This window comes from Sphingomonas sp. NPDC019816, from assembly GCF_050274375.1.
GTDB lineage: Bacteria > Pseudomonadota > Alphaproteobacteria > Sphingomonadales > Sphingomonadaceae > Sphingomonas.
Genome location: NZ_JBNNOB010000012.1, coordinates 1 through 44,194, shown reverse-complemented (window position 1 = coordinate 44,194; position 44,194 = coordinate 1). Strand labels below are relative to the sequence as shown.

Genomic DNA, 44,194 nt, shown 5'->3' with positions numbered 1-44,194 from the left:
GCGGTGTCGAGCACAACCCGATCGGCGCGCAAGCCGGACGCCGGCACTCCGCGTTCCTGCGACAGACCCAGGAACGCGGCCGGATGCGTCGCGGCCATGGCCGCCGCCCGGTCGACGGTGATGCGCAGCTGCTCGACCGCATTGGCGACCGCCGACCCCATGTCGAGATCGGAGCCCGCCAGCGTGCCGTCGGCATAGGTGCACTTGCCACCCGACACGTCGATATGACGGCCGTGCAGGACGAAGTCCTTCTCCACCGCGCCGACTGACGACATGGCGTCGGTGACGAGCATCAGCTTGTCGAACGGCCGCGCCTTCAACGCCAGCCGCAGCATCGGCGCGGAGACGTGGAAGCCGTCGATGATCAGGCCACTATAGGGACGCGGATCGTCGAGCGTGGCGCCCGCGAGCCCCGGCACCCGCTGCTGCATCGCAGGCATCGCATTATAGAGATGGGTGACACCGCACAGTCCCGCATCGAACGCGGCGACCGCCTGTTCGTAGCTCGCCTCGCTATGGCCTGCGCTGACCAGCACGCCAGCGTCGACCAGACGGCGGATCGTGTCGATGGGCACGCGCTCGGGCGCGATGGTCAGCATGACCTTGCCTTTGCGCGGACGAGTCAGGACGGTGACCATCTCCTCATCCAGATCGCGGAAGCGCGCCGGGTCGTGGATACCTTTCCGCGCCGGGTTCAGCACCGGCCCCTCGACATGGATACCGACGATACCGGGCACCTTGGCCTCGATCGCTTCGTCGATCGCGTCGAGCGCGCGCGCGATCTTCTCGGGCGTCTCGCTGACCAGGGTCGGCAGCATCGCGGTGGTGCCGTACACGGCATGGGCCGCCGCCATGGTCGCGATGCCGTCCACGTCGAGACGGTCGTTGAACAACACGCCGCCGCCGCCATTGACCTGCGTGTCGATATAGCCGGGCACTACCCAGCCGCCGTTCAGGTCGATGGTGTCCGACGAACCCTCGACCGCGCCGATCGACGCGATACGATCGCCATCGACAATGATCTCCGCGCCCGGCAGGACCCCGCCTTGGGTCGCGACATGGCCGTTGACGAAACGGAAACGGGTCATAGCGTGCGGGTCACTTTCTGAAGATGCGGCGGCGAGTCGGGGTCCATGCCACGGGCGAGCGCCAGTGCCTCGACCATGCGGTAGAAGCTGGCGAGCATCGCGATCGGCTGCAGCGCGGGGTGGCCGGCGACCATGGGCAGCATGCCACCTTGCCCCGCGACGAACGGCTTGGCGCCGCGTTCGGCGAACTGGTCGGCAACCGCCTTCACATCCTCGCCAGCCGTGTCGGACGTTGCGAAACCCAATACCGAATAGCCGGGCTCGACGATACGCATCGGACCGTGACGCACTTCGGCGGCGCTGAACGGCTCGGCCTGGATCGAGCAGGTTTCCTTGAGCTTCAGCGCGGCTTCCTGCGCCACCCCGTAACCGTAACCGCGACCCAACACGAACATCTGGCTAACGTCGCGAAGACCTTCGACCGCCGAGGACCAGTCGAGGCCGAGCGCCTGCTCGACCTGACCAGGCAGATCGTTGAGGGCGGCTTCCAGCGCCTCGTCGCCCGCCCAGGCGGCGGCGAGCTGCGCCAGTCCGGCGAGTGCGGTCAGACAGGACTTGGTGGCGGCAACGGCCTTTTCGGGACCGGCCGATAGCGGCAGAAAGGTGTCGGCGCCGGTCGCCAGCGGCGACTCCTCGTCGTTCACGAGCGCGACGATATGCGCGCCGCCCGCGCGATACGCCTCGACCGTCGCCAGCAGGTCCGGGCTGCGCCCCGACTGCGAGATGGCGATGACCAGCGCGCCTTGCACCTTCATCGGCGTCTCGAAGATCGACGCGACCGAGGGCGCGGCCGACGAGACCGGCACGCCGGTCTTGGTCTCCAGGATATATTTGCCATAGGTCGCGGCGTGATCCGACGACCCACGGGCGATGGTGATGATCACCGGCGGCGGGGCGGCACGCAGCCGCTCGGCCAGCGCCCTGACGGTCGGCGCATTGCGCGCGAGCAGCCGGGCGATCGCCTCCGGCGCCTCCCCCGCTTCCGCTCCCATCAGGGTGCCGGTTCCCGCTTTACCGGCGGTCATCACTTCAGACATCGGTTAACTCCGCGACGAAATCATAGGCATCGCCGCGATAGAAGGACTGGGTATATTCCACCGCCCGTCCATCGCGTAGAAATCCGCGCCGCTCGATCAACAGGCCGGCATGGCCTGGATCGACGTCCAGCATCTTGGCATGATCGGCCCCGAACGGCACCGCGCGCAGCCGCTGAAGCGCACGCACCGGGCGATTGCCCGTGCGCTCCAGCGCAGCGTAGAGCGAGCGATCCACCGCCTCGACCGAGGGCAGCGCGAAGCCGGCGATGGTCGAGATCTCGATCGCCATCGGCACGTCATCGGCATAGCGCACGCGTTGAAAGCGATAGACCGGCGCCCCCGGCGACAGACCCAGCGACAGCGCCTCCTCGGGCGTGACGGTGCCGGATGCGCGGCTGACCCATTCGCTGCTCGGCGTGCGACCGCGCGCAATCATGTCTTCGGAAAAGGAGGACAACTTGGAGAAGCTCTTTTCCACCCGCCCCGCGACGAAGGTGCCGGCACCGCGCCGACGCGTCAGCAGCCCCTCCTCGACCAGGCCACCGATCGCCTTGCGCACGGTGATGCGCGACACGTCATATTCGATCGCCAGGTCGCGTTCGGCGGGAATGGCGTCATCCTCGGCCAGCACATTGCCGGTGATCGCATCGCGCAGCAATTGCTGAAGCTGGAGGTACAGCGGCGCGGGGTTCCCCTTTCGGAAGGCGCCGACCTGCGCGGAAAATGTCATGGCCGCGCCATCCCCCTTTGCAGGCACGTCGCTCATGCCGCGCCCCGCTTCGCACACGGACTTATCGCAGCCCAACCACCGGAGCAATAGGTATTATATTTGGCATACATTGGGATTTATCTCCTCTCTATCGTTTGGCGTAGCGCCGCCACCCTTTCCAACTGCGTCCGCCGCCTGGGACCGCTTGCAAAGCCCATCGCCGTGATCCGGGGATCGCCCCAATCCTCACGTACGCTGGCCGACGCATGGATCGCATCGACCCCGGTCCGGGCGATCAAGGGACGGACATTGTCCGCCGAGACGCCCGATCCGGCGATGATCGCGATCCGGCCATCGGCGGCGGCGACCATCGCGGCGATGACGTCCGCTCCCGCGTCGGCCGTCGCCGCCCCGCCCGAGGTCAGGATATGGTCATAGCCCAGCCGCACCGCCTGTTCGACCGCCGCGACGGGATCGGCGACCAGGTCGATCGCGCGGTGCAGAACGATGGCGACATCCCGCGCGGCATCCCGCCACCGGGCCAGCGCATCCAGGTCAAGACTGTCGTCATCCGCCATCGCACCCACGACAACGCCCGCGACCCCCAACCGGATCATATGACCGATCTCTTCGGTTGCGAGCGTCCGTTCCGCCCTGTCGTAGCGAAAGTCGCCATCACGGGGCCGGACCATCGCGTGCACGGGTACGCCCGATGCCACCGCGCCGGCCACCAGCGCCGCCGACGGGGTCAACCCACCGAGCGCCAGCGCGCCGCACAATTCGATGCGGTCGGCACCACCAGCGACCGCCGCCGCGACTCCATCGGCATCGTCGACACAGATTTCCAGAAGCGGCCGCCCGATCGGCCCCGGCGGTATCGTCATGCTCTTCCCCCTGGCTGCGTCCCATTTCGATCCGGCGGCCGCCACCCATGCCCCCGGATTGCGCCATTTAAACAGCAAGTATCGCCTTGGACCAGCCCAATGGTCTCGTCGCAAGCCGACAATGTTTTTCCCCTTTGCGGACCAATGTCATTTTGGTTACAAGTTGGTCGTCTGAGCATATGATATAAAAAGCTCGTCCGGGGAGAGGACATCGAACTCCCCGCTTATGGATCAAGAGCAGTTCGCGTGGTGGCGCGAAGAATAAAGGGGGGATTTTCCAGCATGTTAAGCTTTCGCAGCATGATCCTGACGGCGACCGCGCTCGCCGGGCTTCAGGGTACCGCCTTCGCGCAGACCAATGACCCGCAAACGACTCAGGCGCCGTCGCAGACCGCCGCCGGCAGCGACAATGCCGAGAATAACGGCGACATCGTCGTCACCGGTTTCCGCCAGAGCCTACGCAACGCCATCAACGTCAAGCGCGAGGCCAATGTCGTCGTCGACGTGATCACCGCCGAGGACGTGGGCAAGTTCCCCGACCGCAACGTCGCGGAGTCGCTGTCGCACATCCCGGGCGTCAGCATCGACCGCCGCTTCGGCGAAGGCGAGAAGGTCGCGATCCTGGGCACCGACCCGGCACTGAACCGCATGCTGCTCGACGGCCACGCGCTCGCCTCGGCCGACTGGGGCGGCAACGACAACGATCCGTCCAGCCGCACCTTCAACTATTCGCTGCTCGCCCCCGAACTCGTCGACCGTCTAGAAGTCTACAAGTCGCCCGAGCCGCGCATCGAAGAAGGCAGCCTGGGCGGCACGGTCATCGTGCGCACCCGTCGCCCGCTCGACCTGAAGCCCAACGCCATCTTCGCCTCGGGCGGCTATACGTACAATGACCGCTCCGAGAAGGGGAACATCCGCGGGTCGGGCCTGTACAGCTGGCACAACGAGGCCGACAATTTCGGCTTCCTGGTCGCGGCGACCTATGACAAGCAGAACCTGACCCGTGCGGGCGTCGAATTCTTTGGCTATGAACGCGGCGATGAGCGCTTCTTCCAGACGCAGAAGAATGCCAAGGGTGAGCCGCTACGCGGCTCCAACGGCCGCCCGCTTCTAATCAATGATGCCTCGGGTCAGCCTCTGCTGAAGAACACCAACGCGACCGTCACGGGCGGAACGCGTCAGGACCTTGCCAACGCCTATCTGCCCTTCGGCATCAATTATGCCTATTTCCAGCAGCAGCGTGAGCGCACTAGCGTATCGGGCACGATCCAGTATCGCCCCGCCCCGAACCTGACGCTGACCCTGAATGGGTTGCACATCGACGGCAATTACAACAATTACAGCCAGTCGATGTACACCATTCCGGGCGCCTGGACCGGTGACGTGCTGCAATCCGCCAATGTCAGCAACGGCGTGGTCAATTCGGCCGCCTTCGGCGCAGCGAACGGCCAGTCGGCGCAGCTCGACACGCTGGTCCGCAAGACCAAGCTGAAGACCGACAACCTGAACTTCTTCGCCGATTGGGAAGGCGATGACGGCGCGAAGATCAGCTTCGCGGGCGGCTGGTCGAAGGCGACCGGCGGGCGCAATCCGGAATATCTGTTCAACGTCCAGACCAAGCTGCCGTTCAGCTATGCCTTTACCCCGACCTCGGCGACGGTGAACTTCACCGGCGACCTGACCAACCCGGCCAATTACTTCACCAACCCGAACAACAACCCGGCGCAGATCGAGGGCCGCCCGGTCATCGTCAACGGCACGCAGCTCAACGCCGCGCAGATCGGCGGGCTGGACTATAGCGTCACCACCGACCGCGACATCTTCGGCGGCTATGACGCAACGATCCCGGTCGAGTTCGGCCCGTTCAAGCAGATCCTGCTGGGCAGCCGCGTGACCGACCACGTCAATCGCATCGACGGTCGCGGTATCAACACCTACAAGACCAGCTCGCAGACTGCCAACCAGCTGGGCGTGCCCACGCTGGTGACGCCGGACGGCGTGTTCGACGGCAGCGGCGGCATGGGCAATGCCACCAAATATCTGAACCTGCCCGAACAGTCGGTGATCGATATCCTGGCGAACTCGATCAACAGCCCGCTGGTCAACAAGATCGGTGCGTCGACCAAGGTGCGCGAGACGGTCATCGCCTCGTACATCCAGGCCAATTTCGATGAAGGCGGTCTGCGCGGCAACATCGGTGGCCGTCTGGTCTATACTCGCGACAAGTCCAACTACGCCCTGTCGCTGACCACGCGGACTAACCCGAACCCGACGCCGACGCCGACCCAGTCGACGACCGACTATCTAAAGTTCCTGCCGAGCGTGAACATCGCCTATTCGATCACGCCCGAGTTCATCGTGCGCGGCTCGGTCGCGCAGGTGATTTCGCGTCCGCGCTATCAGGACCTCGCAGCGGCCGTATCGCAGAACGACGTCACCAACGACGCCGGCGGCGGCAACCCGAACCTTCAGCCGTACGAGTCGACCAACTATGAACTGACGGCGGAATGGTATCCGCGCGCCGGCTCGCTGGTGGCGGTCGAACTCTTCCGCCGCGACATCTCGAACTACATCATCAACACCATCTCGCAGTCGGAGTTCTTCAACTCGCTGCGCAACCGCCTGGAAACCTATAACGTCAACCGCCCGATCAACGGCGGCAAGGCGAAGGTCAACGGCGCGCTGATCTCGGGCCAGACCGAAATCTGGGGCGGCTTCGGCATTCAGGCGAACTATTCGTACCAGGACAGCTCGACCTCGTCGGTCGACTCGAGCGGTGCGGAGCTGAACCTGCCGTATCTGTCGCGCCACACCGTCAACGTGATCCCCTATTTTGAAAGCGGGATCTTCCAGGCGCGTCTCAGCTACAACTACCGCTCGAGCTATTTCCGCACGATCGGTCGCCTGAACTCGCGTGAAATGGTGGCGCCGTACAGCCAGCTCGACTTTTCGGCGGGCGTGAACCTGACCAAGGAGATCACGCTGACCGTCAACGCGCAGAACCTGCTCGACGAGACCTATTATCAGTATAACGCGACCCGCGATCGTCCGACCGCCTTTTACAAGAACGGCCGGACCTATGCGGCGTCGGTGGCGGTGCGCTTCTAAGGCTCGCCTAACCCTTCTGCATCCCCTCCCGCAGGCGGGAGGGGACCGAGGGGAGGGAAATGGGGTCTCACCGAGACCATCCCATGCGGCCTGCCCTCCCCCATCCCCTCCCGCTTGCGGGGGGGCGTGAGACACACTTAGCGTAGTCTATCGAAAAGCCCGTTGGTCCTTCCGGATCGGCGGGTTTTCCCTGTCCGGTGACTTCAAGGAGTCACCGAAATGCTGCGCCGCTGTCACCGATCTGCGACGTGGGCGTCACAGATGACAGGCATGATAATCCCAACGCCAAGCGTGGGGAACTCCGATGCCGATGACCAGCATTCCGATGGATGGCTCGCTGCACGAAGACGCCGCCATTCTCGACTTCATTCCTCGCGCGCCGGTGACGCCCGAACCAGAGGGGAATGCACGGCGTCGCTATCGCACCATCTGGATTTCGGACGTCCATCTCGGCACGCGCGGCTGCAATGCCGAGATGCTGATCGACTTTCTGGATCATGTCGACAGCGAGACCATGTATCTGGTCGGCGACATGATCGACGGCTGGCGGCTGAAGAAGAAATTCTATTGGCCCGCCGCGCATAATGACGTGGTCTGGCGGCTGCTGAAGCGCGCCAAGCGCGGCACCCGCGTCGTCTATATTCCCGGCAATCACGACGAGATCTTCCGCCAGTTCACCGGCATGGATTTCGGCGGCATCGCCATTTGTCGCAAGGCGATCCACGAGACGGCGGACGGCCGCCGCCTGCTGGTCCTGCACGGCGATGAGTTCGACGCGATCACGCTGGCGCATCGCTGGCTCGCCCATGTCGGCGACTTCGCTTATACCGCGCTGATGGAGGTGAACCGCTGGGTCAATATCGTCCGGCGGTGGATGAAGCGCCCCTATTGGTCGCTGTCCAAGCACGCCAAGGCCAAGGTGAAGAACGCGGTCGCCTTCATCTCGCATTTCGAGGAAGTCGTCGCCCATGCGGCGGGCGCACGCGGCGTCGACGGGGTGGTGTGCGGTCATATCCACACCGCCGAGATCCGCGACATCAACGGCGTCACCTATTATAATGACGGCGACTGGGTGGAGGGCTGCACCGCGCTGGTCGAGCATTTCGACGGCACGATGGAGATCCTGCACTGGGGCGACGAGATGGAAGCGCGGCGGCAGCGGCCCGTCGTCGCCGCCATCGCCGCCTGACCAAGGGGCCGAGCGGATGCGGATCGCGATCGTCACCGATGCCTGGGCGCCGCAGGTCAACGGCGTCGTCCGCACCCTGCAATCGGTGACCGCCGAATTGCGCGCGATGGGGCATGACCTGTGCATCATCGCGCCCGATCGCTATGCCTCGATCCCCTGCCCGACCTATCCCGAAATCCGGTTGGCGCTACCAGGCCCGGGCAAGGTCGGGCGGACGCTTGCCGCCTTCCGGCCCGACGCGGTGCATATCGCGACCGAAGGACCGCTGGGCCTGCTCGCGCGACGCTGGTGCCTGGCGCAGGGGCTGCCCTTCACCACCGCTTATCACACCCAATTCCCCGACTATGTCGCGGCACGAATGCGCGCGGTCAGCCCCGAATTCGTCTGGCGCTATGTCCGCTGGTTCCACGCCCCCTCGGCGGCGATCCTGGCCTCCACCCCTAGCGTCGCCGCGACGCTCGCCGCGCATGACCTGCCGCAAAGCCGCCACTGGGGACGCGGTGTCGACACCGCGCTGTTCCGCGCCGACGGCCCGCGCGACGCCTTCGTCGCCGGACTACCCGGCCCGGTGCAGCTCTATGCCGGTCGCGTCGCGGTGGAAAAGAACATCGCCGCCTTCCTCGCCACCGACACGCCGGGCAGCAAGGTCGTTGTCGGCGACGGCCCCGCGCGTGCGAACCTGGCCGCGCAATATCCCGACGTGCATTTCCTGGGCGCGAAGTTCGGCCAGGATCTGGCCGCCATCTACCGTGCGGCGGATGTCTTCGTCTTCCCCAGCCGCACCGATACCTTCGGGCTGGTCATGATCGAGGCGCTGGCCTGCGGCACGCCGGTCGCCGCGCTGCCGGTCCAGGGGCCGCTCGATGTGCTGGGCCCCGAGGTCGGGGTGATGGACGTGTCGCTCGGCAAGGCCATCGCCGGAGCGCTGACGCTGGATCGTGGAACCTGTGCCACCTACGGTCAGGGCTTTTCCTGGCGGGCCAGCGCCGAGCAGTTCCTGGCGGCGCTAGCTCCGATCGGCCAGACGTTGAAAGCGGCGGCGTAGAATGCTCCTCGGCGCGGGGAGCCTCCACACAAGACATTTCTGGCGGAAGCCCCCCCCACCCGCTTCGCGGCGGTCCCCCTCCCCGTGCCGGGGACGATCGCATGTCACCGCGATCCACCATAAATCCCGTTTAACGGGTTGAACGCGGCTTGCCTCGCATGTCATGCTGAGGCTCGCGCGATTCGTGACCTTTGCCGTCATGCCTCGCTGATCTGCCGGTCGTGCCGCTTTCGTCGCCATGACCCTTTCCAACCGCTGCACCCGGAAGGTCCCCGATTGGACATCGTCACGCTCAGCCTGTTTCTGCTGTTCGCCGTGGTATTGAGCGGGATCGTCTCGCGCATGCTGCCCGCCGCCCTGCCCCGCCCGCTCGTGCAGATCGCGCTGGGCGCGGCGATCGGCGGGATCGCGCAGATCCGGGTCGAGCTCGACCCCGAGATCTTCTTCCTGTTGTTCGTGCCGCCCCTGCTGTTCCTCGACGGCTGGCGTATCCCGAAGGACGAGCTGTTCCGCGACGCGGGCGCGGTTCTGGGGCTGGCGCTGGGACTGGTGTTCCTGACCGTGCTCGGCATGGGCCTGTTCATCCACTGGATGATCCCGGCCATCCCCTATGCGGTGGCCTTCGCGCTGGCGGCCGTGGTGTCGCCGACCGATCCGATCGCGGTGTCGGCGATCGCGCAAAAGGCGCCCATTCCCAAACGCATGATGCACATCCTGGAGGGGGAATCGCTGCTCAACGACGCCTCGGGCCTGGTGTGCCTGCGCTTTGCGGTGGCGGCGGCGCTGACCGGCACGTTTTCGCTGACGTCGGCGTCGCTGACCTTCCTGTGGATGGCGGTATCGGGCGTGGGCCTGGGCGTTGCCATCACCTGGGGCACGGTCACCGCGAAGAACGTCTTCGCGCGCCGTTTCGGCGACGATAGCGGGTCGAACATCCTGGTCAGCCTGCTGATCCCCTTCGCCGCCTATCTGGTCGCCGAGCATGCCGAAAGCTCGGGCATCCTGGCGGCGGCGGCGGCGGGCATCGCCATGTCGTTCACCAACGTCTCGTCCGGGGCCAAGGCCGCGACCCGTATCCGGCGGCAAGCGGTGTGGGACATGCTGCAATTCACGCTGAACGGCATCATTTTCGTATTGCTGGGCGAGCAATTGCCGCAGGTGTTCGCCGATGCGCGCGACACGGTGATGCTGACCGGGCACGACAGCGTCTGGTGGCTGGGCCTGTATGTCATCGCGATCGTCGCGGGTCTGGCAGCATTGCGCTTCGCCTGGACCTGGGTCGCGCTGCGCCTCACCCTGTTCCGTCAGCGCAACGATCCGCAGTGGACCAGCCCGCCCCGCCGGGTCATCACCGCCATGTCGGTCGCAGGAGCGCGGGGCGCGATCACGTTGGCGGGTGCGCTGACCCTGCCGCTGACCCTGACCGACGGCTCGCCCTTTCCGGCGCGCGAGCTGGTCATCTTCCTGGCGTGCGGCGTCATCCTGTTCTCGCTGGTGATCGCCAGCCTGACCTTGCCGCTGCTGCTGCGCGGGCTGGAACTGCCGCGCGGCGATGCGACCAGCGAGCTGGACCGTACCCGCGTCGCCGCCGCCAAGGCCGCGATCGCCGAACTGGAGCGACTTCAGCATGAAATGGCCGAGGGTCGCGACGACGCCGACCAATATGTCGAGATCGCCTCGCGTCTGATGGATGGGTATCGCAGCCGTATCGACACGCTGGAGGGGGACCGCGACCCCGACGAGGCGCGGCGGATGGAGGCGCTGGAGCGCAGGATGCGGCTGGCCGCGATCCGGGCCGAGCGGCGGGTGGTGTTCGATCTGCTCAACACGCGTGCCATCGGTTCCGAAACCGCCGGGCGGCTGGGCCGCGAGCTCGATCTGCTCGACACCCGCCTGTCCGCGCAGACCTGATCGCCGCGGGCCGGGCGATGCGCCGGCCCGCCAATCCATTGCATCGGCGCCCGTCGATATCCGACGTGTAAAAGGGGTGGACGCCCCCGATCCACCTCGCCATGATACCAAAACATATCATGAGAATACCGGCGAGCGACAAGCCGGTGGATTTGGGGGTCTGGGTGGCGAGAAAGAGCCTGACAGGACGGGGCACCGGTCCCTTCGCCGCCGCGCGCCATGGCCTCGGCGATATGCGTTCACGTCTGTCCACCGCCCCGGGCGTGCGTCGCCATGCGACCGCCGGGGCGCCGTTTTCGGGGAAAATCGTCTTGAAACATCGTCTCGGCCTGATCCTGGCCGCGCTCGTCCTGCCCTTCCCCGCGCTGGCTGCGCCCAAGACGGTGGCGACGCTAGACCGCTGGCAGGTGCGGATCGATCCTAAGGACGCGTCCGCCGCACGCGCCCATCCGCAGGCGGCAAGCTGGCTGGCGGCAACGGTGCCGGGCAGCGTGCAGCAGGACCTGATCGCCGCCAACATCGTCCCCGATCCCTATAAGGGCGCCAATGAGGCCCCGATCCAATGGGCGGGCCTGACCGGTTGGCAGTATCGCACCAATCTCGACGTGACGCCGGAGATGCTGCGCCGCGATCACCTGGACCTGGTGTTCGACGGGCTGGACACCTTCGCGACCGTGACGGTCAACGGCCAGCGCCTGTTGTCGGCGGACAACGCCCATCGCCGCTGGCGCGCCGACGCCAAGCCGTTGCTGAAGGCGGGCGCGAACGAGATCGTCGTCACCTTCGCCTCGCCGATCAAGACGCTTCAGCCGATGGTGCTAGCCGAGAAGCATCCGCTGCCCGGCGAATATGACTCGCCTTACGGCGACGAGCCCAAGGGCGTTCAGACCTCGCCCTATATCCGCAAGCCCAAATACCAATATGGCTGGGACTGGGCGCCGCGCATCGTCGATATCGGCATCTGGCGTCCCGCCCGGCTGGAGGCGTGGGACGCCGCGCGTATCGATAATCTGCGTATCGAGCAGGAAGCGCTGACCGATGCCGAGGCGCGCATCCTCGCCCGTGCTTCGGTGGTGGCCGATCGTGCGCAGACCGGGCGGATGGACGTGACCGTCACCGGCCCCGACGGCAAGCGCGTCCGGGTGCGCCGCGATGTGGCGCTGCAAGCGGGCGAGAATGATGTCGTCGTCCCCGTGTCGATCGCCAAGCCCCAGCGCTGGCAGCCGATCGGCTTCGGTGCGCACCCGCTCTATACGGTCAACGCCGCGCTGGCCGGGGCGGATGTAGTCCAAAAGCGTACCGGCCTGCGCACCGTCGAACTGGTGCGTGAAGGTGGCAGCTTCGGATTGAAGATCAACGGCAACGTGATCTTCGCCAAGGGGACCAACGTCATCCCGTTCGACGCCTTTCCCGCCCGCGTCCACGCCGCGACCGAACGCGCGTTGCTCGAAAAGGCGGCGGCCGCGAACATGAACATGGTCCGCATCTGGGGCGGCGGCTATTATCCCGAGCACAGCTTCTACGACGCCGCCGACGAGCTGGGCCTGATGGTCTGGCAGGACTTCATGTTCGGCGGCGCGGCCACGCCCCCCGACGCGAAATTCCGCGAGAATGTCCGGGTCGAGGCCGAGGAACAGGTCGCGCGCCTGCAATCGCACCCCTCGCTCGTCATCTGGGCGGGTAATAACGAAGTGTTGTCGGGCTGGGAAAACTGGTCGGATCGCAAGGCGTTCAAGAAGGCGGTTGGCCCCGACGAGCAGGAGCGGATCGGCACCGGCATGGCCGTGCTGTTCGACCGCGTGCTGCGCGAGGCGGTGACCAGGAATTCGCCGGGCATCCCTTATTGGCCCGGCTCGCCCTCAACCGATTATGAGGGGCCGACCGACACCGACAAGGACGGCGACCGCCATTTCTGGGATGTCTGGTCGGGCTCCAAGCCGGTCGAGAATTACACCCTGAGCTGCCCGCGCTTCATGTCGGAATATGGCTTCCAGGCCTTCCCCGACCTGTCGACCATCGCGACCTTCGCCGATCCGGCGGACTTCCGCATCGACAGCCCGGTGATGAAGGCACACCAGAAGTTCCTCAGCGGTGAAGGCAATGAGCGCGTCACCTTCTATCTGAAGCAGAATCTGCGCGATCCGCGCGACTTTGCCGATCTGGTCTATCTGTCCCAGGCGATGCAGGCCCGCGCCATCGGCCTCGCCGCCCGCCACCACCGCGCCTGCCGCCCGGTGACGCTGGGGTCGCTCTATTGGCAGCTCAACGACAGCTGGCCCGCGATCAGCTGGTCGAGCATCGACTGGACCGGGCATGACAAGATGCTCCAGCACGAGGTCCGCCGCTTCTTTGCACCCCAGACGATCGTCGCCGAAACGAAGCCCGGTGCCACGCGGATCGCGCTGGTCTCCGACGCCACGACGCCGAAGCCACTCGGCTGGCGCGTCACCGGCTACGGCATGGACGGCAGCAAGCTGGGTTCGCAATCGGGCAGCGTGACCATGGCCGCCGCCTCGGCCAGCGATGTCGCGACGATTCCCGACGCGACGCTGTTCGCAGGCGCCGCGCCCGAAAGCAGCTACGCCGTCGCCGAGCTGTTCGACGGCGATAAAGTCATCGCCCGCCAGATCATCGAGCGGAAGGTGCCGCGCGACATGCTCTACCCCGCGCCGGGCATCACCGCGCGCTGGTCGGGCAAGCAGCTGACGCTGACCGCGCGCAACCTCGCACGGCAGGTGCAGGTCAATTTCGGCATCAACGCCGCCGAACCCTCCGATGACGGCTTCGACCTGTTGCCTGGCGAGAGCATCACGCTCACCATCCAGAGCGACGCGGACGCCGCCACTTTGGCGCGCGAGCTCAAAATCTACACCCTCGGTCCGAAGGACGCCCAGTGATCCCCTTCCTCCTCCTCGCCGCCGCCGGTCAGGCCGCCACCCCAGCCCTTCCCCCCGAGGCGAAAGCGCTGACCGTCGCGCAAAAGGCGGCACAGCTGGTCAACGAGGCGCCCGCCGAACCCGCGCTGAACCTGCCCGCCTATGACTGGTGGAGCGAGGGGCTGCACGGCATCGCGCGCAACGGGCCGTCGACCGTGTTCCCGCAGGCGATGGGCATGGCCGCGACCTGGGACACGACCTTGATCCAGAAGGTCGGCGACGTGGTCGCCACCGAGGCGCGGGCGAAGTTCAATGCGCAGCCGCTCAACGCCGATCGCGGTCTGTATCAGGGCCTGACCATCTGGTCGCCCAACATCAACATCTTCCGCGACCCCCGCTGGGGCCGGGGCCAGGAAACCTATGGCGAGGACCCGTTCCTCACCAGCCGCATCGGCATCGCCTTCGTGCGCGGCTTGCAGGGTCCCGACCTGAAGCATCCCAAGGTCATCGCGACCGTCAAGCATATGGCGGTGCATTCCGGTCCCGAGGGCGGGCGCGACAGCTTCGACGTGATGGTGTCGCCGCGCGATCTGGAGGCGACCTATCTCCCCGCCTTCCGCGCGACGGTGACCGAGGGCAAAGCGCTGTCGCTGATGTGCGCGTACAATGCGATCCACGGCACGCCGGTCTGCGCCAGCCCGATGCTGCTGACCCAGCGGCTGCGCACCGACTGGGGCTTTAACGGGCTGGTCGTGTCGGACTGCGACGCGGTCGGCAATATCTGGATGTTCCACCATGCCCAGCCCGATGCACCCGCCGCTGCGGCGGCGGCTCTGCGTGCCGGCACCGACCTCAATTGCGGTAACGCCTATCGCTCGCTGCCCCAGGCGGTGGAGCGCGGCCTGATTACCGAGGGCGAGATCGACACCGCGCTGGCCCGTGCGCTGGCGGTGCGGCGGATGCTGACCGTGGATTCCCCGTGGAACCGGATCAAGGCGAGCGAGGTCGGCACCCCCGCCCACCGCGCACTGGCGCTGGAGACGGCGCGCAAGGGTATCATCCTGCTCGACAACCCGAACGATCTGCTGCCGCTTAAGGGCAAGAAACTCGCGGTGTTCGGCGCGGATGCCGACGATCTGGGCGTGCTCGAGGGCAATTATCACGGTACCGCGATCAACCCCGTCACGCCACTCCAGGGCATCCGCGCCAAGTTCGGCGGCGATATCCGCTATGCGCAAGGGTCGGTGCTGGCCGAAGGGGCGTTTGTCGGCGTCCCCGAAACCGCCCTGTCGGCGGACGGCAAGCCGGGTCTGACGGTCGCCACCATGGGAGCCAATGGTCAGTGGGTTGCCACGGGCCATAATTCGCGCATCGACTTCAACTATACTAAGGCCGCTCCCTTCCAGCGGCGCTGGACCGGCACGCTGACCCCGCCGGGGCCGGGCCAGTATAAGCTCCGTCTCGACGGCCCCGCCTGCTGGCACGCCTGCCCCGCGCATGACGCGGTGAAGCTCTATATCGACGACCAGCTGGTCGTGGACGACGTGATCGGCGGCAAGAAGCTGGTAACCATGATCGACGGTTCGGCGCCGCGCCGTATCCGCGTCGAGATCGATCACAAGGGCGGCGATGAGGGCCTGCGCCTGCAATGGCTGCCGCCCGCCGAGGCACTGACTGCCGAGGCGTTGAAGGTCGCCGGGACCGCCGATGTGCTGATCGCCGTCGTCGGCCTGTCGCCCGATCTGGAGGGCGAGGCGCTGGGCGTCTCGGTCCCCGGCTTCGCGGGTGGCGACCGCACCGAGGTCGTCCTGCCCGAGCCGCAGCGCAAGCTGCTCGCCGCGCTTCAGGCGACCGGCAAGCCGGTGGTCGCGATCGTCATGTCGGGCTCGGCGGTGTCGCTGGGCGACTTCAAGCCCGCTGCGACGCTGGCGGCCTTTTATCCGGGCACCGAGGGCGGCACCGCGCTGGCCGAGATCCTGGCCGGTGACGTGAACCCGTCGGGCCGCCTGCCCGTCACCATCTACAGCTCGACCGCCGACCTGCCCGCCTTCGCCGATTACGGTATGAAGGAGAGGACCTATCGCTACTTCACCGGCAAGCCCGCCTGGGGCTTCGGTCATGGCCTGAGCTATACCAGGTTCGACTATGCCCAGCCGACCGTCACCACCAGCGTCGCGGTCGGCCGACCGGTCGATGTCGCGGTGCAGCTGCGCAATATCGGCCAGCGTGCGGGTGAAGAGGTGACGCAGGCTTATCTCGTCCCGCCCCCGACCGACGAGAAGCTGGTGCTGACCGATCCCGTGCTGCAACGCCAGCTGGTCGGCTTCACTCGCGTCGCGCTCAAGCCCGGTCAGGTGGGCACGGCACGCTTCACCATCGATCCGCGCATGATGAGTCAGGTGTGGCGCGACGGCACCCGCCGCATCCTGCCGGGTACGTACAAGCTTTATATCGGCGGCGGCCAGCCGGGCGATGGGGCGGGTCAGTGGACGCAGTTCACTGTGACCGGCCAGGCGCAGGAGCTGCCCAAGTGACCCCGAACCGTCGTGAACTGATCGCCGGGGGCGCGGCGCTGGCCGCCGCCCCCGCCTTTGCCGCTGCACCGGCGTCGTTGGTCAGCAGGCGCCCGCCGGTCGCCGAGCGTCGTTTCGTGTCGAAAGCGGTCGAGGCGGAGATCACCCGTATCTCGAAGCTGATTGCCGATCCGACGCTGCGCTGGATGTTCGGCAATTGCTATCCGAACACCCTCGACACCACCGTCCTGTCGCTGAGCGAGGTGGACGGGAAGCCCGACGCCTTCGTCATCACGGGCGACATCCCCTGCCTGTGGCTGCGGGATTCGGCGGCGCAGCTGCGGCCTTATCTGCACCTGGTGAAGCGCGACCCGGCGCTGGGGCGGCTATTCCGCGGGCTGATCGGGCGGCAGGCGCGGTCGATCCTGATCGACCCCTATGCCAACGCCTTCATGCAGGACCCGACCGCCAAGACCAACCTCAGCTGGGCGCTGCATGACGATACCGAGATGAAGCCCGGCGTCGCCGAGCGGAAATGGGAAATCGACTCGCTCTGCTACGCGATCCGGCTGGCCTATGGTTATTGGCGCGAGACGGGCGACACCACGCCTTTCGATGCGGAATGGAAAGCCTCGGCGCGGGCCATCGTAAAGACCTTCCGCGAGCAGCAGCGCAAGGATGGCCCCGGACCCTACCGCTTCCGGCGCTCGGCGCCCGAGCCAACCGAAACGCTGTATCGCGGCACCGGCCTGCCGACGCGCCCCAACGGCATGATCCATTCTGGCTTCCGCCCCTCGGACGATGCCTGTCTCTACGGCCAGTTCGTGCCCGCCAATCTGTTCGCGATGACGACGTTGCGCGAACTCGCGGCACTGTCGAATGCGGTCGGTGAGCCCGCGCTGGCACAGGACGCGACCGCACTCGCCGCCGAGGTCGAGGGCGCGCTCAAACAGCATGGCACCATGACGCTGCCCAACGGCGAGCGCGTCTGGGCGTTCGAGGTGGACGGCTATGGCAATGCCGTCTTCATGGACGACGCTAATGTGCCCTCGCTGTCGGGCATGGCCTATCTTGGCTGCGTCGACCCCGCCGATCCGCTGTGGCAGCGGACGCTTGCTGCGTGCTGGAGCAAGGACAATCCCTGGTATTTCGAGGGCAAGGCGCTGACCGGTATCGGCGGCCCGCACACCGGGCCGGACCAGGTCTGGCCGATGTCGATCATCACTCGCGCGCTGACCTCGACCGATCCCACGCTGCTCCGCGCCAGCCTGTCGATGTTGCGCGGATCGCAGGGCGGTACTGGCTTCATTCACGAAGGGGTCGATATCGACGATCCCACCAAGTTTACGCGCGACTGGTTCGCATGGGCCAACGGCCTGTTCGGCGAGCTGATCGTGCATGTCGCGGCCACCCGGCCGCAGGTTCTGCGGGAGACGTTCGCATGATTTTGACCCGCCGCTCGCTCCTCGCCGGGACCGCGCTTGCCAGCCTGCCGATCGGGGGCGTCAGCGCCGCCGTGCCGATGACGGTCGCGCGTCCCAATCTGTTCGTTGGCACCGGCGGGGACGGCCATACCTATCCCGGTGCGGTCATGCCCTTCGGCATGGTGCAGCTGAGCCCCGACACCGATGTCGAGCGCTGGGACACCTGTTCGGGCTATCACCACGGCGACAGCTCGATCATGGGGTTCAGCCACACGCATCTGTCAGGCACCGGCATCGGCGACATGCTGGACGTGCTGGTCGTGCCGACGCGCGGCGCGCTGAAGCTGGTCGCGGGGCCGCTCGCCAATCCCGATGAAGGCTATCGCCAGCGTTATTCGGACGAGCAGGCCGAGCCGGGTTATTACCGGGTGAAGCTGGAGTCCGGCGTGCTCGCCGAACTCACCGTGACCGAGCGGACGGGCTGGCACCGCTATACCTATCCCAAGGGGCCGGGCCATGTCCTGATCGACCTGTCACACCTCGTCCTCGACAAGAGCGACGCCAAGCCGCTCATCACCGACGCCGAGCTGACCATCGAGCCCGATGGGACGATCACCGGAACCCGCCGCGTGTTCCGCTGGGCCAAGGGGCGGCGTATCTTCTTTGCGATGCAGCTGTCGAAAAAGCCTGCCCGCATCCAGCTTTACGGCGATGGCGACGCCCCCGCGAACGGCTCCGCCGTCAAGGGCAACCGCCTGAAGGCCGCCCTGTTCTTCGACGAACTGGGCGATGCGCCGCTGCTGATCCGTTGCGGCATCTCGGCGGTCGACGTGGCGGGCGCCAAGGCGAACCTGGCCGCCGAGGCGAAGCATTGGGACTTCGACCGCGTGCGCCGTGCCGCCATGACCCGCTGGGCCGAGACTTTAGGTGGCGTCCGGGTCGAGGGCGGGACGCCGGACCAGCAGGCGATCATGGCCTCCGCCAATTACCACACGCTGATCGCGCCGACGCTCTTCTCGGATGTGGACGGGCGCTATGCGGGGCTGGACGGCCAGGTGCACACGGCACCCGCCGGGCAGTTCGCCTACAGCACCTTCTCGACCTGGGACACGTACCGGGCGCTGCACCCCTGGTTGATCCTGACCCAGCCCGCCCAGGCCAAGAAGCTGATCGACGACATCATCCGCCAGACGCAGCAAAGCGCTTACGGCCCGCCGGTCTGGACGCTGCAGGGCAAGGAGACGGGCGTGATGATCGGCTGGCACGGCACGCCGATCATGGCCGAGGCGATGGTGAAGGGCATTCCCGCCGATTACGCCGCCGCCTGGCCCGGCATCGCCAAGCGCAGCTTCGACTTTGCCGCGCCCGATCTGGACAATTCCAAAGGCCGCGACCTGTACGATGCCAAGGGCTATGTCCCGGCCGACATATGGTTCGAAAGCGTCAGCCGGACGCAGGAATATGCCTATGACGACTGGGCCGCTTCGCATATCGCGCGCCGCGTCGGCCAGACGGCGCAGGCCGACCGCCTGCTCAAGCGCTCGGGCAATTGGCGCAACGTCATCGACGGCTCGATCGGCTTCGCGCGGCCACGCTTCAACGACGGCAGCTGGTGGAGGGATTACGACCCCGTCCAGCTGGGTCATATGCCCAAGCCATGGTGGCGCGACTATACCGAGGCCAATGGCTGGCAGGCGACCTTCCTCAACCAGCACGACATCTATGGCCTGATCCGCCACATGGGCGGCGACGCCAAGTTCGAGGCGAAGCTGGATGAGCTGTTCTCCGCACCCTCCACCCTGCCCAAGAACGCGCCGCCGGACATTTCCGGGCTGGTCGGCCAGTATGCGCATGGCAACGAGCCGGACCAGCATGCCGCCTATCTCTATGCCTATGTCGGTGCGCCTTCAAAGACCCAAGCCATGGTCCGCCGCCTGCTGACCGAGATGTACAAGAACGCGCCTGACGGCATCATCGGCAATGATGACTGCGGCCAGATGAGCGCCTGGTTCCTGTTCTCCGCGCTCGGCTTCTATCCGGTCGATCCGGTCAGCGGGGCTTACGTCTTCGGCGGCCCGCTGTTCGACCGGGCGCAGGTGACGGTCGGGGGCAACAAGACGCTGGTCGTCGAGGCGAAGGGCAATGGCCCCGACACGCCTTATGTCCAGTCGGTGATGTGGAATGGTCGCCCCTGGACCAAGAGCTGGATCGACCATGCCACCCTGTCCAAGGGCGGCACCCTGTCCTTCGCCATGGGTGCAAAGCCGAACCCCGCCTTCGGTCGCGATCCCAAGGACCGTCCGCCTTCCTTCGACCATCTGCCCGCCTGATCCCTCCCGGAGCCGAATTGACGATGACCGATTTCTCCCGCCGCGCCGTCCTTGCCTCCGGCCTCGTCGCATCCGCCGCGCCCGCGATCGCCAAGATCGGGCCGGGTGCGCCCGCACCGTATGGTGCGATACCCTCGGCGAGGCAGTGGCGCTGGCACCAGCGCGAGCAATACGCCTTCATCCACTTCGCGATGAACACCTTCACCGACAAGGAATGGGGCTATGGCGACGAGGATCCCAAGACCTTCAATCCGACCGATTTCAGCGCGGATCAGATCGTCGCGGCGGCCAAGGCGGGCAATCTGAAGGGCATCATCCTGACAGCGAAGCATCATGACGGCTTCTGCCTGTGGCCGACCACGCTGACCGAGCATTGCATCCGCAACTCGCCCTACAAGGACGGCAAGGGCGATATCGTCCGCGAGATGTCGGACGCCTGCAAGCGCGGCGGCATCGCCTTCGGCATCTATCTCTCCCCTTGGGATCGCAACCGGGCCGATTATGGCCGCCCATCCTATGTGGAATATTTCCGTCGCCAAGTGGTCGAGCTTTGCACCGGCTATGGCGAGCTGTTCGAATTCTGGTTCGACGGCGCCAATGGCGGCGACGGCTATTATGGCGGCGCGCGCGAGACGCGGCAGATCGACGCGCCCAAATATTACAACTGGCCCTCGATTATCGCGCTGGTGCACCAGCATCAGCCCATGGCCTGCACCTTCGATCCGCTGGGCGCCGACATTCGCTGGGTCGGCAATGAGGACGGTATCGCGGGCGATCCCTGCTGGCCGACCATGCCGAACCATCCGTATGTCCAGTCGGAGGGCAATTCGGGCGTGCGCGGGGCTCCGCTATGGTGGCCAGCCGAGACCAACACGTCGATCCGGCCCGGCTGCTTCTATCATGCGGACGAGGACTCCAAGGTCCGCAGCCCCGAGAACCTGGTCGGCTATTTCGACACCTCGGTCGCGCGCGGCACCAATATGAACCTGAACCTGCCGCCCGACCGGCGCGGGCGCATCCCCGATCAGGACGTGAAGATCCTGAAGAGCTTCGGCGACGCGATCCGCGCCAGCTTCGCGACCGACCTGGCAAAGGGTGCGGTCGCCAGCGCCAGCCATGTGCGCGGCAAGGGCTATGAGGCGGCCAAGGTCCTCGACGGCCAGCGCGACACCTATTGGTCCGCGCCCGATGGCATCACCAAGCCCAGCCTGACGCTGGACCTGCCGCCGAACCGCAGCTTCGACCTGATCCGCATCCGCGAATATCTACCCTTGGGCGTGCGCGTCACCCGCTTCGCGGTCGATGCCGAGGTGAACGGGAAATGGCAGCAACTCGCCGAGCATGAGTGCATCAGCGCGCAGCGGATCATCCGCCTGCCCCAGCCGGTCACCGCGCGCCGCGTTCGCCTGCGCATCGTCGAGGCGCCGGTCTGTCCGGCGATCAGCGAGGTGTCGCTGTTTCAGAGCGTCGCACCGGTCCCCGTCCCCGCCATCGTGTCGAGCGACCCGACCGTGCTGGCGACAACCGACTGGACGATCGTCTCGGCGACCGCGCCGGGGGCCGAAAAGCTGCTCGACAATGATGCCAAGACCATCTGGGTCCAACCCGCGCCGGTCGCGGGCAAGCCCGCCAGCGTCACGGTCGACATGGGCCAGGTCCGCGACGTCGCGGGCTTCAGCCTGACGCCCTCGCGTCAGGTCATGATCGATGCCGCCCCGCCACGCGGCTATGTCGCGGAGACCAGCGTGGACGGCAAGAACTGGACGGCGGCGGGTTCGGGCGAGTTTTCCAACATCGCCTATGCGCTCTCCACGCAGCGCTTGCCTTTCTCCAGCCCCAGGCCGGTCCGCTATCTGCGGCTGTCCTTCGCACAGGTGGCCAAGCCCGCCGCCAAGCTGGCCATCGCCGGCATCGGAGCCTTCACCCCGCGCTAGGAAACAGTCGGCCGGACCATGGAAGATCGCACCATGGTCCGGCACCACATGACCTTTGCTGCGTTGCACAATCGACGCGGCCGGGTCTGTCATATCTGGGTCATGGCCGCCTCGCCCATGACCGGAAGGATATGACGCCATGCAGCCATCCCGATCGCCCGACCGCCGCCCCCGCATCGCACTGGCCCTGCAAGGCGGCGGGGCGCACGGCGCCTATGGCTGGGGCGTGGTGGAGCGGCTGCTGGAGGAGGATGTCGAGCTTGTCGGGGTCAGCGGCGCCAGCGCGGGCGCGATCAACGGCGCCGCGATCGTGGCGGGCTATGCCCGGTCGGGATGCCCGGGCGCACGCGACGGGTTGGAGCGATTGTGGCGCGCGGTCGCCGATCTGTCGCCGCTCGCCCCGCTCGATCTCGGTGCGCTGGGCGGCCCGTTCTTCGAGCCGTTCCTGCGCCGGTCGCTCGATATCGCCAAGCTGTCCAGCCGGTATTTCGCACCGTTCCTGCCGGGTGTGCGCGACATGCGTGCCCTGCGCCAGGCGGTCAGCCAGAGCGTCGACCTCGACCTGCTCGCGCGGCAGACGGTGGTGCCCCTCCATGTCGCGGCCACTCAGATCACCACGGGCTCCGCGCGGATCTTCACGGGCGAGGCGGTGACGCTCGACGCGCTGATGGCCTCGGCATGCCTGCCCGAACTGTTCGCGGCGGTCGAGATCGATGACGAACCCTATTGGGACGGCGGCTTCACGGCCAATCCCGCGCTCGAACCGCTCCTGTCCGACGCGATCGGCGCGACCGACATGATCATCGTCCAGATCACCCCGTTCACCGTCGACGATGTCGGCGGTTCGATCGGCGACGTCACGCGCCGGGTCAGCGACATCAGCTTCAACGCGTGTCTGCGCCGTGATCTGCGTGCCCTGTCCGAAATTCAGGACATCGCACGCGCCGAGGCGTCGCGTGATCCCCGGATGCAGGCGATCGCGCGGGTCAACCTCCACCTCCTGTCGCCGCCGGAGGAACTGGCGGGGCGATCGGGCGCCAGCAAGGTCGATACGCGCTGGTCGGTGCTGGAGGGTCTGCGCAAACTGGGCCGGGCCCAGGCGGAACGATGGCTGGCGGATCACCGCGCCACCCTGGGCCGCGGCTCCTCGTTCGAGGGGTTGCCCGAGGATGTGCAGGGCTGATCGGCTCACCGGCCCCGGGCCCGCGTCCGTGCCCGATCGCGTGGACGGGTCGGAACGCAAGATCGAACCGGGGGGTTGAGGCTGACCTTCCCCCAACCACGACAGGAGCCAGAGCGTGGCCAGATTCAGTGACAAGGTCGTCATCATCACCGGTGCGGCATCGGGCATCGGCGAGGGCGCCGCGCGCCGCTTCGCACGGGAAGGCGCGAACCTGGTGCTGGGCGACATCGACGCGGACGGCCTGACGAAGCTGGCCGAACAGCTGGCCCCCGCAACCGTCGCGACGCGGGAAACCGACGTGTCCGACATGGCGGCGTGCGAAGCGCTGGTCGCGCTGGCGGTGGCGCGGTTCGGGCGGGTCGACGTGCTGGTCAGCAATGCCGGCGTCGATCATCTCGGCAAGCTGGACGAAGGCGACCTCTCGGCCTTCACCAGGGTGATCGAGACGGATCTTTACGGCGTCGTCCACATGGCGCGCGCCGCGATCGCCGCGCTGCGCCAGTCGCGCGGCTGCATCATCAACATGTCGTCGGTGTCGGGGCTGGGCGGCGACTGGAACCACAGCTTTTATTGCGCGGCCAAGGGTGCCGTCACCAACTTCACTCGCGCGCTGGCGATGGACGAGGCGGCGCACGGCGTCCGGGTCAATGCAGTCAATCCGTCGCTGACCTACACCCCGTTGACCGCCGGCATGAAGGAACAGCCCGAGTTGATCGCCAAGTTCGAGGAACGCATCCCCATGGGTCGCGGCGCCGAACCCGACGATATCGCCGGTGCGGTTGCCTTCCTGGCCAGCGAGGATGCCCGCTTCATCACCGGTATCAACCTACCGGTCGATGGCGGCCTGAGCGCGTCCAACGGGCAACCACCGCTCCACTGATAAATAGATATGGATCAAGATTGCGGCAGGATCCCTCGATCCTGCCGCAATCGCATTTCCGATCCGCCAAAGCGTTGGGAGCCAATCAATAATTGCAACGTTGTTGCTCCATAACGAAAGGGGCGAGATTGTTCATCCTACATCTGGCACTTGGCGGCTGCCTGAAATCGCCACCTGTCCATTATGGCATCACCGCCGATACGGGCGGCCATATTGCCTATATTCTTGACGCCGCCGCCGCCCAGGCGGACAATATTGACACGGATCAAGTCTCGATCGTAACGCGCCTGTTCGAGGACGAGGGGCTCGCGCCCGATCATGCTGTCACGTCCGAACGCGTGTCGCCGCGCCTGACCATCGACCGGATCGCCACCGCCGACCGCCGCTACCTGGAAAAGGATGCGCTGGCGCAGGACATGCCCGCCTTTACCGAGGCGTTCTGCGCGCATCTCGCGCGTCTGCCGCGTCTGCCCGATGTGATCCACGCGCATTTTTCCGACGCCGCCGCCGTCGCCGCCGAGGCGCGCCGCCGCTTCGCCATTCCCTTCGTCTATACGCCGCATGCGCTGGGTATCGACAAGCGGACGCAGCAGGGGTCCTGCCCCGCACTCGACGCACGGATCGCCGCCGAGGAGCGCGCCATCGCGCAGGCCGACGCTATCATCGTCTCGACACGTGACGAGGCCGACCGACAGGTCCGGGCCTATGCCAGTTCCATGCCGGCACGCACGCATTGCATCCCGCCGGGGGTACCCAGCCGCGTCGCCGCCCCGGCCGAACCGGCCCCGACACTGGCCGACCGGCTGGACCAATGGCTGGATGTGCCGGCCAGGCCCATCATCCTCGCCATCGCGCGGCCCGTCGCCAAGAAGAACCTGATCGGTCTGGCCCGTGCCTATGCCGCCTCGCCCACGCTTCAGGCCGTCGCCAATCTCGTCATTCTGGCCGGTCAGCATGAGGGCCCCGCCTCGCCCGAGGAGCGCGGCGTGCTGGACGCGCTTCGGGCGGTGGCCGCGCAGCCGGCGATGCGCGGACGCTTCGCCCTGCCGCCCACCCATGACGGGCGCGACGTGGCGGCGCTGTATGACCGCGCGGCAAAGGGCGGCGTGTTCGTCAATCCGGCCTTTCACGAGCCCTTCGGCCTGACCCTGATCGAGGCCGCGGCGGCCGGTGTGCCGGTCGTCGCGACGCAGGCGGGCGGTCCGCGCGAGATCGTCGGCGCGCTGTGCCACGGCCTGCTCATCGACCCGCGCGACGATGACGCGATCGCCGATGCCTGCCTCGCCCTGCTGACCGATGCCGGCCGCCATGCCCGGATGAGCGATGCGGGGCGGCGCGGCGTACTGCGCTACGACTGGGGTCGCTATGCCGAGGAGTCCCTCGCCTTATATGCCCGGCTGCCGCGCGCGCCGGCGCTGCTGGCGAGCGACATCGACCATACGCTGACCGGCTGCCCGGCCGGGGCGCATGCCTTCGCTCAGTGGCGGCGCGATAGCGACCTGCCCTTCGTCGTCGCCACCGGTCGGTCCTTCGCCATGGCGCGGATGATCCTGTCGCAATGGGGACTGCCCGAACCCGACGCCTTCATCACCGATGTCGGGACGCGCATCATGCTGAAGGGTCAGCGCGGCTGGCATGAGTGTCCGGTCTATGCCGCCCGCCTGAACGATGGTTGGGACCGCAAGGCGGTGGCTGCCGCGCTCAAGCCGTTGCGCTTGCGGCCGCAGCCACGCGACACGGCCGGTCCGCACAAGCTGAGCTTTTTCGGCACCGCCGACGACGCCGAGCGCGTTCGCGCCGCCCTGGCCGAGCGGGATCTGGCGGCCAAGGTCGTCTATTCGCATGGCCGATTGATCGACGTGCTCGCCCCGCTGGGGGGCAAGGCGGCGGCGGTCGCAGCCTATGCCCGGCGGCTGGACCTGTCGCTGGGCGCGTGCGTCGCGGCCGGTGACAGCGGCAACGACGTCGACATGCTGGAGGCGTGCGGGCACGCTATCGTCGTCGGCAATGCCAGCGACGAACTGGCCGGCCTTATCGCACGCGACGGGCTGATGCGGGTGAAGGGCCATCACGCGCACGGCGTGCTGGAGGGGCTGGAGCGGTTGAGCCTGACCCAGCCGATGATGGCGCGGGCCAGCGCGGCATGACGCGCCCCTTCGGCTATTTCGTCCATCATCAGGGGCGCGGCCATGCGGAGCGCTGCGCCGCGATCCTGAACGCGCTGCCACCCGAGCGGCCGGTGACCATCTTCTGCGCGCGCGACGACATTTTCCCGGCCCTGCCGCCCAGCGCCACGATCGTCACCATCCCGTCGCTGTTCGAGCCGACCGGCGCCGAGGCGGGGGACATGGATGCGATCCCCACGCCCGACACGCTGCACTGCGCCCCTCTGGGCTGGCCCGGCATTCGCCACGCCATGGCGGTGATCGCCCAGTGGTTCGACACGGCCGATCCCGAACTGATGATCTGCGACGTGTCGGCCGAGATCGCGCAGCTGTCGCGCATCTGCTCGGTCCCGCACGTCAAGGTCCTGCAACATGGCGACCGGCACGATCCCGGCCACCGCGCCGCCTATGACGGTGCGGCCGGTTTGCTGGCGGCGTTCGACGAACGGCTCGCCCAGCCCGAATGGGACGCGTCGATGCGCGCCAGGACCTGCTTCGCGGGTGGCCTTGGCGTCGATACGCGGGTGCCCGAGCGGGAGCTGGCGCGGCAGCGGATCGGGGTCGGCGCCGACGAGGAACTGATTTTGGTCCTGGCGGGCGGCGGCGGTGGCGGTTTCGCGCAGGCACCGCTGGGTGTCGGGGCGCGCAGCCGGCCGGGGGCCCGGTGGATCACCATCGGCCCGGTCCTGCGCGACTGGCATGCGACCGAACCCGCGAATATCGAGCATCGCGGCTGGGTCGACAATCCGGCCGACCACGTCGCCGCCGCCGACCTCGTCATCGCCTCGACCGGCAACACCACCTGTCAGCAGATCCTGGCTGCCGCCCGCCCCTGGCTCGCCATTCCCGAATGGCGGTATTTCGACGAGCAGCATCGCAAGGCGGAGGCGTTGGCGGCGGCCGGCGTCGCCTGTGTCCGCCCGCACCTGCCTTCCTCGGCGCAGGCCTGGACGGCGGCCTTGGCCGAAACGCGGGCCGGGCACCGCCCGGCGGCGCAGCGCGCGATGATCGCCGACGCCCCGGCGCAGCTGGCCGCCGACTGGCTGGAGGGGCTTGCCGCCCGGCTCTGGCGCGCGGCGATCGACATGCCCGCCCCCACCCCGTTTCACGATTCCACCGGAGCCCATTCATGATCTCGGTCGTCACGCTTGCCGGGGGCCGCCCCGAACACCTCCGCAACGTCGTTATCGGCTTGTCCCGCCAGAGCGTGCTGCCCGACGAACTGATCGTCGCGGTGATCCAGGACAGCGCCTACGACCTGCCAGAGGCGCCCTTCCCCATCCGACAGATGATGATCGACGGCCCCCGCCTGCCACTGGCCGCCGCACGCAACGCGGCGGCGCGCGCGGCGATCGGCGACACGCTGGTCTTTCTCGACATGGACTGCATCCCCACGCCGGGGCTGATCGCCGATTACGACCGCTATCTGGGCGAGATGGACGGGCTGTTGATGGGCGAGGTGATGTATCTGCCCGGCGGCGCGACCCGGGGCGACTGGTCGACCGATCGGTTCGCCGGGATCGCGGTGCGCCATTCGGACCGGCGCGGTCCGCCGCCCGAGGGGATCGAGGTATGCGAGGATTATCGCTGCTTCTGGTCGCTGAACTTCGCGATGCGCCGTGCGACCTTCCTCGCGACCGGCGGTTTCGACGAGCGCTATGCCGGCTATGGCGGCGAGGATACGGATTTCGGCAAGGTCGTGGACAAGGCCGGCATCCCGATCGCCTGGATCAAGGGCGGCCTGGCCTATCACCAATATCATCCGCACCACATGCCGCCGGTCCATCACCTGGAAAGCGTGGTCCGCAATGCCGAGGCGTTCGAGGCGAAATGGGGCTATCGCACCATGGGCCACTGGCTGCACGCCTTCCGCCTGATGGGTCTGATCGACGACACGCCCGGCCGCCCGATCCGCATCCTGCGCGCGCCCAACGAGGACGATCTGACCCTGACCGGCCAGCAGAGCCACCAGCCCTATGCCAACACCGCCAGCGTCATCCGCCTGCTGGAGGAGCGCGCCGCATCCGGCCGCGCGGCGGCATGAGGATCGCACTGCTCGCCCATGTCCGCCAGCCGATCCGGCAGCCCTTTCTGGGGGGCATGGAGGCGCATGGCTGGTATCTGGCCGAAGGGCTGATCGCGCGCGGGCATGAGGTGGTCCTGTTCGCCAGCGGCGACAGCGATCCGCGCTTCACCTTGGACCCGGTACTCCCCGTGCATTACGAGGCGGCCTTCCCCTGGGCCGAGCATCGCGGCAAGCCCGAGCTGATCGCACATGTCGACGCCGGCTATGCCGCCGCCTGCGACCGGATCGCAGGCGGCGGGTTCGACGTCGTGCACAATAACAGCCTGCACCGATTTCCGCTGGAGCAGCGCCGCACGGCCGTGACGCCGACCGTGACCTCGCTGCACGTGCCCCCCTATGATGCGCTCCATCATTTCGTGGCGGTCAGCCCGTCGCCAAGCCATCACCTGACCGTCACCTCGCAAAGCCAGCTGCGGGCGTGGTGGCCCGAAGGGGCCCCGCCCGAGGCGTCGATATTGCACAACGCGATCGACCCCGCCGCCTGGCCCTTCGTGCCGAAGGGCAATGGCGAGGGTGTGTGGTGCGGCCGGATCACGCCCAACAAGGGTCCCCATCTGGCGATCGATGCGGCGCGTCGGGCGGGTATCGCGCTGACCCTGTTCGGGGCGATCGAGGACAGGGACTATTGGACGGCGGAGGTCGAGCCGCGCCTGGGCGGCGGCATCCGCTATGGCGGGCATCTCGACGGCACGGCGCTCGCCGCCGAGCTGGGGCGCGCATCGGTCTTCCTGTTCACCCCCTGCTGGGACGAGCCGTTCGGGCTGGTCGCGATCGAGGCGATGGCATGCGGCCTTCCCATCGCCGCCTTCGATCAGGGCGCGGCGCGCGAAGTGGTGGGCGACGCGGGTCAAGTCGCGCCGGCGAACGATGTCGCGGGCCTGGCCGACGCGATCGACCATTGCCTGACGATCGACCGCGCTGTACCGCGCCGCCGCGTCGAGGAGCATTTCGCCCGCGACCTGTGGCTCGACCGGTGCGAGGCGCTCTACGCCGCCGTCACCCGCGCGCCGCACAGCGCCATCGCCGCGTGAGCGATGACGTCATCGCCGCCCAGCGTGCGGCCCTGGGCGATCTGTACCGCCGCCATGCGCCCCCGCCGGGCACGCGCTATGCGTTGGTCGACTTTCCCGATCATCCCAATGTCGGGGACAGCGCGATCTGGCTGGGCGAGATCGCAATGCTGCGCGATGTCGGGGCGGGCGCCCCGGCCTATGTCTGCCGCTGGGACGATTTCGACGAAGCGGCGTTTCGCGCCGCCTGCCCCACCGGCTCGATCCTCATCCATGGCGGCGGCAATCTGGGCGATATCTAGCCGCATCATCAGCGGTTTCGCGAGATGCTGCTGACCCGTTTTCGCGATCGCCGCATCGTGCAGCTGCCCCAATCCATCCACTTTCGCGACGCCGCCAATCGCGATCATTTCGCCGCGATCGTCAAAGGCCATCCCGATTTCCACCTGTTCGTCCGCGACGAGGCCAGTCTGGCGCAAGCGCGTAGGCATTTCGGCTGCCCGGTCGAACTCGCCCCCGACTCCGCCTTCGGCCTGGGCACGTTGCCCCGCGCGGTCGCGCCCGACTGTGGTATCCTGATGCTGCTGCGTTCGGACTCGGAACGGGCGGCGCGTGACGATACCGGTTTGCGCGCGCTGCCGGGTGCCGTGGCGCTCGACTGGCTGACCGAGGATGTAGTGACCGCCACCGATCCCACCGCGCGCGCGCAGGCGCGCGTCGTGCGCGGCCTGAACCTGTTGTCGCGTGGGGAAAGGATCGTCACCGATCGGCTGCACGGCCATATCCTGGCGCTGCTGCTCGGTATCCCGCACGTCATCCTCGACAACGACTATGGCAAGGTCGCGGCCTATCACGCCGCCTGGACCGCCGCCTCCCCGTTCGTACGACAGGCCGGCACGGTGGAGGACGCCATTGCCGAGTTGGCGGCATGATCGACATCAGCCTGTCGATCTGCACCCGCGACCGACGCGACAGCCTGCTCAGGACGCTGGATTCGGTTGCCGAGGCAGCGGCGGCGAGCGAACGCCGGATCGAGCTGATCCTCGTCGATAACGGATCGAGCGATGGCAGCGCCGCGATGATCCGGCATTGGGCGGCAAACCGACCGTTTGCCGTCCGGCTGCTGTCCGAACCACGCCCCGGCCTGTCGCGCGCGCGCAACGCCGCGCTGTCGGCGGCGCGCGGGCGCATCATCGCGATGACCGATGACGACTGCACGCTGCACCGCGATTATTTCGATCGGCTGGCACAGGCCTTCGCCCCCCACCCCGCCCCGGTCATCATCGGCGGCCGCATCCTGCTGGGCGATCCCGCCGATCTGCCCGTGACGGTCAAGCTGGAGGATCATCCGATGATCGCGCCGGCCGACGGCTTTCCCGGCGGCTTCGTGATGGGGGCCAATCTGGCCTTCACCGCCGATGTCCGCGCGCGCGTGGGCTTGTTCGACGAACGCTTCGGGGCCGGCGCGCCGTTTCGCGCGGCGGAGAATACCGATTATCTGTTTCGCGCATCGGGGCGGGGTATTCCGGTCCGCTACGATCCCCACTTCGTCGTCGACCATCATCATGGCCGCCGCCGCGAGGACGAGGTCGTCGCGCTGCTTGCCGGGTACGGCTTCGGCGACGGGGCCCTCTATGCCAAGCATCTGCTGTCCGATCGGCGCATCCGGCGCGCCATGGCGCGGGACGTGGCCAATCTGCGCGACCGGTTCGCGGGGCCGGTTCCCGCCATCCGCCATTTCCACGCCTTTCGCTTGCGGCACATCGTGGCGGGTCTGGCGCATTACGGTCGCGAGGCGGTCCGGCGCCGGCGATCGCCCGCCGGCTGAAGACCGGTCGCGGTTGTTTTTGCCTGTCCTTCCACCCATCTGCCGCGACGAACCTAGCTGGAGCCCCCGATGAGCGACGACGCCTATACCCCACCCGCGATCTGGACCTGGGAGAAGGAGAGCGGTGGCACCTTCGCGGCGATCAATCGCCCGGTCGCCGGCCCCACGCATGACAAGGCGCTGCCGGTCGGCCAGCATCCGCTCCAGCTCTATTCGATGGGCACGCCGAACGGGGTGAAGGTGACGATCCTGCTCGAAGAGCTGCTCGCCGCCGGCCATGCCGGGGCGGACTATGACGCCTGGCTGATCCGCATCGGTGACGGCGATCAGTTCGGCAGCGGCTTCGTCGCGGTCAATCCCAACTCGAAGATCCCCGCCCTGGTCGACCGGCGCGGCGATACGCCGCTCGCCATCTTCGAATCCGGCGCGATCATGATGCATCTGGCCGAGAGCTTCGGCGCCTTCCTGCCGACCGAACCGGCGGCCCGCGCGCATGTCCTGTCCTGGCTGTTCTGGCAGATGGGCAGCGCGCCGTTCCTGGGTGGGGGCTTCGGCCATTTCTACGCCTATGCGCCGGTGAAGATCGAATATGCCATCAACCGCTATGCCATGGAGGCCAAGCGTCAGCTCGACGTGCTGAACCGCCAACTGGCGCAAAGCCGCCATGTGGCAGGTGATGACTACGGCATCGCCGACATGGCGATCTGGCCCTGGTACGGCCAGTTGGTGCTGGGCCAACTGTATAACGCCGCCGAATTCCTGCAGGTGGATGACTATACGCATGTCCGCCGCTGGGCGGAGGAGCTGGCCGCGCGGCCGGCGGTGAAGCGCGGGCGGATGGTCAATCGCACGATCGGCGATCCCTCCGAACAGCTGCTCGAACGCCACGCCGCCAGCGACTTCGACGAGCGGACGCAGGACAAGCTGGCCGCCGCGGCCAAGGGCTGACCGATACCCGCCTTGCCGGCGGGTGCGCCGGGTTCTCCCGCCATCCGCCGCGAAGCGCTTGATCGTCGCGCTGGTTCGCGCTTTTACACTGGGTCCATGTTCCGCGTCCTCCCCCGCCCGGCCCGCCCCCTCATCGCGCTTGCGCTGGCCGGCGCGGGATTGAGCGTGGCCGCCCCGGTCGCCGCCGATCCCGCCCCCTTCGACCTGCCCGGCCCCGCGCTACGCATCATGGTCACGCGCGGCGACAGGACGCTGCCCATCGCGGAGGTCCCCAATCTGGCGGCGGGCGACCGGCTGACCATCGATGCCGACCTGCCGAAGGATCAGCGCGCGCATTACCTGTTGTTTTCGGCCTTCCTCAGCGGCGCGACCAATCCCCCGCCCAAGGACTGGGTCCAGTCGGCCGAGACGTGGAAGGACAAGGACAAGGATCGCCGCCTGACCCTGACCGTGCCCAAGGGCGCGCGCCAGATGGCGCTGTTCCTGGTGCCGCAGACGGGCGGCGCGTCAGGCACCATCGTCGATGCGGTGCGCGACCGTCCCGGCGAGTTCGTGCGCGCGGTGCAGGACCTGAACCAGGCGTCGCTCGACCGGTCGCGGCTGAACGCCTTCGTCGCGGCGATCCGGGCGCAGGAGAACAGCCACCCCGAATTCCTGCGCACCATCGCCCCAGCGCTGGCCGGCAGCCTGGCGATCAAGATGAACCCCGATTGCCTGGCGCGGGTGATCGAGTTGCAGGCGGCATGCCTGCTCGAAAACCGCGATGCGCTGGTGCTCGCTGATATCCACAGCAGTTCGATGACCGACACGCTGATCGGCGCGCCGACCGACCTGGCCTTGCAGCTCAGCTATACGCGCGAGGCGGGGCTAGGCTATTACAGCCCCTATATCGGCGTCATCCGCGACATCGCGCGGGTGTTCGGCGCGTTCGGCAATCCGCAATTCGGCTATCTGCCGACGCTGGCGACGCGGGAGGGCGACAGGCTGTCGCTGCTGCTCAACGCCGCGCCCTCCTTCGCCAAGCCCAAGTCGGTGCTGGTCGCCGCCATGCCCGCGATCGATGCGGGCAGCCCGCCCCGGCTGCGCGCCGGTACCGACCAACCCCTGTGCGGTGCGCGGCCGGGACTGGTCCTGCCGGTCGAAGGTGCGCCGCTGATCTATTCCACCGCCTTCGCACGCGACATGGCGGTGACGCTGAGCCAAGCCAATGGCCAGCGGATCGAGGTGCCGGTGCGCCCCCGCGCCGATCGTGGCGGCTATATACTGGCGGGGGCGCTTCCCGCGGGGCTGTCGGGCAAGGCCACCGCGCGGCTGCACGGCCAATGGGGCTTCGAATCGTTCGAGGGGCCTGGCTTCACGCTGCAATTCCCGGCGGCCGGCGAATGGCGCGCCAGTGCAGCGGACCAGAGCCTGGTCGTCGGGCGCGACAATGTCGTGGAACTGACCGGCCCCGCCGCCGCCTGCGTGACCGGCGTGACGATGCGACCGGGCGGCGGCGCGGCGCAGAGTGTGGCCTTCACGCCGCGCGGCGCCGATGGCGTCAATATCACGCTTCCCATGAAGGGCTTGCGCGCCGGTCCCGTGACGCTGGAGGTGCAGCAGATGGGCAGCGACACGCCGCAGACCGTGACGCTGCGCGCCTTCGCACCCGCCAGCCGGGTCGACACCGTCACGCTCGCCGCCGGGGACCGCCTCGTCACGCTGACCGGACAGCGGCTGGACGCGATCGCCGGGATCGACATCGGCGACGTCCATTTGTCCCCCGCTACGGTGTCACGCAACGGCGATACCGATCGGCTGGTCGCCACCGCCGTCGGCGACCGGCTGCCCGAGGGGAGCCAGGCCCGCGTGCGACTGGACGACGGTCGTATGCTGACCGTCCCGGTGACCGCAGCACCGGCCCGCCCGACCGCGACATTGGTCAGCCGCAGCCTGACCGTCGCCAACGCGCCGAAGGGACTGGCGCTCGCGACGCGCGACGACAATGTCCTGCCCGACGATGCGACGCTGACCTTCGCCCTTCGCGCATCCGAGGGACAGCGTCTGACACCCGCCGATGCGGTCGAGGTCACGACGGCCGATGGTGGCACCTCCGTCACGCTGGAGGGCGGGCGCGATGTTCGGCTGTCGTCACCGGAGATCGCGGTGGCGGTCCTCGACCCCGCGCGGCTCGGGTCGGCGGCGGCGGGGCCGTTGCGCTTTCGGCTGGTGCGGGGGGCGATCAAGGGCGATTGGGCACCACTCGCCACGCTGGTCCGCCTGCCCCGGATCGCCGTGCTCCGCTGCGCGGCGGACGTTTGCCAGTTGGAGGGACGTGACCTGTTTCTGATCGACCGGGTCGCCGCCACCCCCGACATGACGGGTGCCGCCCCGGTGCCGGCGGGCTATACTGCCGCGAGGCTGGCCGTGCCGGCGCCCAAAGCCGGTGTGCTCTACGTCACGCTTCGCGACGCGCCCACCGTGCCCTTCACCCTGGCGACCGCGCAGTAGGTCACGGCGCGCCACCGCCCGCCTGTTCGTCCGCCTGTTCCAGCGCGTGGCGGAGCGCGCGAATCTCCACCTGCAACGCGCGGAGATCGGCCACCGCCATCCCCGACCGCGCGATCACTTCCTCACCCAGGCAACCGCATTGATCGCGCAGCTCGCGCCCCGCCGGGGTCAAGGTCACGCGCACTTGGCGCTCGTCATGGGAATCACGTTCGCGGGTCACCAGTCCACTCGCCTCCAGCCGCTTGACCAGCGGCGTGACCGTGCTCGACTCCAGCGCCAGCCGCTGTGCGATCGCCCCGATCGTGCGGCCATCCTGTTCCCACAGCACATGCAGCGCCAGATATTGCGGATAGGTCAGGCCGAGCTGGTCGAGCATGGGCTTATAGGTGCGCTGGACCGCGATATTGGCGGCATACAAGGCAAAGCATAGCTGATCGTCGAGCGGCCACGGCACCGACATGCATCATTCTCCCGGGACAATAGGGAAATCCTATCGCGATAAACGAGACACTGGACAAGAGCCCTGACCTTATCCATATATGTATCGCGATAACTATTATTGAGGCATCGACATGACGATCGACGTGAAATACCAGACGCAGGCCCACGCGACGGGTGGCCGCGACGGCCATGCGCGCACCGAGGATGGCACGCTCGACGTGGCGCTCTCCACCCCCAAGGAGTTGGGCGGCCCGGGTGGTGCGGGCACCAATCCCGAACAGCTGTTCGCGGCCGGCTATTCGGCCTGCTTCATCGGTGCGCTCAAGGTCGCCGGTCAGCAGTTGAAGATCAGGGTTCCGGCCGATGTCGCGGTGTCGGCCAAGGTCGGCATCGGGCCGCGTGCGGCCGGTGGCTTCGGCATTACCGCCGACCTGACCGTCGAGCTTCCCGGTCTCGACGCGGCGGAGGCCGAACAATTGGTCGAGGCGGCGCATCAGATCTGCCCCTATTCGAACGCGACGCGCGGCAATGTCGATGTCGGCCTGACCATCGCCTGATCTGCTTCCTTCCTGCCGGCGCGGTCGACTCTTCCCCAAGGCCGCGCCGGTCTTTTTTGGACGCTACAACCCCTCGCCCCCCACCCACTGGGCATGGGCGAGCCGCCGGGCGAGGTCCCAATTCTGTTGCCGCAGGTCCGGCACCGCAACCACTTCCCACAGGCCGCCACGCGTCATCGGCCCGATGCAGTAAAGGCGGTCATCCACGCTGCCGTCCGCCGTCACGACATGGCTCTGCGCATCCACCTCCAGGCCGATGCGAAGGGCATCGGGGCGGATCATGCCCTGCGCCAGCAACTGCCGGATCAGCGGCTCGCGCGAGCGCAACAGGTCGCCCTGCGGACCGGTGCAGTTGACGATACGCGCCACGCGCAGGATCTCCACCCCGTCCTGCCCGCGCGGTCGCCAATGCACGATGGCGCCCGCCCCCTCCGGCTCGACCCGGATCAGCTTGCCGCCCATGATCGTGAACCGCCCGCACGCGATCAGCCGGTCGACCGCCTCGGCGATGGCGGGGGCCAGCCGGTGTCGGTGGACATCCCAATAGGGGCGCAGATGCCGCAGGAACCGGGCGCGGGTCTCGCCATCCGCCGCGCCCCACATCATCTGCGTGACGGGGCGCAGGCTGTCGACCGCCCCGCGCCAGCCCTGTTCACCCGCGACGCGGCGGACGTGGCGGACCAGCGCCGACAGGCTCGCCGCCGGCCGCTCGCGCAAGGGCTGGACCGGCGGGCTGTCGGCATGACGCCGGGGGGCGAGGCCCCGCCGCGACAACGCCAGGGTGCGCCCGCCAAAGCCATTGGCATCGAGCAAGAGCGCGGCATCGATCGCGGTCAGCCCGCTGCCGACCAGCAGCACCCGGTCGTCATCCCGGAGACCTTCGGCTATGTCGCCCGCCCACGGGTCCTCGCGGTAGCAGCCCTGGGCCAGCACCGATGGATCGATCCCCGGTGGGGTGTGCGGCGGCAGATTGCCCAGCGCCAGCACCACCGCGTCGGCGGTCATCTCACGACCTTCGGCCAAGGCCAGGCGAAAGCCCGCACCGTCGCGGGTCAGCGCCGAGACCTCGCCCTGTGCCAATGTCAGCCGGGTCGGGTCGGCGGCGATCGTCTCCATCAGCAGATTGCGCAGATAGTCGCCATACACCCGGCGCGGCACGAAGGTCCTGGCATCCCCTGCCCCGCGCGCGCGCAACCAGCGGACGAAATGATCGGGATCGTCGCGCAACGCGCTCATATTGCCGGCACGGACGTTGAGCAGATGTTCGGCATGCGCCGCGCTATAGGCGACGCCCCGCGCCAGTTGGCCCGCATGCCGTTCGATCAGCGTCGCGCGCGGTCCGCCATGGCGGACGAGGTTGATGGCCAGCAGCGTGCCGGCAAAGCCGCCGCCGATGATCGCCACATGGTCGATCCCCGAAGTCATGATCCCGCCGCATCCTTCACGCTGTCGATCCGCTTTCCTGTACGTCACCGCCGCGCATCCGCCACCCGAGAAATCGGTATACGATCTGCGCATGCTGCGTTACGTTCTCTTTTTTGACGAAGGATCGGACCGATAATGCGGGGATATTGGCGGATTTCCGGCTTGGCCTTGGCGCTGACCACCACCGCATGGACCATGCCCGCGACGGCGCAGACCGGCCGCCCCGCCCCCCTCTCGGTCGGGGGCATCTTCGGCCCCGACGCCGTCCACACCGAGTCCGTTCGCGCCAGCCGCTGGAGCCCCGATGGCGAGAGCTATCTGGCGATCGAGGATAACGCCAAGGGCGGGCAGGACATCGTCCGCTATCGCATCGCCGATGGCCGGCGCGAGGTGGTGGTCGCCGCCGCCGACCTGACGCCCGAGGGTGCCGCCGCGCCGCTGGGCATCGATGGCTATGAATGGTCGCCCGACCATCGCTGGCTGCTGATCCGCACCAATGGTAAGACGTTCCGACGGACGAATGCCATGGCCGATTACTGGCTGCTCGACGGCACCACCAAGAGCCTACGCCGGATCGGCGGCGGCGCGGCGCCCTCCACGCTCTTCTATGCCAGCTTCTCTCCCGACAGCAGCCGCATCGCCTATGTCCGCGCCAACAACCTCTATGTCGAACCGGTCGCGGGTGGCGCGCCGGTCGCGCTGACGCGGGACGGCGACGACTTCATCGTCAACGGCCTGGCCGACTGGGTCTATGAGGAGGAATTTTCGCTCCACCGCGCCTTCGAGTGGAGCCCGGATTCCAGGCGCATCGCCTTTTTCCGCTTCGACACGCGCGGCGTCGGCACCTTCGACATGGTGAAGAACACCGGCGGCCAATATTCGCAGGTCATACCGCTGCAATATCCCAAGGCCGGCACGACCAATTCGGCGGTGACGGTCGGCACGGTCGATGTCGCCGATGGCGCCACGCGCTGGTTCAAGCTGGAGGGCGATCCGCGCGAGAATTACGTGCCGCAAATGAGCTGGGCCGGCGGATCGGACGCCGTCTTCATCCAGCAGTCCAACCGCTTGCAGAACACGTACAAGGTCCTGCTCGGCGACCCCGCGACCGGCGCGGTCAAGCCGGTCATGGTCGAGAAGGACGCCGCCTGGGTCGAGGCCAATAACGCGCCCGAATGGCTGGAGGGCGGACGCCGCTTCACATGGCTGTCGGAGCGCGACGGCTGGCGGCACCTCTACACCATCGACCGGGCGAGCGGCCGCGCCACGCTGCGCACGCCGGGCCGGTTCGATGTGGTCGAGCTGCTGAATGTCGATGAGAAGGCCGGCTATGCCTGGTTCATCGCCTCGCCCGACAATCCGACCCAACGCTATCTCTACCGCACCACCCTGTCGGGCACGCCCAAAGTCGAACGGCTGACGCCCGCCGGCCAGCCCGGCACGCATAGCTACGACATCGCGCCGGGCGAGCATTGGGCGCTGCACACCCTGTCGCGCTTCGACGCCCCGCCGGTGACCGACATGCTTGACCTGACGCGCCAGCAGCCGCTGCGCACGCTGGCGGCCAACGCGCCGCTCGCCAAGGTGATCAAGGACACCGGTCTGGCCCCCACCGAGTTCTTCCGCGTCGATATCGGTGGAGGCACGCAGCTCGACGGCTGGCTCATCAAGCCGGCCGGCTTCGACCCCGCCAAACGCTATCCCATTCTTTACTTCGTCTATGGCGAACCCTGGGGCCAGACGGTTGCCGACCGCTGGGCCGGATCGCAGGGGTTGTGGCACCGGATGCTGGCACAAAAGGGCTATCTGGTCGCCAGCATCGATCCGCGCGGCACCGCCACCCCGCGCGGGCGCGACTGGCGCAAGAGCATCTATCGCCAGGTCGGTATCCAGGCCTCCGCCGACTATGCCGCGGCGGTCCGCAAGATGCTGAGCACGCGCCCCTATATCGATCCCGACCGCATCGGCATCTGGGGCTGGAGTGGCGGCGGCGCGATGACCCAGAACGCGCTGTTCCGCTATCCCGAACTCTACAAGACCGGCATCGCGGTGGCGGGTCCCACCGACATGACGCTCTACGACACCGTCTATCAGGAACGCTATATGGGCCTGCCGCAGGACAATGCGGAGGGCTATAAGAACGGCTCGCCGATCACCTTCGCCGACCGGTTGAAGGGCAATCTGCTGCTGATCCACGGCACGCTGGACGACAATGTCCATTACCAGAACCAGGATCAGCTGGTGGATCGCCTGATCCACTTCAACAAGCCGTTCACGATGATGGCCTATCCCGACCGCAGCCACGGTATCTATGAGGGCGAGAATACGAGCATCCACCTCTATTCGCTGATGACCCGCTATCTGGAGACGAACCTGCCGCCGGGCGGGCGGTGATCGGGCGTCAGGAGACCCAACGTGCGCGCGGCTTACCCTGGCGCCGCCAAGTCTTGTGCGTCCGGGTATAGCGATATTCGGTACCGCTGCCGCAAAGGCCGCTGCATTCCGTCGTGACCATCACCGTCGCGGACCGACCGTCCTGCGCGATGCTGGGAATGGCGATCGTGACGATCGAGGCCGAGGGACGCTGCACACCGGGCGTCGGAGCATGCTCGGCCGCCCGCGACCGGGCATCGTCATCGGCCGCCAGATAGCCGGCCGGCAATGCGCGCGCCAATGTGGGACATAGCTTCATCAATTCGTCGCGGCTGGGGTCGGTCTCAATATAGGCGCTACCGGCCTCTCTGCCCGAGGGAAGATCGGCCATGACCATGTGGCCCAGTACGCACAGGTCGCGACGTGACGCCTCGCTTGGCTCAGCCCCGACATGCATCAGTGATAATAGCGCGAACAGCATCGACATTCCCTCTCCCCTTTGCCCCATAGTCACCCGCGGCGCGGCGTCTGGCAACCCGTTCGAATTCATCTTGCAATCGTTTGTTGCAAACCGGTCCTGATCGCGCCATGATGCTCCCGGACGCGGCAAACCGGCGCTAGACTCGGTCATAATCCCCGCGCGAGAGGACTCTGATGACCCCGTCCCATCCTGCCGCCGGCACCACGGCCTCGATCAAGCCGCGCCTGTCGCTGGTCCGTATCCTTGAAATGAATCTGGGCTTTCTGGGCCTGCAATTCAGCTTCGGGTTGCAGCAGGGCAATATGGCTCCGATCTACAGCTACCTCGGCGCGTCGGAGGCGCAGATTCCGCTCTTGCAACTCGCGGGGCCGATGACGGGCCTGCTGATCCAGCCGCTGATCGGTGCGATGAGCGATCGGACCGACAGCCGCTTCGGCCGGCGCACGCCCTATTTCCTGATCGGTGCGGTGCTGTGCGCGCTGGGGCTGTTCTTCATGCCGCTCAGCTCGTCGATCCTGATGGCGGTGTCGCTGCTGTGGATTCTCGACGCCGGCAACAACATCACCATGGAGCCGTACCGCGCCTATGTCTCCGACCGGTTGGACCAGAGCCAGCACAATGTCGGCTTCCTGACCCAGAGCGCCTTTACCGGGCTGGCGCAGATGCTGGCCTTCCTGACGCCGTCGCTGCTGGTCTGGGCGGGCATGAACCCCGACTGGGTCGACAGCCACCATATCCCCTATACCGCGCGCATCGTCTTCATGATCGGCGCCGTCCTGTCCTTCGTGACGATCGTCTGGTCGATCCGGCGCGTCCCCGAATTGCCGCTGACCGCAGAGGAGCGCGCGCGGATCGCCGCTGCGCCCAAGGGGCTGGGCGCGACGCTGGGCGAGATCGGCGATGCGATCCGCACCATGCCGACCGCGATGCGCAAGCTGGCACTGATGAGCCTGTTCCAGTGGTATGCGATGATGGCCTATTGGAATTACGTCATCTACGCGATCGGCCGATCGGTCTATGGCACCGCCGACGCCACCTCGTCGGGCTTCCATGCCGCCGTGCTGACCAATGGCGAGGTCGCGGCCTTCTATAACGGCGTGGCGTTCCTGGCGGCCTTCGCGATGGTGCCGCTGGCCAGGCGCTGGGGCGCCGCGCCGCTGCATGCGATCTGCCTGGTCATCACCGGCATCGGCATGATCGCGATGCCGCACATGACCAGCAAGGCGATGCTGTTCCTGCCCGCCATCGGCATCGGCCTGGGCTGGGCCAGCATGATGGGCAACCCTTACGTCATCCTCGCCGGGTCGATCCCGCCGGAGCGGACGGGTGTCTATATGGGCATCTTTAACATGATGATCGTCATTCCGATGCTGATCTTCGGCGTGACGCTGCCGCTGTTCTATCAACCCTGGCTGGGCGGCGATCCGCGCAATGTGCTGATCCTGTGCGGGGTGCTGATGCTGCTCGCCGCCGCCTCGGTGCTGTCCGTTCGGACGCGGCAGTCCCGCACGGCCCTGCACCACGCCTGACCGGCTCCTCCTTTTTCCTTCCCGAGGTATCATGACGACAGCCCCTACCCATTGGTCGGCCGATGCGCTTGCCGGTATCCCCGACCAGGCCGACGCCCGCCTGCCGGTCTTTAGGGCCGCAGACGTGGTGCCGATCCTGGCCGATCACGACCTGTGGGACATGTGGCAGATCGCCTATGCCGATGGCCGCACCGCGATGGTGGGTGGGCGGAGTTGGTGGTTCTTCCTCGCCACGCCGCGCTTCGACGATCCCGAATGGCGGCATGACGAAGCGCGTATCCGGCTGACCAGCCATGGCGTGGACGGCTGGCGCGACCATGGCGTGACCTTTGCCGACGGCTTCACGCCGGGCAGCCGCGAATGGTCGGGCTCGGCGGTGCTGGGCGAGGACGACACGACGCTGACCCTGTATTTCACCGCCTCGGGCCGGCGCGGCGGTCCGCGCACCTTCGAACAGCGGTTGTTCGAGACGCAGGGGCGCTTCATCGTCGAGGGTGACGAGGCACGCTGCGAAGGCTGGAGCCCGCCGGTCGAGAGTGTCGTGGCGGACGGCCATCACTATATCGTCGCCAACCAGGCCGAGCCGGAAAACGGCGGCATCAAGGGGTTTCGCGATCCGGCCTATTTCCGCGACCCGGCGGACGGTTCGGAATATCTGCTGTTCGTCGGCTCGGCCGGCTGGGTCGACGAGATTCTGGACGGCGTCATCGGCGTCGCCAGGCGGATCGACGGGCGCTGGGCCATCCAGCCCGCGATGATCGAGTCGATCGGCGTCAACAGCGAGCTGGAGCGGCCGCATATCATCGTTCGCGACGGCCTGTATTATTGCTTCTGGTCGACCCAGGCCAAGCGCTTCGCCGCCGGCCTCGGCGCACCGACCGGGCTGTACGCCATGGTCGCGGAAGGCATGGCGGGTCCCTGGCGGCCGGTGAACGGCACCGGGCTGGTCGCGGCCAATCCGGTCGAGGAGCCGACCCAGGCCTATTGCTGGTGGGTCACCGGTGAAGGCGACGTCATCAGCTTCGTCGATTATTGGGGCCTGGCGGGTGCCGACGTCAGTACCGACGCAGCGCTTCGCCGCCGGCATTTCGGCGGCACCGCCGCGCCCTGGTTCCGGGTGACGATGGCGGGCGACCGGGTGACGATCGCCCGCGACTGACCATCAGGCCGAGTCGCGCGCGATCAGTTCGGGGGCGAGCACCACCGAGCCCGCCTCCTCACCACCGATGCGCGCGAACAACGCATCGACCATTGCCTGCGCCCCCGCCGCGATGTTCTGGCGAATGGTCGTCAGGCGGGGGACCGCCTGAGAGGCGAGCGGCAGATCGTCATAGCCGACGACCGCGATCGCGTCGGGCACCGCGATCGACCGGTCGGCCAACACACGTACCGCCGTCATCGCGATCATGTCCGATGCCGCCGCGATACCGCAGATCGGCATCTCTCCGCCGCCCTGTTGCAGCAGCGTGTCGATATGCGCGGCGATCTCCCGCTCCATCACATCGGATGCGAGGTGCGCCGACAGCTGAAGCGGCGCATCGGGCAGCCCCGCCTCGGCCATCGCCGCCGTGACGCCGTCATAGCGGGCGCGGATTTCGGGCGCACTGGTTTCCCCGAGAAACGCGATGCGCCGGCAGCCATGCGCCACCAGCCGCTCCCCCATCAACCGCCCGCCGGCCAGATTGTCGGTACCGACCGCCGCATGAACCTGCCCCGGCAAGGTGACGCCCCAGGCCACCAGCGGGCGATAACGCCGCGCCACGCGCTCGATCGTGTCGTACTGGTTGGACTGACCGATCAGCAGCACGCCATCGACCATCCCCGAATCGACCACCCGGTCCAGCCAGTCGTCGGCATCCGGGATGACGCGCGACAACATCACGTCATAGCCATTCTCGGTCAGCGCATCGACCAGATGGCCCAGCATGGTCATGAAGAACGGGTCGGACAGATGCTGCCGCCGCTCATGCCCCAACGGCACGACGACGCCGATCACGCCGGTGCGGCGGGTGCGCAGGCGGCTGGCCATCTGATTGGGGCGAAAGCCATGCTCGTCGGCCAGCGCCTTGATGCGCAAGCGGGTCTGTTCGTTGACCAGCGTCTTTCCGGCCAGGGCACGCGATACGGTGCCCGGCGACACGCCGGCCAGTTCCGCAAGATCCGCGATGGTACGCACCCGGCGTACATCCTGCTCCATGGAATTCTCATTCATTTGAGAACGCTAACCGCAGCGCCCCATGGCGAACAAGCAGGCAACGGCATTTGTCGGACCATTTTCACATGGATTAGCAATATTCGTCCGTGCCGCGCTTTGCCGCAGCATGCAAGGCCATTGGTGCAGGAAGAATTGTACGCGCGGGCAGGAAATGAAAGTTTCGGATCCTCCCCGGCACGGGGAGGGGGACCGCCGCGAAGCGGTGGTGGAGGGGGCGTGCCGCCAGGGACGTCCTGTTGGGCAAGCCCCCCTCCGTCAGGCCTACGGCCTGCCACCTCCCCGTACCGGGGAGGATTTTCGGTTCACGCGTAGGGCGAGGACAGCAATCCTGTCCGCATCCCCGCGCGAACAAGCCTCAGACCTTCTCGGTCAGCTCCGGCACGACGGTGAACAGATCGCCGACCAGGCCGATGTCGGCGACCTGGAAGATCGGCGCGTCCTCGTCCTTGTTGATCGCGACGATGATCTTGGAGTCCTTCATCCCCGACAGATGCTGGATCGCGCCAGAGATGCCGCTAGCGACATAGACTTCGGG

The 44,194-nt window shown here is 67.3% G+C and carries 31 protein-coding genes and 2 pseudogenes; 24 read left to right on the top strand and 9 right to left on the bottom strand.

Translation table 11 applies throughout. From position 1 onward, the window contains the following. The 4 genes from nagA to ACQKJZ_RS03250 all read right to left on the bottom strand — a co-directional run. Positions 1-1,088, bottom strand: a 1,088-nt coding sequence (nagA, locus tag ACQKJZ_RS03265; RefSeq protein ID WP_427729977.1) for an N-acetylglucosamine-6-phosphate deacetylase, incomplete at its 3' end; no start/stop codon positions are given. Continuing rightward, entirely contained in the window at positions 1,085-2,125 is a 1,041-nt protein-coding gene (locus ACQKJZ_RS03260; RefSeq protein WP_427729976.1) for an SIS domain-containing protein, read from the bottom strand. The genes ACQKJZ_RS03260 and nagA, both read right to left, overlap by 4 nt. Continuing rightward, the gene (locus ACQKJZ_RS03255; protein ID WP_427729975.1) at positions 2,118-2,855 is read right to left on the bottom strand and encodes a GntR family transcriptional regulator; all 738 of its coding nucleotides are present in this window, start codon (positions 2,853-2,855) and stop codon (positions 2,118-2,120) included. The genes ACQKJZ_RS03260 and ACQKJZ_RS03255 overlap by 8 nt, the downstream gene beginning before the upstream one ends. A gap of 116 nt (positions 2,856-2,971) precedes the next feature. Beyond that, positions 2,972-3,718 carry a copper homeostasis protein CutC gene (locus tag ACQKJZ_RS03250; RefSeq protein WP_427729974.1) on the bottom strand — a complete coding sequence of 249 codons (747 nt, stop codon included), beginning with the start codon at positions 3,716-3,718 and terminating at the stop codon, positions 2,972-2,974. A gap of 282 nt (positions 3,719-4,000) precedes the next feature. On the opposite strand from ACQKJZ_RS03250, the gene ACQKJZ_RS03245 reads away from it, so the two are divergent. From ACQKJZ_RS03245 to ACQKJZ_RS03150, 20 genes and pseudogenes are all read left to right on the top strand, one after another. After that, positions 4,001-6,826 carry a TonB-dependent receptor gene (locus ACQKJZ_RS03245; RefSeq protein WP_427729973.1) on the top strand — a complete coding sequence of 942 codons (2,826 nt, stop codon included), beginning with the start codon at positions 4,001-4,003 and terminating at the stop codon, positions 6,824-6,826. A 304-nt stretch (positions 6,827-7,130) separates the two neighbouring features. After that, a complete protein-coding gene (locus ACQKJZ_RS03240) occupies positions 7,131-8,015 on the top strand; it encodes a UDP-2,3-diacylglucosamine diphosphatase (RefSeq protein ID WP_312488228.1) in 885 nt (294 codons plus the stop codon). Between the two features lie 16 nt (positions 8,016-8,031). Next, entirely contained in the window at positions 8,032-9,060 is a 1,029-nt protein-coding gene (locus ACQKJZ_RS03235; RefSeq protein ID WP_427729972.1) for a glycosyltransferase family 4 protein, read from the top strand. Between the two features lie 276 nt (positions 9,061-9,336). Further along, complete coding sequence (locus tag ACQKJZ_RS03230; protein WP_427729971.1) at positions 9,337-10,971, top strand: Na+/H+ antiporter; 1,635 nt, start codon at positions 9,337-9,339, stop codon at positions 10,969-10,971. Between the two features lie 311 nt (positions 10,972-11,282). Further along, a complete protein-coding gene (locus ACQKJZ_RS03225; RefSeq protein WP_427729970.1) occupies positions 11,283-13,868 on the top strand; it encodes a beta-mannosidase in 2,586 nt (861 codons plus the stop codon). After that, a complete protein-coding gene (locus ACQKJZ_RS03220) occupies positions 13,865-16,381 on the top strand; it encodes a glycoside hydrolase family 3 N-terminal domain-containing protein (RefSeq protein WP_427729969.1) in 2,517 nt (838 codons plus the stop codon). Before ACQKJZ_RS03225 ends, ACQKJZ_RS03220 begins: the two co-directional genes overlap by 4 nt. Then, positions 16,378-17,805 carry a glycoside hydrolase family 125 protein gene (locus ACQKJZ_RS03215; RefSeq protein ID WP_427729968.1) on the top strand — a complete coding sequence of 476 codons (1,428 nt, stop codon included), beginning with the start codon at positions 16,378-16,380 and terminating at the stop codon, positions 17,803-17,805. The genes ACQKJZ_RS03220 and ACQKJZ_RS03215 overlap by 4 nt, the downstream gene beginning before the upstream one ends. Continuing rightward, on the top strand, positions 17,802-20,114 hold the full coding sequence (locus tag ACQKJZ_RS03210; RefSeq protein WP_427729967.1) for a GH92 family glycosyl hydrolase: 2,313 nt from the start codon (positions 17,802-17,804) through the stop codon (positions 20,112-20,114). The genes ACQKJZ_RS03215 and ACQKJZ_RS03210 overlap by 4 nt, the downstream gene beginning before the upstream one ends. Before the next feature lie 23 nt (positions 20,115-20,137). Next, positions 20,138-22,048, top strand: coding sequence for an alpha-L-fucosidase (locus tag ACQKJZ_RS03205; protein WP_427729966.1), 1,911 nt, complete (start codon positions 20,138-20,140; stop codon positions 22,046-22,048). 139 nt (positions 22,049-22,187) lie between these two features. Continuing rightward, positions 22,188-23,231: a patatin-like phospholipase family protein gene (locus ACQKJZ_RS03200; RefSeq protein ID WP_427729965.1), complete on the top strand. Its 1,044-nt coding sequence runs from the start codon at positions 22,188-22,190 to the stop codon at positions 23,229-23,231. 115 nt (positions 23,232-23,346) lie between these two features. Next, on the top strand, positions 23,347-24,111 hold the full coding sequence (locus ACQKJZ_RS03195) for an SDR family NAD(P)-dependent oxidoreductase (protein WP_427729964.1): 765 nt from the start codon (positions 23,347-23,349) through the stop codon (positions 24,109-24,111). Between the two features lie 128 nt (positions 24,112-24,239). Beyond that, positions 24,240-26,258 carry an HAD-IIB family hydrolase gene (locus ACQKJZ_RS03190; protein WP_427729963.1) on the top strand — a complete coding sequence of 673 codons (2,019 nt, stop codon included), beginning with the start codon at positions 24,240-24,242 and terminating at the stop codon, positions 26,256-26,258. Further along, the gene (locus ACQKJZ_RS03185) at positions 26,255-27,409 is read left to right on the top strand and encodes a hypothetical protein (protein WP_427729962.1); all 1,155 of its coding nucleotides are present in this window, start codon (positions 26,255-26,257) and stop codon (positions 27,407-27,409) included. The genes ACQKJZ_RS03190 and ACQKJZ_RS03185 overlap by 4 nt, the downstream gene beginning before the upstream one ends. Next, entirely contained in the window at positions 27,406-28,320 is a 915-nt protein-coding gene (locus ACQKJZ_RS03180) for a galactosyltransferase-related protein (protein ID WP_427729961.1), read from the top strand. Before ACQKJZ_RS03185 ends, ACQKJZ_RS03180 begins: the two co-directional genes overlap by 4 nt. After that, positions 28,317-29,393, top strand: a complete 1,077-nt coding sequence (locus ACQKJZ_RS03175) for a glycosyltransferase (RefSeq protein ID WP_427729960.1) — start codon at positions 28,317-28,319, stop codon at positions 29,391-29,393. Before ACQKJZ_RS03180 ends, ACQKJZ_RS03175 begins: the two co-directional genes overlap by 4 nt. Further along, positions 29,390-29,674, top strand: coding sequence for a hypothetical protein (locus ACQKJZ_RS03170; protein ID WP_427729959.1), 285 nt, complete (start codon positions 29,390-29,392; stop codon positions 29,672-29,674). The genes ACQKJZ_RS03175 and ACQKJZ_RS03170 overlap by 4 nt, the downstream gene beginning before the upstream one ends. A gap of 15 nt (positions 29,675-29,689) precedes the next feature. Continuing rightward, positions 29,690-30,304: pseudogene (locus ACQKJZ_RS03165) on the top strand (polysaccharide pyruvyl transferase family protein); the annotation flags it as partial. Then, on the top strand, positions 30,301-31,200 hold the full coding sequence (locus tag ACQKJZ_RS03160) for a glycosyltransferase family 2 protein (protein ID WP_427729958.1): 900 nt from the start codon (positions 30,301-30,303) through the stop codon (positions 31,198-31,200). The pseudogene ACQKJZ_RS03165 and the gene ACQKJZ_RS03160, both read left to right, overlap by 4 nt. Before the next feature lie 69 nt (positions 31,201-31,269). Beyond that, entirely contained in the window at positions 31,270-32,148 is an 879-nt protein-coding gene (gene yghU, locus ACQKJZ_RS03155; RefSeq protein WP_427729957.1) for a glutathione-dependent disulfide-bond oxidoreductase, read from the top strand. A gap of 96 nt (positions 32,149-32,244) precedes the next feature. Further along, positions 32,245-34,638: a hypothetical protein gene (locus tag ACQKJZ_RS03150; protein WP_427729956.1), complete on the top strand. Its 2,394-nt coding sequence runs from the start codon at positions 32,245-32,247 to the stop codon at positions 34,636-34,638. Between the two features lies 1 nt (position 34,639). Here ACQKJZ_RS03150 and ACQKJZ_RS03145 read toward each other — a convergent pair whose 3' ends face one another. Further along, a complete protein-coding gene (locus tag ACQKJZ_RS03145) occupies positions 34,640-35,098 on the bottom strand; it encodes a MarR family winged helix-turn-helix transcriptional regulator (RefSeq protein ID WP_427729955.1) in 459 nt (152 codons plus the stop codon). A gap of 112 nt (positions 35,099-35,210) precedes the next feature. Here ACQKJZ_RS03145 and ACQKJZ_RS03140 point away from each other — a divergent pair, with 112 nt between their 5' ends. After that, on the top strand, positions 35,211-35,636 hold the full coding sequence (locus tag ACQKJZ_RS03140) for an organic hydroperoxide resistance protein (protein WP_427729954.1): 426 nt from the start codon (positions 35,211-35,213) through the stop codon (positions 35,634-35,636). 63 nt (positions 35,637-35,699) lie between these two features. On the opposite strand, the gene ACQKJZ_RS03135 is transcribed toward ACQKJZ_RS03140, so the two are convergent. Further along, positions 35,700-37,061, bottom strand: coding sequence for an FAD/NAD(P)-binding protein (locus ACQKJZ_RS03135; RefSeq protein ID WP_427729953.1), 1,362 nt, complete (start codon positions 37,059-37,061; stop codon positions 35,700-35,702). A gap of 135 nt (positions 37,062-37,196) precedes the next feature. On the opposite strand from ACQKJZ_RS03135, the gene ACQKJZ_RS03130 reads away from it, so the two are divergent. After that, positions 37,197-39,455 carry a DPP IV N-terminal domain-containing protein gene (locus tag ACQKJZ_RS03130; RefSeq protein ID WP_427729952.1) on the top strand — a complete coding sequence of 753 codons (2,259 nt, stop codon included), beginning with the start codon at positions 37,197-37,199 and terminating at the stop codon, positions 39,453-39,455. A gap of 7 nt (positions 39,456-39,462) precedes the next feature. Here the strand turns inward: ACQKJZ_RS03130 and ACQKJZ_RS03125 are convergent, their stop codons facing one another. Continuing rightward, positions 39,463-39,921 (bottom strand): hypothetical protein, encoded by a 459-nt coding sequence (locus ACQKJZ_RS03125; protein ID WP_427729951.1) that lies wholly within the window; start codon positions 39,919-39,921, stop codon positions 39,463-39,465. Positions 39,922-40,088: 167 nt separating this feature from the next. Between ACQKJZ_RS03125 and ACQKJZ_RS03120 the strand changes: the two genes are divergently transcribed. Then, complete coding sequence (locus ACQKJZ_RS03120; RefSeq protein WP_427729950.1) at positions 40,089-41,444, top strand: MFS transporter; 1,356 nt, start codon at positions 40,089-40,091, stop codon at positions 41,442-41,444. A gap of 31 nt (positions 41,445-41,475) precedes the next feature. Beyond that, positions 41,476-42,603, top strand: coding sequence for a glycoside hydrolase family 68 protein (locus ACQKJZ_RS03115; RefSeq protein ID WP_427729949.1), 1,128 nt, complete (start codon positions 41,476-41,478; stop codon positions 42,601-42,603). Positions 42,604-42,606: 3 nt separating this feature from the next. On the opposite strand, the gene ACQKJZ_RS03110 is transcribed toward ACQKJZ_RS03115, so the two are convergent. Together ACQKJZ_RS03110 and ACQKJZ_RS03105 are read right to left on the bottom strand one after the other, a co-directional pair. Continuing rightward, entirely contained in the window at positions 42,607-43,641 is a 1,035-nt protein-coding gene (locus ACQKJZ_RS03110) for a LacI family DNA-binding transcriptional regulator (protein WP_427729948.1), read from the bottom strand. 373 nt (positions 43,642-44,014) lie between these two features. Continuing rightward, positions 44,015-44,194 (bottom strand): annotated as a pseudogene (locus ACQKJZ_RS03105) (electron transfer flavoprotein subunit alpha/FixB family protein); the annotation flags it as partial.

What these genes read in the sequence shown, in the direction of transcription:
- ACQKJZ_RS03260 (WP_427729976.1), bottom strand. Translation starts at nt 2,125, where the DNA reads ATGTCTGAAGTGATGACCGCCGGTAAAGCGGGAACCGGCACCCTGATG.
- ACQKJZ_RS03255 (WP_427729975.1), bottom strand. Translation starts at nt 2,855, where the DNA reads ATGACATTTTCCGCGCAGGTCGGCGCCTTCCGAAAGGGGAACCCCGCG.
- ACQKJZ_RS03250 (WP_427729974.1), bottom strand. Translation starts at nt 3,718, where the DNA reads ATGACGATACCGCCGGGGCCGATCGGGCGGCCGCTTCTGGAAATCTGT.
- ACQKJZ_RS03245 (WP_427729973.1), top strand. Translation starts at nt 4,001, where the DNA reads ATGTTAAGCTTTCGCAGCATGATCCTGACGGCGACCGCGCTCGCCGGG.
- ACQKJZ_RS03240 (WP_312488228.1), top strand. Translation starts at nt 7,131, where the DNA reads ATGCCGATGACCAGCATTCCGATGGATGGCTCGCTGCACGAAGACGCC.
- ACQKJZ_RS03235 (WP_427729972.1), top strand. Translation starts at nt 8,032, where the DNA reads ATGCGGATCGCGATCGTCACCGATGCCTGGGCGCCGCAGGTCAACGGC.
- ACQKJZ_RS03210 (WP_427729967.1), top strand. Translation starts at nt 17,802, where the DNA reads ATGATTTTGACCCGCCGCTCGCTCCTCGCCGGGACCGCGCTTGCCAGC.
- ACQKJZ_RS03205 (WP_427729966.1), top strand. Translation starts at nt 20,138, where the DNA reads ATGACCGATTTCTCCCGCCGCGCCGTCCTTGCCTCCGGCCTCGTCGCA.
- ACQKJZ_RS03200 (WP_427729965.1), top strand. Translation starts at nt 22,188, where the DNA reads ATGCAGCCATCCCGATCGCCCGACCGCCGCCCCCGCATCGCACTGGCC.
- ACQKJZ_RS03185 (WP_427729962.1), top strand. Translation starts at nt 26,255, where the DNA reads ATGACGCGCCCCTTCGGCTATTTCGTCCATCATCAGGGGCGCGGCCAT.
- ACQKJZ_RS03180 (WP_427729961.1), top strand. Translation starts at nt 27,406, where the DNA reads ATGATCTCGGTCGTCACGCTTGCCGGGGGCCGCCCCGAACACCTCCGC.
- ACQKJZ_RS03175 (WP_427729960.1), top strand. Translation starts at nt 28,317, where the DNA reads ATGAGGATCGCACTGCTCGCCCATGTCCGCCAGCCGATCCGGCAGCCC.
- ACQKJZ_RS03160 (WP_427729958.1), top strand. Translation starts at nt 30,301, where the DNA reads ATGATCGACATCAGCCTGTCGATCTGCACCCGCGACCGACGCGACAGC.
- yghU (WP_427729957.1), top strand. Translation starts at nt 31,270, where the DNA reads ATGAGCGACGACGCCTATACCCCACCCGCGATCTGGACCTGGGAGAAG.
- ACQKJZ_RS03150 (WP_427729956.1), top strand. Translation starts at nt 32,245, where the DNA reads ATGTTCCGCGTCCTCCCCCGCCCGGCCCGCCCCCTCATCGCGCTTGCG.
- ACQKJZ_RS03145 (WP_427729955.1), bottom strand. Translation starts at nt 35,098, where the DNA reads ATGTCGGTGCCGTGGCCGCTCGACGATCAGCTATGCTTTGCCTTGTAT.
- ACQKJZ_RS03140 (WP_427729954.1), top strand. Translation starts at nt 35,211, where the DNA reads ATGACGATCGACGTGAAATACCAGACGCAGGCCCACGCGACGGGTGGC.
- ACQKJZ_RS03135 (WP_427729953.1), bottom strand. Translation starts at nt 37,061, where the DNA reads ATGACTTCGGGGATCGACCATGTGGCGATCATCGGCGGCGGCTTTGCC.
- ACQKJZ_RS03130 (WP_427729952.1), top strand. Translation starts at nt 37,197, where the DNA reads ATGCGGGGATATTGGCGGATTTCCGGCTTGGCCTTGGCGCTGACCACC.
- ACQKJZ_RS03125 (WP_427729951.1), bottom strand. Translation starts at nt 39,921, where the DNA reads ATGTCGATGCTGTTCGCGCTATTATCACTGATGCATGTCGGGGCTGAG.
- ACQKJZ_RS03120 (WP_427729950.1), top strand. Translation starts at nt 40,089, where the DNA reads ATGACCCCGTCCCATCCTGCCGCCGGCACCACGGCCTCGATCAAGCCG.
- ACQKJZ_RS03115 (WP_427729949.1), top strand. Translation starts at nt 41,476, where the DNA reads ATGACGACAGCCCCTACCCATTGGTCGGCCGATGCGCTTGCCGGTATC.
- ACQKJZ_RS03110 (WP_427729948.1), bottom strand. Translation starts at nt 43,641, where the DNA reads ATGGAGCAGGATGTACGCCGGGTGCGTACCATCGCGGATCTTGCGGAA.